Origin of the sequence: Wolbachia endosymbiont of Tetranychus urticae (genome assembly GCF_046529255.1) — a bacterium.
Taxonomy (GTDB): Bacteria; Pseudomonadota; Alphaproteobacteria; order Rickettsiales; family Anaplasmataceae; genus Wolbachia.
Map to the genome: position 1 here is coordinate 807402 of NZ_CP114181.1, position 57671 is coordinate 865072.

At 34.1% G+C, this 57671-nt stretch carries 42 protein-coding genes, 1 tRNA gene and 10 pseudogenes (2 of these 53 cut by a window edge); 25 read left to right on the forward strand and 28 right to left on the reverse strand.

Annotated elements, in window-relative coordinates; translation table 11 throughout:
- From O1Q06_RS04330 to O1Q06_RS04355, 6 genes and pseudogenes are all read right to left on the reverse strand, one after another.
- Positions 1–166: the 5' portion of a COX15/CtaA family protein gene (locus O1Q06_RS04330; protein ID WP_410543099.1), read on the reverse strand. 824 nt of this gene lie to the left of the window's left edge; only the first 166 of its 990 coding nucleotides appear in the window; the start codon lies at positions 164–166; the stop codon falls past the left edge of the window.
- Positions 148–1738, reverse strand: a pseudogene (locus O1Q06_RS04335) (glycosyltransferase family 2 protein). The gene O1Q06_RS04330 and the pseudogene O1Q06_RS04335 overlap by 19 nt, the downstream one beginning before the upstream one ends.
- A 5-nt stretch (positions 1739–1743) precedes the next feature.
- Positions 1744–2220, reverse strand: a complete 477-nt coding sequence (locus tag O1Q06_RS04340) for a F0F1-type ATP synthase subunit b (RefSeq protein ID WP_010402542.1) — start codon at positions 2218–2220, stop codon at positions 1744–1746.
- 7 nt (positions 2221–2227) lie between these two features.
- On the reverse strand, positions 2228–2707 hold the full coding sequence (locus tag O1Q06_RS04345; RefSeq protein ID WP_410543100.1) for a hypothetical protein: 480 nt from the start codon (positions 2705–2707) through the stop codon (positions 2228–2230).
- A 3-nt stretch (positions 2708–2710) separates the two neighbouring features.
- Positions 2711–2938 (reverse strand): F0F1 ATP synthase subunit C, encoded by a 228-nt coding sequence (locus O1Q06_RS04350; RefSeq protein ID WP_410543101.1) that lies wholly within the window; start codon positions 2936–2938, stop codon positions 2711–2713.
- A gap of 59 nt (positions 2939–2997) precedes the next feature.
- Positions 2998–3723: a F0F1 ATP synthase subunit A gene (locus O1Q06_RS04355; RefSeq protein ID WP_410543102.1), complete on the reverse strand. Its 726-nt coding sequence runs from the start codon at positions 3721–3723 to the stop codon at positions 2998–3000.
- Positions 3724–3939: 216 nt separating this feature from the next.
- Here O1Q06_RS04355 and O1Q06_RS04360 point away from each other — a divergent pair, with 216 nt between their 5' ends.
- Together O1Q06_RS04360 and pheT are read left to right on the forward strand one after the other, a co-directional pair.
- Positions 3940–4209, forward strand: a complete 270-nt coding sequence (locus O1Q06_RS04360; RefSeq protein ID WP_410543103.1) for a hypothetical protein — start codon at positions 3940–3942, stop codon at positions 4207–4209.
- Between the two features lie 110 nt (positions 4210–4319).
- Positions 4320–6659: a phenylalanine--tRNA ligase subunit beta gene (pheT, locus tag O1Q06_RS04365; RefSeq protein ID WP_410543104.1), complete on the forward strand. Its 2340-nt coding sequence runs from the start codon at positions 4320–4322 to the stop codon at positions 6657–6659.
- On the opposite strand, the gene O1Q06_RS04370 is transcribed toward pheT, so the two are convergent.
- Positions 6656–9418, reverse strand: a complete 2763-nt coding sequence (locus O1Q06_RS04370; RefSeq protein WP_410543105.1) for a hypothetical protein — start codon at positions 9416–9418, stop codon at positions 6656–6658. The genes pheT and O1Q06_RS04370 overlap by 4 nt on opposite strands.
- A 41-nt stretch (positions 9419–9459) precedes the next feature.
- Positions 9460–12633 carry an isoleucine--tRNA ligase gene (gene ileS, locus O1Q06_RS04375; protein WP_410543106.1) on the reverse strand — a complete coding sequence of 1058 codons (3174 nt, stop codon included), beginning with the start codon at positions 12631–12633 and terminating at the stop codon, positions 9460–9462.
- Between the two features lie 138 nt (positions 12634–12771).
- Between ileS and O1Q06_RS04380 the strand changes: the two genes are divergently transcribed.
- A complete protein-coding gene (locus O1Q06_RS04380) occupies positions 12772–12960 on the forward strand; it encodes a hypothetical protein (RefSeq protein WP_410543107.1) in 189 nt (62 codons plus the stop codon).
- Between the two features lie 43 nt (positions 12961–13003).
- Here O1Q06_RS04380 and O1Q06_RS04385 read toward each other — a convergent pair.
- Positions 13004–13872: pseudogene (locus O1Q06_RS04385) on the reverse strand (IS982 family transposase).
- Positions 13873–14043: 171 nt separating this feature from the next.
- Positions 14044–15366: a tRNA (N6-isopentenyl adenosine(37)-C2)-methylthiotransferase MiaB gene (miaB, locus tag O1Q06_RS04390; protein ID WP_410543108.1), complete on the reverse strand. Its 1323-nt coding sequence runs from the start codon at positions 15364–15366 to the stop codon at positions 14044–14046.
- 658 nt (positions 15367–16024) lie between these two features.
- Between miaB and recJ the strand changes: the two genes are divergently transcribed.
- A complete protein-coding gene (gene recJ, locus O1Q06_RS04395; protein WP_410543109.1) occupies positions 16025–17764 on the forward strand; it encodes a single-stranded-DNA-specific exonuclease RecJ in 1740 nt (579 codons plus the stop codon).
- An 18-nt stretch (positions 17765–17782) separates the two neighbouring features.
- Here the strand turns inward: recJ and O1Q06_RS04400 are convergent, their stop codons facing one another.
- Positions 17783–18955: an NADH-quinone oxidoreductase subunit D gene (locus tag O1Q06_RS04400; RefSeq protein ID WP_410543110.1), complete on the reverse strand. Its 1173-nt coding sequence runs from the start codon at positions 18953–18955 to the stop codon at positions 17783–17785.
- A gap of 264 nt (positions 18956–19219) precedes the next feature.
- Between O1Q06_RS04400 and O1Q06_RS04405 the strand changes: the two genes are divergently transcribed.
- From O1Q06_RS04405 to O1Q06_RS04420, 4 genes are all read left to right on the forward strand, one after another.
- Positions 19220–19741, forward strand: coding sequence for a cytochrome b (locus O1Q06_RS04405; RefSeq protein ID WP_410543111.1), 522 nt, complete (start codon positions 19220–19222; stop codon positions 19739–19741).
- 5 nt (positions 19742–19746) lie between these two features.
- Positions 19747–20742, forward strand: a complete 996-nt coding sequence (locus O1Q06_RS04410) for an NAD(P)H-dependent flavin oxidoreductase (RefSeq protein ID WP_410543112.1) — start codon at positions 19747–19749, stop codon at positions 20740–20742.
- 159 nt (positions 20743–20901) lie between these two features.
- Entirely contained in the window at positions 20902–21069 is a 168-nt protein-coding gene (locus O1Q06_RS04415) for a hypothetical protein (protein ID WP_410542201.1), read from the forward strand.
- A gap of 49 nt (positions 21070–21118) precedes the next feature.
- Positions 21119–21298, forward strand: coding sequence for a hypothetical protein (locus O1Q06_RS04420; protein WP_410542202.1), 180 nt, complete (start codon positions 21119–21121; stop codon positions 21296–21298).
- Here O1Q06_RS04420 and O1Q06_RS04425 read toward each other — a convergent pair.
- Positions 21295–22296: pseudogene (locus O1Q06_RS04425) on the reverse strand (IS630-like element ISWpi10 family transposase). The gene O1Q06_RS04420 and the pseudogene O1Q06_RS04425 overlap by 4 nt on opposite strands.
- Positions 22297–22342: 46 nt before the next feature.
- Here O1Q06_RS04425 and O1Q06_RS04430 point away from each other — a divergent pair.
- Complete coding sequence (locus O1Q06_RS04430; protein WP_410542203.1) at positions 22343–22981, forward strand: hypothetical protein; 639 nt, start codon at positions 22343–22345, stop codon at positions 22979–22981.
- 120 nt (positions 22982–23101) lie between these two features.
- Here O1Q06_RS04430 and O1Q06_RS04435 read toward each other — a convergent pair whose 3' ends face one another.
- Entirely contained in the window at positions 23102–23269 is a 168-nt protein-coding gene (locus O1Q06_RS04435) for a hypothetical protein (RefSeq protein ID WP_410542204.1), read from the reverse strand.
- 147 nt (positions 23270–23416) lie between these two features.
- Here O1Q06_RS04435 and O1Q06_RS04440 point away from each other — a divergent pair, with 147 nt between their 5' ends.
- The 3 genes from O1Q06_RS04440 to O1Q06_RS04450 are packed head-to-tail and all read left to right on the forward strand — an operon-like array spanning position 23417 to position 29036.
- Positions 23417–23782: a hypothetical protein gene (locus O1Q06_RS04440; protein ID WP_410542205.1), complete on the forward strand. Its 366-nt coding sequence runs from the start codon at positions 23417–23419 to the stop codon at positions 23780–23782.
- A gap of 54 nt (positions 23783–23836) precedes the next feature.
- Complete coding sequence (locus tag O1Q06_RS04445) at positions 23837–26191, forward strand: type VI secretion protein (protein WP_410542206.1); 2355 nt, start codon at positions 23837–23839, stop codon at positions 26189–26191.
- Positions 26172–29036, forward strand: coding sequence for a hypothetical protein (locus tag O1Q06_RS04450; protein ID WP_410542207.1), 2865 nt, complete (start codon positions 26172–26174; stop codon positions 29034–29036). Before O1Q06_RS04445 ends, O1Q06_RS04450 begins: the two co-directional genes overlap by 20 nt.
- 255 nt (positions 29037–29291) lie before the next feature.
- Here the strand turns inward: O1Q06_RS04450 and O1Q06_RS04455 are convergent.
- Positions 29292–29447: pseudogene (locus O1Q06_RS04455) on the reverse strand (transposase); the annotation flags it as partial.
- 103 nt (positions 29448–29550) lie between these two features.
- Here O1Q06_RS04455 and O1Q06_RS04460 point away from each other — a divergent pair.
- Together O1Q06_RS04460 and O1Q06_RS04465 are read left to right on the forward strand one after the other, a co-directional pair.
- Positions 29551–29854: pseudogene (locus tag O1Q06_RS04460) on the forward strand (IS982 family transposase); the annotation flags it as partial.
- 72 nt (positions 29855–29926) lie between these two features.
- Positions 29927–30929, forward strand: a protein-coding gene (locus tag O1Q06_RS04465) for an IS630-like element ISWpi10 family transposase (RefSeq protein WP_410542208.1) whose coding sequence is annotated in 2 segments (ribosomal slippage) — positions 29927–30436 and positions 30438–30929 — 1002 coding nt in all. Because the reading frame shifts where the segments join, the coding sequence is not laid out codon by codon here.
- Positions 30930–30989: 60 nt separating this feature from the next.
- Here O1Q06_RS04465 and O1Q06_RS04470 read toward each other — a convergent pair.
- The 11 genes and pseudogenes from O1Q06_RS04470 to O1Q06_RS04520 all read right to left on the reverse strand — a co-directional run bounded on the left by O1Q06_RS04470 (position 30990) and on the right by O1Q06_RS04520 (position 40717).
- Positions 30990–31858: pseudogene (locus tag O1Q06_RS04470) on the reverse strand (IS982 family transposase).
- 57 nt (positions 31859–31915) lie between these two features.
- Positions 31916–32293 (reverse strand): ankyrin repeat domain-containing protein, encoded by a 378-nt coding sequence (locus tag O1Q06_RS04475; RefSeq protein WP_410542209.1) that lies wholly within the window; start codon positions 32291–32293, stop codon positions 31916–31918.
- Positions 32284–32841, reverse strand: coding sequence for an ankyrin repeat domain-containing protein (locus tag O1Q06_RS04480; RefSeq protein WP_410542210.1), 558 nt, complete (start codon positions 32839–32841; stop codon positions 32284–32286). Before O1Q06_RS04480 ends, O1Q06_RS04475 begins: the two co-directional genes overlap by 10 nt.
- Positions 32842–32931: 90 nt before the next feature.
- On the reverse strand, positions 32932–33711 hold the full coding sequence (locus O1Q06_RS04485; protein ID WP_007302062.1) for an SDR family oxidoreductase: 780 nt from the start codon (positions 33709–33711) through the stop codon (positions 32932–32934).
- 5 nt (positions 33712–33716) lie between these two features.
- Positions 33717–34361, reverse strand: coding sequence for an alpha/beta hydrolase (locus O1Q06_RS04490; RefSeq protein WP_410542211.1), 645 nt, complete (start codon positions 34359–34361; stop codon positions 33717–33719).
- 97 nt (positions 34362–34458) lie between these two features.
- Positions 34459–34824: a hypothetical protein gene (locus O1Q06_RS04495; RefSeq protein WP_410542212.1), complete on the reverse strand. Its 366-nt coding sequence runs from the start codon at positions 34822–34824 to the stop codon at positions 34459–34461.
- A gap of 94 nt (positions 34825–34918) precedes the next feature.
- Positions 34919–36715 (reverse strand): M24 family metallopeptidase, encoded by a 1797-nt coding sequence (locus O1Q06_RS04500; RefSeq protein ID WP_410542213.1) that lies wholly within the window; start codon positions 36713–36715, stop codon positions 34919–34921.
- An 8-nt stretch (positions 36716–36723) separates the two neighbouring features.
- A complete protein-coding gene (mnmG, locus tag O1Q06_RS04505; protein ID WP_410542214.1) occupies positions 36724–38772 on the reverse strand; it encodes a tRNA uridine-5-carboxymethylaminomethyl(34) synthesis enzyme MnmG in 2049 nt (682 codons plus the stop codon).
- Between the two features lie 102 nt (positions 38773–38874).
- Positions 38875–39880, reverse strand: a protein-coding gene (locus tag O1Q06_RS04510; protein ID WP_410542215.1) for an IS630 family transposase whose coding sequence is annotated in 2 segments (ribosomal slippage) — positions 38875–39417 and positions 39419–39880 — 1005 coding nt in all. Because the reading frame shifts where the segments join, the coding sequence is not laid out codon by codon here.
- 86 nt (positions 39881–39966) lie between these two features.
- A complete protein-coding gene (locus O1Q06_RS04515; protein WP_410542216.1) occupies positions 39967–40494 on the reverse strand; it encodes a hypothetical protein in 528 nt (175 codons plus the stop codon).
- Between the two features lie 147 nt (positions 40495–40641).
- A tRNA-His gene (locus O1Q06_RS04520) sits at positions 40642–40717 on the reverse strand.
- A gap of 131 nt (positions 40718–40848) precedes the next feature.
- On the opposite strand from O1Q06_RS04520, the gene murJ reads away from it, so the two are divergent.
- From murJ to O1Q06_RS04545, 5 genes and pseudogenes are all read left to right on the forward strand, one after another.
- Positions 40849–42345, forward strand: coding sequence for a murein biosynthesis integral membrane protein MurJ (murJ, locus tag O1Q06_RS04525; protein WP_410542217.1), 1497 nt, complete (start codon positions 40849–40851; stop codon positions 42343–42345).
- 396 nt (positions 42346–42741) lie between these two features.
- A complete protein-coding gene (locus O1Q06_RS04530) occupies positions 42742–45240 on the forward strand; it encodes an AsmA-like C-terminal region-containing protein (protein WP_410542218.1) in 2499 nt (832 codons plus the stop codon).
- Between the two features lie 340 nt (positions 45241–45580).
- Positions 45581–45895: pseudogene (locus O1Q06_RS04535) on the forward strand (IS630 family transposase); the annotation flags it as partial.
- 87 nt (positions 45896–45982) lie between these two features.
- Positions 45983–46851: pseudogene (locus O1Q06_RS04540) on the forward strand (IS982 family transposase).
- Between the two features lie 15 nt (positions 46852–46866).
- Positions 46867–47559: pseudogene (locus O1Q06_RS04545) on the forward strand (IS630 family transposase); the annotation flags it as partial.
- Here O1Q06_RS04545 and O1Q06_RS04550 read toward each other — a convergent pair.
- Positions 47522–47902 carry an ankyrin repeat domain-containing protein gene (locus O1Q06_RS04550; RefSeq protein ID WP_410542219.1) on the reverse strand — a complete coding sequence of 127 codons (381 nt, stop codon included), beginning with the start codon at positions 47900–47902 and terminating at the stop codon, positions 47522–47524. The pseudogene O1Q06_RS04545 and the gene O1Q06_RS04550 sit on opposite strands and share 38 nt — an antisense overlap.
- 127 nt (positions 47903–48029) lie before the next feature.
- Positions 48030–48521 (reverse strand): PRANC domain-containing protein, encoded by a 492-nt coding sequence (locus O1Q06_RS04555; protein WP_410542220.1) that lies wholly within the window; start codon positions 48519–48521, stop codon positions 48030–48032.
- Between the two features lie 217 nt (positions 48522–48738).
- Here O1Q06_RS04555 and O1Q06_RS04560 point away from each other — a divergent pair, with 217 nt between their 5' ends.
- Positions 48739–49395 carry a transposase DNA-binding-containing protein gene (locus tag O1Q06_RS04560; RefSeq protein ID WP_410542221.1) on the forward strand — a complete coding sequence of 219 codons (657 nt, stop codon included), beginning with the start codon at positions 48739–48741 and terminating at the stop codon, positions 49393–49395.
- On the opposite strand, the pseudogene O1Q06_RS04565 reads toward O1Q06_RS04560, so the two are convergent.
- A pseudogene (locus tag O1Q06_RS04565) lies at positions 49358–50363 on the reverse strand (IS630 family transposase). The gene O1Q06_RS04560 and the pseudogene O1Q06_RS04565 sit on opposite strands and share 38 nt — an antisense overlap.
- Here O1Q06_RS04565 and O1Q06_RS04570 point away from each other — a divergent pair.
- The 5 genes from O1Q06_RS04570 to O1Q06_RS04590 form a co-directional block, all read left to right on the forward strand.
- Complete coding sequence (locus O1Q06_RS04570; RefSeq protein WP_410542222.1) at positions 50357–51298, forward strand: IS4 family transposase; 942 nt, start codon at positions 50357–50359, stop codon at positions 51296–51298. The pseudogene O1Q06_RS04565 and the gene O1Q06_RS04570 overlap by 7 nt on opposite strands.
- A gap of 334 nt (positions 51299–51632) precedes the next feature.
- Positions 51633–54485: an ankyrin repeat domain-containing protein gene (locus O1Q06_RS04575; RefSeq protein ID WP_410542223.1), complete on the forward strand. Its 2853-nt coding sequence runs from the start codon at positions 51633–51635 to the stop codon at positions 54483–54485.
- 198 nt (positions 54486–54683) lie between these two features.
- Positions 54684–55499, forward strand: a complete 816-nt coding sequence (locus tag O1Q06_RS04580) for a hypothetical protein (protein WP_410542224.1) — start codon at positions 54684–54686, stop codon at positions 55497–55499.
- Positions 55496–55948, forward strand: a complete 453-nt coding sequence (locus O1Q06_RS04585) for a hypothetical protein (RefSeq protein ID WP_410542225.1) — start codon at positions 55496–55498, stop codon at positions 55946–55948. The genes O1Q06_RS04580 and O1Q06_RS04585 overlap by 4 nt, the downstream gene beginning before the upstream one ends.
- 76 nt (positions 55949–56024) lie before the next feature.
- A protein-coding gene (locus O1Q06_RS04590; RefSeq protein ID WP_410542226.1) for a tetratricopeptide repeat protein crosses the window boundary here: on the forward strand, positions 56025–57671 show its beginning. The gene runs 6099 nt beyond the window's last position; only the first 1647 of its 7746 coding nucleotides appear in the window; its start codon is at positions 56025–56027; its stop codon lies beyond the right edge, outside the window.

A 57671-nucleotide genomic window follows, 5' to 3' on the forward strand; every position in this document is an offset into this window, starting at 1 on the left:
TTAGCCAGTCTTGTTCACTCAGCGGTGGCAATGTTCCGGTAATTGGTTTCCATTCCGTGATTGACAATCCTGCTTTTGAAAGTCTGGTAAATCCACCAATTCCCACCATGCAAATCACCATGAGAGAGCAGAGAAAAAGCCAAATAGCTACAGGTTTTGCTTCCATAATCCATGCTGAGTTTTATTCCATTGCTGAGGGTGAATAACAAATTCCCACAAAGCGAGAAAAGCTGCAACGCTATGTAGTAGACTATAGACGGGAAAAAATATTGATACTATATAAAAATAAAAAGGCATTTTTTGTTGTCTGATAGCTATTATCAAAAAAATCAAGTTAATACCGTATACTATTATAAAATAATATAAGAATAATTCATTCAAAATTTGAGTCAGCACCAATGAAAGTAACAAAAAAGGAGTCGTGAAAAATATAAAAGCTGAGGAACCAACAAAAAGGTTTAATAGCAAAACTCCCTTAAGCCCAGTGTGCTTAAAAAGTAATTTTATATTTTTTAAATGAACGATATAAGTTTGCATATAACCTTTAATCCAGCGTGCTCTTTGTTTGATCCAAGCAAACACAGTAGTTGGTGATTCTTCCAATGTTTCTGAATCAATAATCCTGGTTTTATATCCCATTTGCGCAAGTCTCAAACCAAGGTCAGCGTCTTCAGTGACATTGTAAGCATCCCAAAAAAGCACTTTCTTTAAAATTTCCACTGAAAAATGGTTACTGCTACCGCCCAAAGGTATTGGCATGTTCATTTTTTGAAATCCAGGCAAAAAATATTGAAACCAGTTCATATACTCGAGAGAAAAGAATTTTGTAAGAAAATTGCAACCAAAGTTATAGTAATTTAATTTCGCCCGTATACAAGCCAACTTTTCGTCGCCCTTATTAAATTCAATTAGTGCTTTTTTTTAACTGCAACGGATCTGGCTTGTCATCTGCATCATATATTACCACATACTTTCCTCTAGCAAAGCTCATAGCATAATTGCATGACTTAACTTTTGTTCTAGGCAGAGAATGAGGCACTTTTATTACTTCAAAATACTGTGGTAAAGTGCATTTTTCTATAGCTGCCAACATTTCTTGATCATCGCTCTCTATCACAAGCTTTACATCTAATTTTGATTTTGGATAATCCAAACTTTCAATGCTCTTAATCAATTGCTTTATAACCGCATTCTCTTTAAAAGCAGGCAATAAAATAGTATATATAGGTTCATTCATCTTATCATAATCTGCTTTTTGGTTAGAAATTTTACGCAAGCCAAAAATTTTAGTTACAAATTTGAATAAAGAACTAGAACATCCGATTATAAATATCAACACCAAAGCAAAATATGCATATTTTTTTGTCAGTGTTAAAGTCGAAATCATAACAAAGAAAGAGGAAAAAAAGATTGAACTGAGCCTAATGCTTTTAGCTGAAAAATTAGGATTCTTATAATATAAGTAGTTACTTGCGAATTCTGAAATACCAAAGTGTGAGTTAAGAAGATTTAAAATCTGTTTGCTATCTACTTTTATCAATACATATTCAATACCGTAATGAGATTCGACCCAAAGGTTGATATCTTGGCTTATGTCTTCAACCACAAAAAAAGTAGTATCATTTAATTTTTGCCAAGGAATTATATTAAACCTATAGTAGAAAAGTTTCTCTTGTTCTTTGCATAAACTAGAATCAAATTTAATTTTTTCTACATTATCAGTTTGAAGTACAGGCATTAAACTTAATGCAACTTTTTGCTCAAGTCACGTGAAAACGAAGATATAACCTCACTACTACGCTTATCATCTTTACGTTCATGCATTATTTTTTTTACAGCATCAGCAGCTATACTCGCTGTATTAGCTTGTAAATCCCCAAGAGCTTTTTCAACTTGGTCAGTAACTTTCTTCAAATTAGAATGGGAATTTTCATCTAACGTTTGATCGAGTTGCTGTCTATTATGCTTAATAATACTATTAGCCTTATCAAGTGCTTCATTCATCATTTTGTTAACTTCTGCATCTAATTTTTTGTATTTTTCAGAAGATTTTTTGTAATACTCCAACATATCTTTTCTGAATTTTTCAGTTTCTTCACTTGAAAACTTGCTTTTGTTACGTTTATTGTTAAGCGCGTTTTTTATTACCTTCCTTAGCAATTTATATGAGAGGATAAAACCTACTAAAAAAGCAAGGCTTATAACTAGTAATGTAGACATAAAAACCCTAAAATTCTTTGGATACCAAATCAGCAACAAATTCCTCTTCAATCTCAGAATTAGTTAACTTAGTATAGTAAATCAAAGCAATACTAGTAGCCATTTGTTTTAATTCACTAATATACTTAGATTTAAATTGTATTACCTTTTCTTCAACAAGTTTAATCATCTTCTTGTCTTCCTCTTCCAATATATCCTTAACATTCGCTCTCATTTCTTCTACTTGAGCAAATGCATCATCTATGATTTTTTTTGCCCGTACTCTAGCTTGATTTAAAGCTGCATTATACTTGGCAATTTGCTCTTCTGTAAGTCTTAAAAGGCGAATAGAACTATTAAATGAATCTAACACTTCTTTACTTCTAGTGCTTATTATTTCATCTAACTTCGGTAAAAACAAACAACTCACTACAAAAAAAAGTGAAGAGAAAAAAATTAAAAACCAAAAAATTTGAGAAGAGAAAGTTGAAATATCAAGCTGTGGCATCTGTTAAGCAGCAAATATCAATAACACTGCAAGTAAGAACGCAAGTAACCCCATGATTTCAACCATGGCAGCACCAATATAAACGTAAGTTTTCATTTTACTTTCTGATTCAGGATTTCTTGCAATCCCATTTAACATAGCAGAAAAGATATTAGCTATACCTAAAGCAGCACCGAGCATTCCAAACACAGCGAAACCAATTGCTATAAATTTTAAAGCCACTAAGTCCATATATTACCTTTAACTATTTCTTTATAATATAATTGTAAAATATTCTGCAAGGAAGTCAATTACTTTACTGCATCTGACAAATATACACATGTTAATATAGTAAATATATAAGCTTGTAAAACTGCAACAAATACTTCAAATCCTATTAGTGCAATTATAAACAAAAAAGGTGCAGGAGTAAGAAATATGTTCATATTCATGATGAATCCTGCTATTACTTTGATGATCGTATGACCCGCAATCATATTTGCTGCAAGCCTTATTGATAAACTAATCGGTCTTACTAAATAAGCAAATAATTTAATAATGATGATTATAGGTGCAAGCCACGAAGGAGTTCCTTTTGGTAGCAATATGCGTAAAAATTCTACTCCTCTTTCTTTAAACCCAACAATCGTTATATAAGTAAAAACCACCATTGATAAAGCGAAGGTAACTATCACATGACTTGTAACTGTGAAACTATAAGGAAGAACGCCAACTAAATTACACGATAAAATGAAAATAAATACTGTAAATATCAAAGAAATGTGCTCCAAACCTTTGCTTCCAGTGTTACTTTCTATTATTGAAACAACAAAATCATATACATATTCAACTGCAGCTTGCAAATATCCTGGTATTACTGCACCTTTTCTTATTCCAAGGAGCAAAAACAGTACCATCAATATCACCGAGATCATCATAAAAAGAGATGAGTTGGTAAAGTTTATGTCATACCAAAATAATTTTGGTAGTTCTATTATTGTATATACTTTAAATTGTTCTAGCGGATTTAACGCCATTTTGACCCTGTATACTTAAACTGCAGCAGTAAATAAAGTATAAATTTTATAGAATAAAGTCAAGAATTAATATAGGGAGCTCTGTATTATTATAGCATTAACATATTAACAAAATATACAATTAAAATGCAAATTATAGTCAGCTACCAAGCTTATTCTAAATTCTTGACTTAACATCTTATTTTAACTATAATTTAATTTTAATATGAGGCAATTATGAACGAAATAGATTTTACTAATCCACCTTTAAATCTAGAACAGGAATGTGGTAACGGGTACATCAAGTTTACAGATTATTCTTCTAACTCAGACACTGGTCTTTTCCACATGGCAGGTGAAATGCTAAATGAAAGCCATGATGTTATAGGAAATTTCACTGGTGATACTTACATTTATAATTTCCATATAGATGATCACAATATGAACATTCAACTCTGCATGGAAATGGACTGCAAAGGTGATATAAAGAAAATTCTTTCTTTGTAGAAAGAGTAGGCTTTTCTGTTGTTTCTTGCAATATAGAAGCCACTTATTACAACAAACTTTAAAAACATCACACTTTACATTACAATGAATTTTTGTTTCTTGTTAGATAGATGAAATTCACATTATCTTGGTTATTAGAGTACTTAGAAACCAATTCTAGTTTAGAGGAAATTACTGATAAATTAACTCACATAGGGTTGGAAGTAGAGAATGTGATCGACAATTCCAGATTGGCCGGGTTTGTTGTTGCAGAAGTATTAGAAGTCGCACCTCATCCAAATGCTGATAAATTAAAATTATGTAAAGTAAATGATGGAAGTAAAGTTCTGCAGATAGTCTGCGGAGCAAAAAATGTTAAAGAAGGCATGAAGACTGTACTTGCATCTCTTGGTAGCACATTGCCAGAAAGCAACTTTACAATTAAGCCTACAAAAATAAGAGGAGTGCTAAGTGAAGGGATGCTCTGCTCTGCCTCTGAGCTTTCGCTGACTCAAGATGAAAGTGAAGGAATAATCGAGCTTTCTGATGATTATAAAACAGGAGATAAATTTTTCAATTGCGATCCTGTAATTGACATAAACATCACTCCAAACCGTGGAGATTGCTTAGGCGTATATGGAATAGCTCGAGATTTAGCAGCAACTGGAATTGGAACGCTAAAGGCTTCAAACATTCCACAACTTGCCTGCTCTATAAATTCACCAGTAAACGTCAAAGTTACTGACGGGGAGAGCTTTATTAGTGGAATATACATCACCAATGTAAAAAATAAAGAAAGCCCAAAATGGTTAAAAGATAAATTGGAATCGATAGGAATGCGCTCCATTTCTGCAATAGTTGATATTACTAATTACATCATGATATCTTTTGGCCGCCCAATGCACGCATATGATGCAAAGAAAATAGAAGGTGAGCTCATAGTATGCAAAGCAAATGATGGAGAAAAATTTATTGGTTTAAATGGTAAAGAATATTCATTAAATAAAGAAATAAGAGTTATTTCTGATGATAAAAATGTTCATGGAATTGCTGGAATTATGGGCAGCAAGTATAGCGAATGTACACTTAAAACTACTGATATCTTTTTAGAGTCTGCTTGGTTTGACCCCATCTCCATCACTAAATCTTCAAGGCAGCTAGGCATCTCCACAGACTCAAGTTACAGATTTGCACGTTCAATTGACCCTGAATTTACCCTTGATGGACTCAATCTTGCAGCCAAAATGATTTTGGATTTATGTGGCGGAGAAGTGTCAAGCATAGTGTCTGCTGGCAATTTGAATAAGGCTGATACCAAGATAAATTTTGATTATCAAGATGCAAACAAACTTGGAAGTGTATCTGCATCACCTAATGAGCTGTTCGATATTTTAACAAAGCTAGGGTTTAGTATCGATAAAAAAACCGAAGGTAATTGGAATATACAAGTACCAAGCTGGAGACCAGACATAAAAATACCTACTGACCTAGTTGAAGAGGCAGTAAGAATATACGGCTATGATAAAATAAAGGAAGAGCAACTAGCAGAAGACGTTACAGTAGAAGAAGAGACACAAGATGATTTGCGCATTTTAATGACAAGCAGAGGATTTCATGAAGTGATAACTTGGTCTTTTATGAGTGAATCAATAGCTGAAAAGTTTGGTTACTTGAATAAGTTATTCATTATCGATAATCCATTTAATAATAACTTCAATATAATGAGGCCAAGTGTCATACCAAATTTGTTGCAAGTCACTGCAGATAATATTGCTCATGGGATATCTGATCTCGCAATTTTTGAAATTGGACCAATTTATAATGGTGAGGCTCAGTCTAAGTACGTTTTAAGTGGAATTAGATCAGGAAATAATTCGCCGAAAAACCACTATAACACTGATAGAAAAATAGATATTTTTGACGCAAAGGCTGACCTCATAACAGCTTTGGAACTTTTTAATGTCAATTGTGATAATTTAGCAATAGAGAGAGCAGAAAAAGAATATTATCACCCAGGAAAATCAGGCTCCTTATCTTTTAGAAGTAAAATAGTTGGTTATTTTGGAGAATTGCATCCGAGTATATTGGATTTTTTTAACATCAAACAAAAAATTGTAGGCTTTGAGTTGATATTAGAAAATATCGAAAATTTACCTATAAGTAGAAAAAAATTTATCGATTATAAATATCAAAGTGTAAAACGCGACTTTGCATTTATTGTAAATAAAGATGTAGCAGCAGGCAGTATAATCAATATGGTGAAAAAAAGCTCAGAGCTCATCACAGAAGTTTTGATATTTGATGTATATCATGGAAACAATATAGAATCGAATAAGATGTCTATAGCATTTTCAGTTACTTTCTGCTCTCCAACTCACACTTTAACTGAAGAGGAAATCCAAAAAGAATCAAATATGATAGTCAACTTAGTGTGTGAAAATACTGAAGGAACCTTGAGAGCTCATCATTAAGACGTAATCGCCGTTTCCTGATTTTGCTGTGTCACGGTTACTTCATCCAATTTATTCCCTATCTTGAATTCAATATCCTTGAAAAACCTATCCCACATTCCATGCAAATGCTCTTCTACTTTAGGCCATACATCATTTTTAAATGTTTCTCCATCATCAGAAAATAAATTGCCCAACAAAGCTCCAAATTCTTCATAACTTGACTTGAGACATTGAAGAAATGTCTCTACTTCCTTATGAGTATCATGTGCCACACTCAATGCTTTCCCTTCTGTGCTATTATCTTTGTTTACAGTAGCTGACCATCCAATCACATTATAATTAAAACCAACTTTGAGAGAGTTCCAAATCCTCCACAAACCACTCTCATTATCTTTTGGTACATTATTTATTATAAGATTTGCTAATCTCTCTACTAGAGAAGACAATAAATCTTGACAAAAGTGTTTGATATTATTTTTTATTTTAATAATAGGAGTTTTTATGCACTTTTCTGCCAAGTAGTACTCAAGTTCCGCTTCCTCTAATAACTTCTTAATTTCTTCTTCATCAAAAGTTTCATGCTTGAATGCTTTCAATAAATCATCTTCTATTATTGCAAATTTTATTTTTTCACGAGATTCTAGTTCTTCTCTATAATCATTTTTTGTTTTTTTATTTATCAACAATCCTTCTTTTTCTAATTCTAACTGTTTTAATGCTTTTAGAATTTCTTGGTTATTTTGCAAGTGCTTCTCTATTAATTTTGTACTTGGATGCTCTTCTCCTTTTCTCTTTCGCTCATCTTCTAAGTACTTATTTAAATCCTCACTTTCTTCTATTACTTCTCTTAACGATATAGGTTGATCTAAGCATTCTGCAATTTTCACTCGATGCACATTAATCCTCTGTACTAAATCCGGCTCCTTTTCCTCTAACAGCTTACATGAATTCTCTATACCCTTTGCTTGACTTTTAAACAAATCTTGCGTTTTACGTTTCGTTATTTCTAAATACATCTTTGCTATAAAATCATTCACTTCATCTAAAGCTTCTTTTAAACTTTTCTTGCTAGAATGATGTTTTATCTTCTTTTCTAAACTTTGAAACTGATCTATTAAGCTGAGCATGACTAATCGATCTAACTCACCCTTTGCTTTTTTCATTACTGATTTTATTAGCCTTCGCTCAACTTTTTGATCACCATACTCGAACTTAAAAAGACCTTCTAATTTCCTTTTTAAATCATCGTCTGTCAAGTTATTTTTTCCTTCATCATATATTGCTTTCAATTTTTTATGGATCCTAATATATCTTTCCTGTCCTTCTTTTTTTAAACACTCAATCTCTCTTTTAGTGTTATCTAGAGCTTTCTTCGTTTCTTGAGGATATATATCCTCATAAACATCAATAATTGCCCTCTCAGCTATTTTCCCTTCTTCTTTAAGTCGTTCCCATTCTGCTTTAAATACAGGAAGCTCACTATCGTCCAATATACCAGGTACTCTTGCTCCTACTTCTTTCAGATCTCTTATTATCACTTCTTTCTCATCTGATAATTCCTTACCTTGACTCTCTAATTCCTGCCTCACTAAAGTATTTTTTAGCTCATCCTCCAGTGAAAAATCTTCTCCCCGTCTATTTTGCTGAAACTTAATTGCTTGTATAAAGGCAACTTGATAAGCATTTTCTATTAAGTGAGTTGTCAGCTTAAAATCTATACTACTCACCACTTTCAACCTGAACTCGCTTAACAATTCCTTCAGCTTATCATATGTAATCTCTTTCTTTTCTAGCTTCACCAGCTCTTCCATAGTTCTTGCGCATCCTTGAATGGAAGTTGCAAGTATATCCTTGATTTCATTACGCAATGGCTTAAGACCATTTTTTAAATTGATGTTAGTTGACAATTTCAGTACAATGTTATGCTTCGAATCCCTCGTTACACTAAACCACTGATTATTTTCATTCTCACATAAGTCTCTAAGTAATCGTTTAAATTGTGGTGGAAATTTTATTTCCATATCCCACGCAATATTTGGTCCAGGATTTCCCTTCTCATGAAAAGATACCTCAATATTTTGATGCTTATTAGAATACCGTCCCATACTTATTTTAAGAGCAGTAACTAAAGAGTGAGATAAATCTCTATCTAAAAGATAAAAAGTAGCCAAAGCAACTGTTGCAGGAACAATCAAAGCTAAAAGCACAGTCACATTAACAAAAATTGCCATTGCAGCAAGAGCGCCATATGCCAATCTTTTTGGCACACTTGTTTCACCCTTTTTTGTCTTATCTTCACCTACATCAGCTTGTGTCTTGCTGTCTGCTTTAAATCTACTATATATGACTAACCCCATTGCAGTAAAAACAATATAAGGAAGTACTAAAACTGATAGAGCTAAATTTAACACTTTCTTTTCTGGGCAAGCTCTATTTATTTCCCTAAATATTTCGCTTGATATATTATACCAGGAAGTAAAAAAGTCAGAGTTGTAATCTTTATAATGAAATATACTGAGTGGAATATCAAAAGCAGCAGCCTTGCTATCAAAGAATTCTTCCACTTCCTCTAAATCAGAAATAAATTCTCTCTCTTCTGAAGTAACAACACCTAAATCATTCCCTTCTTCTACATTAGAAACATCTTCCATAGCATCAAAAAACTCTTCTTCCTCTTCCAAAGCAACATTGGAAATAGATTGTATTTTATCTAAATCATCATTATTGTTATTTAAATCAACAATTTCTTTACAATCATCTTCAACAATCTGATTCATACTACAAACCTACCTAAAGCAGTCTCAGTATATCATAAACATTAGTAACTTTGCAATTTTATTAACTTAATACCAACTATCAAACCTTGATATTCTTTAGAATAGAAATCGGCTTCGATCTCTGTATTAATGTCCAAAGATAAGGCAAGAGTTTGTTCTTTTATATATTCAATCCATGTATTTATTGCTTTCTTAAATTTCTCATCTTCTGTTTTTATTATTACTATAATTCTATCTGATATATGGAAATCAGCTTGTTTTCTAGTTTCTTGAATAAGCCTCACAACATCTCTCGCGAGTCCTTCTAGAATTAGTTCGTCGTTGAGCTCAGTACTCAGTATAACAATCCCTTTATTATTATCAAATACAGAAGAATATTCACTATTTGCTTTTAACAATAGTTCATACTCACCTTTTTCTATAGTATAGTTCTCTGTTTCATCCCCCAAAAATATTTGCTCGTTCTCAATTTGCCTCCACTTTTCTTCTTTGACATATTGAACTAGTTTCTTGATTTTATCTGCAATCTTCTTACCAAGTAGCGGAAAATTTAGCTTTAGCTCTAGTGACGCAACTTCTTTCAACTTACTCACTATTGCTAGTTCTTTTACATTCACTTCATCTCTTATCATTTCCTGATATTTATCCTCAAGAAAATCGCAGGAAGACTTATGATAAATGATAATACTACTGAGTGGCTGTCTGATACGTATATTAAACGTATTTCTGATAGAGAGCGCAGCATTACATATTTCTCTTACTAAATCCATCTTGACAATGAGCTGACTACCAAACTTCTCTAATTGTGGAAAATCAGCCAAATGAACAGACGTTTCTTTATACTTCAGCCCTTGCCATATAGTCTCTGTTATCAGTGGCAACAAAGGAGCTGCAGCCCGTAGTATGTAATAAAAAACCGTGTATAGAACATTATAAGCATCAGTTTTGTCTTGATCTAAATCATTTTTCCAAAAACGCTCACGACTACGACGAATATACCAATTATTTAACACTTCAAAGAAATTCATCAGGGTTTTACAAGCCTCTTGGGAATTATAGTTGTTCATAGAAGTTTGTATACTTTCCACAGCTTCAAAACATTTGGAAATCATGTAGCGATCAATGGTACTCTGATAATCTTTACAAACCTCAGCTCTAATTCCATCTGCATTTGCATACATGGTAAAAAAGTGATAACTATTCCAAATAGGTTTTATTACGTCCTTCAGAATATCTCGTATCGAATTTCCTTCTTTGTCGAGTAGCAAATTACCACCGCAGACAATAGACCCAGACAGCATAAGAAAACGTAGCGCATCAGAACCGTATTTATCAAAAACCTCCATTGGATCTGCATAATTATTTAAACGCTTGGATAATTTTTGCCCTTTTACATCGAGAACTACGCCGTGACATATGCAATTCTTAAATGGCTCACTGTCAAATAAAGCAGTAGAAAGCACAAAAAGAGTATAAAACCATCCTCTTGTTTGTGCTATATACTCGGTGATAAAATCTGCAGGAAAATTATTTTCAAACCACTCTTTGTTTTTAAACGGATAGTGAACTTGTGCAAATGGCATTGAGCCAGACTCAAACCAACAGTCAAACACATCAGGTACACGACGCATCACTGATTTTCCTATTGGATCATCAGGATTTGGTCTTGTTAAAGCATCGATAAACGGTCTGTGCAAATCATCTATTTTAACATTAAAATCTCGCTCTAGTTCTGCTATCGAACCATACACATCTATTCTTGGATATCTTGCATCATCTGATTTCCATACAGGAATCGGCGTACCCCAGAATCGATTGCGTGAAATAGACCAATCATGTGCTCCTTCAAGCCATTTTCCAAATTGACCATCTCTAATATGATTCGGCATCCAATTAACTCTCTTATTCAGCTCTGTCATTCTCTCCTTAAACTTTGTCACAGCAACATACCAAGAAGGCATAGTGCGGTAGATTAAAGGAGTATCAGTTCTCCAGCAATGTGGATAATTGTGAATATATTGCTCAGTTTTAAACCAACTTCCATGCTCTTTTAATTTCTTTATTACTGTATCATTGGCATCAAAAACATGAACTCCGGCTAAATCAGAAACTTCAGCAGTAAATCTTCCACCGGTATCAATTGGACAAACAGCTCTAATATCATGGCTTTGGCAAAGGTAAAAATCTTCCTCACCAAATCCAGGAGCAGTGTGCACAACACCGGTACCATCTTCTGCTGTAACATAATCGGCAATGAAAACACGGAACGCATTTTTTGTACCTTTAAAGTAATCAAACAGTGGTTTATAGGAAAGACCTGCAAGATCACTCGCTTTAAGTTTTGTATTACAGCTTTCATATTGAATATTGCTCTTTGTACAATGATCAATAAATTTTTCTAGATAATTTTCAGCAAAGATGTAAATTTCACCACTTACTAACATTGCACAATACTCAATATCTTTCCCTATTGCCAGTGCGAGGTTACTCGGCAATGTCCAAGGGGTTGTAGTCCAAGCAAGTAATTTACATTTTTGTTTAAATTGTTTTGGATTTTCTAAAAGTTCAAACGCAACAGTTACAGCTTTACTAGTCTTTTCTCTATATGCGTTATCAAGCCTCGTTTCAAAATTGGAGAGTGGAGTTTCGCACGCCCAACTATATGGAACAACGCGCACTGATTCATACACCAAACCTTTATTATAAAGCTGCTTAAATGCCCACATGACCGACTCCATGAATGACTTATCCATAGTCTTATAGTCATTGTGAAAATCTACCCATCTTGCTTGTCTATTTACATACTTCTCCCATTCTGATGAAAATTTCATCATAGAAGTACGGCAATGATTATTGAATTTTTCAATGCCAAACTTCTCTATCTCAGTTCTACCAGATATTCCAAGTTCCTTTTCTGCACCCATCTCAGCTGGTAAGCCATGGCAATCCCAACCAAATCTACGTTCAACCCTTTTTTGCAGCATAGTTTGATATCTTGCAAATGCATCTTTTATAAAACCAGTAAGCAAGTGTCCGTAATGCGGAAGTCCATTTGCAAACGGAGGCCCATCATAAAATACAAAACAATGACCCTTGGAACGTTTCTCGACTGACTGCTCAAAAATTTTATTTTCCTGCCAAAATTCTATGATTTGCTTTTCTAGCAATGAAAAATCAGGACTGCTGCTTGTATCAGGATAATACTTCATATTCATTTTAACTGGATAAAATCAAAGAATATAGAGCTTTCTGGAAAATTACAAATTCAAAAACTCTGTTTCTATAAACATAGATAGGTATTGACATCATTATACAACATATTAATTCATTAGACTTATTTATTGAGGTTGAAGATGGATAAAGACAATAGAAGTTGGCCTTATCAGAAATTTCATGATGCTAACAAAAATAATAGTAAAAGCAGCTTTGTTTGGGAATCAGTTTCCTATGAATATAATAATTCTGGAAAGATTAAAAAGGTACACTATCAGTGGGAAAAGAAAAAAAAATCCCGCAAATCTATTATATCAAGTCTCATATGATTATGTAACAGAGAGCTGTAGTCCTTTAAACGCTAATTCTGGATTAAGGAAGGAAGAAAGTATAGGAAATGGAAGGCTTTTTGGATTTCAAGGAATAGGAAATGAGAGTAGAAAAGATGTGAACCAAGAAATTAACGGGAGATCTATGGCGAGTATGTTCAATTTCAAGTCTATTTTTGAGGTAGCCAAAAATCGTCTCAATGATCGACCTTTTTCTCAGCAAAATCTTTTCATGTAGTGAAATTAATGCGTTTTTCATCCCCTTTTTCACCTTGGTAACAAGTTTCAAACCGCGGTTAAACAACTCTTGGAAAAGCTCTTTTTTAATATAGCCTTTATCACCAAACAAAAGACCGGTTAATTTCTTAGTTAGGTTTGCTACAGGCTCTCTATCGTCAACATTACCTCTTGTAAGCGTAAAAGCTTGAATTTCACCTTTCTCGTTAATTATCAAATGTAGTTTAAAGCCGAAAAACCAGCCATATGTACTCTTGCTTAATTTTGCAATTCCAGCAAAAACCTTATTTCTTGATATTCTTTTTGCATGGCAAACTGCAATAGGAGTTGTATCTATGTATGAGATTCCAGTAAGTTCTGACCATCCGCAAAGGCACTGTAATAGCATGGCTAAATGCCACAAAACCCTGGGCTTTAGAGCAACAAACCTAGTGTATGAAGGCAACTTCGAAAACTCTGATTTGTAGAGCAATGTTAGGTAATGCAGGTAGAAAGCCTTAAAATTTTCACAGGGAGATTGCTGATACAGGAGGATTATTGTGATAATTTCCGAATGTGTAATTTCTGGCACTCTTGTGGGTTTTTACCGTTTGGCAGTAGTTTATCTGCAAAATTTTTCTCTATATCTCTGCAAAAATCATCGACCAGACAAAACAGTTTTGTTATATCTTCCATGGGTAACCTCATCTATTTTTTTCTATTTGTTGAGTTTACCCTACTCTCCTGACTTTTCTATTCTCTTTTTAATCCAGAATTAGCGTTTTAAGGATTAAATCTAGATAGCTTATAAACTTATAAAACACACAAAGTGCTTCTACATGAGACCATGGGAACACTTTTCTCTAATTAGGCAGCGCATCCCAACAAACTATTTTGCCTAGCTTCCAATATCCTTACATTTACTATTTTATCTTTGTATTTGTCGTCAGGATCATCAACGCATACTGATTGCATGTATGGGCTTTTACCAATAATTTGATTTTGGTGTTTACCTTTTTTATCACTGAATAGAACAGGAATAGTTTTTCCTATCATACTCTGATTAAATTCAAGTTGTTGCTTGCTAATTAATTCCTGTAAACGAAGAAGACGCTCTGTTTTAACCTCTTCTGGTACTTGATCTTTTCTTTCCGCCCCTGGCGTTCCTGGCCTTGGGCTATATTTAAAACTATAAGCCTGAGCGTACTTTACTTTTTCTACTAACTTCACAGTTTCTTCAAAATCTTTTTCAGTTTCTCCAGGAAACCCAACAATAAAATCAGAAGAAAATTCGATTTCAGGTTTCAATTTGCGCAATCTGTCTATTATTTCCAAATACTCCTCTGCAGTGTGTTTCCTGTTCATTGCATGCAATATTTTATTCGAACCTGACTGCACAGGTAGGTGAACAAACGGCATGAGTTTTGATTCCTCCGCATGTACCAAGTAGAGAGATTCGTGCATATCTCTTGGATGAGAAGTTGTGTAGCGGATTCTTTCTAGCTTTTCAATTTTAGCAATGTGACTAATTAATTTTCCTAAATCCCACACCTCTCCTTCGCACTCTCCATGATAAGCATTAACATTTTGACCGAGCAAATTGATTTCCCTTGCCCCATTTGCAACTAACTTCAATGTTTCACGGAATATTTCATTTACTGGTCGTGAATACTCAGCCCCGCGAGTGTAAGGCACCACACAAAACGTACAAAATTTATCACAACCTTCTTGTATGGCAAGAAACGCAGAAGACCCCTGGCTATTGCCATAGCATTCATCTGGCAATTTATCAAACTTCGCAACTTCTGGAAAATCAGTATTTATTACATGACCTTTACTTCTGCTTGCTTTGACTATCAGCTCCGGTAAAACAGCGATACTCTGTGGACCAACAACAATATCAACAAAAGGAGCCCTTCTGAACACTTCTTCTCCCTCTGCTTGCGCTACACATCCAGCCACCACTATGGTCATTTCCTTATTTTTTTGTGATGAATGGATTCTTCCAAGCTCTGAGTAAAGCTTTTCTGCTGCCTTTTCTCTAATATGACAAGTATTTAATATCACCAAATCAGCTTGTTCTGCATCACTAACAACGTTGAACCCTAAAGGCTTAACTATATTCTCTATTAAAATGGAGTCATAAACGTTCATCTGACAGCCGTAAGTTTTAATATATAGGCCTTTCATATTTAAAATTCTTCACACAAATTCTAGCAAATTATACGAAAAACTGAATTCTAGTACAACAGCCAATAAAGATTGCTTGACAAACCTTCTCGCTTTCCTTACTCTGACAGTAAGGGTATTTTAAGAGCTCAAAAATCTATCTCAGTCTGCAGACTTTTCAGTCAATTTCTCAATAAAAAGTGTAGCGTATCCTCTTCGGTGTATACTGTAGTATGTGCGCTACATTTTCTTTCTAATCTTTCAGGAGGGTTTTATGTCCATAATTCCAGATACTTAACCTTTATTCTTAAGCTAAAAAGCGATTGGTACCTATGGTTTTTATAAAGAAAGTGCAAAAAATACTTTAAAGAATATGAAATAAAGGTAGAAAAGGCTTAAGTAACCAAAAACTGTTTCCAGGCATAAATTTGTCATATATACCAAAAAGTAATTACACTAATATAATGTTCACACTTACATAGTAATATAGGCATAATGCTAATTAAAGAGCATGTTATGCAAGAAGAAGTATCAGATTTTACAGATGCTCTTTGTCAAAATAAATGTGATTCCTTTCGAGTGACACTCTCCTATATCTTTCTTTAGGTTATACAGAAGTCTAACACAATTATAGAACAAACGTAAAAGTTCTGGTAAAGTAGTTTTATTTACAAAAAATATGCTACTTGATATTGAAAAACGCAGCATAACAAATGCACTGTGGAAGTTACAAGAAGCAGATCAAAGGGAGATTTTTACTCTTATACAGAGATTTGAGTTGCCAGAAATATTAGCAAGAATATTAGTTGCTCGTGGTGTTAACATAGAAAATGCACATGATTTCTTACACCCACTAATCAGATCGCTATTACCAGATCCCTTTCACCTCCTTGATATGGATAAAGCTGTTTCTCACATAATAAAAGCAATAAACAATAATGAGAATATTGCAATATTTGGTGATTACGATGTTGATGGTGCAACGTCATCAGCATTGATTAATAGGTACCTAAGAGTGATTGGGACACACTCTATAATCTATATTCCAGATCGTGTTGATGAGGGCTATGGATTGAACACAGATGCTTTATTACAACTTAAAAAGAATGGTATTGATTTATGTATTTCTGTTGATTGCGGTACGCTTGCATATCAACCAATAGAAGAGGCAAGGGTTTTTGGACTTGATATTATAGTTGTCGATCATCATCTTGGTACAGAAAAATTACCAAGTGCTGTAGCAGTTGTTAATCCCAACCGCCTTGATGAGAGCTCTCCTTATAATAACTTAGCAGCAGTTGGAGTGTCATTTCTGCTAATTGTTGCTCTTAACAGAAGCCTACGTGAGCAAGGATTTTTTACCAACAAAAAAGAACCAGATTTATTTAATCTACTGGATTTGGTTGCTCTTGGAACTGTTTGCGATGTTATGCAGATTACAGGCCTAAATAGGGCTTTTGTTTTACAAGGATTAAAAGTTATGTCAGCAAGAAAAAATGTTGGCTTACGTGTTTTGTTTGACGCTTTGGGAATCCTTGAAAAACCAAGTGTTTCACGATTAGGGTTTAGTATTGGGCCATGTATAAATGCCGGAGGAAGAATTGGAGAAGCATCGCTCGGTGCAAGGTTGCTTTCCACCGATGATGATGATGATGCACATTCAATCGCGCTAAAACTAATAGATTTGAATAATGCAAGAAAAATGCTAGAAAATGAGGCTATTTTGGAAGCTACAACACAAGCGGAAAATTTTGCCCACTTAGGTGTAAATTTTATAATGGTAAGTGGTAATTGGCACCAGGGAATAATTGGTATCATTGCATCAAGACTAAAAGAGCAGTTTCACTTACCAACGATAGTGATATCTTTAAACAATGGAATAGGAAAAGCAAGCTGCAGGTCAATTTCTGGGATAGATATTGGCGCTGCGGTTCTTTCTGCAAAATTTACCAACCTAATCATTGAAGGTGGTGGTCACAGTATGGCAGCAGGATTTTCGATTGAGGAAGGTAAAATAAGTGATCTATATGATTTTTTTACTGAAAGATTTGCAAACTCTACAAATGACAAAATCATAAAAGCCGATGGCATAGTAACAGCTAAAGCAATAAACTTATCCTTGTGGAATCAATTGCAACGCTTAGAGCCATTTGGTGTTGGCAATCCTGAACCGAGATTCATCATTCAAGGGGCAAAGATAAGAAAGCCGGAAGTTATAGGAGTTGACCATATAAAATGTTTTATTGCTGACGATAATGTTATGGTCAAAGCTATTGCGTTTCGCTGTGCAAATACTGAGCTTGGCTCTGCTATTATGCGGGGTAATGTTAAAGCCATTTTGGGTAAAATCTCTATGAATTACTGGAATGGCAATGAATTTATACAATTTATGATAGAAGATGTCTTAACCATTAGTTAAGTTACTATTTTAAAATAATTACCTATCAATCTCACCAAAGACTATGTCGAGTGAACCGATAATTGCTGCAATGTCAGCAAGCATGTGTCCTTTTGCCATGAAATCTAAGGCCTGTAAATGCGCAAAGCCAGGTGCTCTTATTCGACATCTATAAGGTCTATTCGTACCATCTGAAACTATATATACTCCAAACTCACCTTTTGGCGCTTCAACAGCCACATATGCCTCACCTTCTGGCACATGATATCCTTCTGAATAAAGCTTAAAATGATGAATCATAGCCTCCATAGATTCTTTCATTTCTGCTCTTGGCGGTGGAGAGATCTTTCTATCTTCAGTTTTTATTGGCCCTTCAGGCATTTTCTCTATGCATTGTTTCACCAAGCTAACAGACTGCCTAATCTCTGCCATTCTTACTAAATAACGATCATAACAGTCACCATTTTGGCCGATAGGTATATCAAAATCTAACTGATCATATATCTCATATGGCTGGCTTTTTCGCAAGTCCCAAGCAAGTCCAGCAGCACGGAGCATTGGTCCACTAAAGCCCCAATCAAGCGCCTGTTTTATTGATATTTCACTAATTCCTACAGTGCGTTGCTTCCATATCCCATTTTCCGTTAAAAGTTCATCAACATCATCTATATGCTTTGGAAATTGCGCTATAAATTTTGCAATATCCTCAATCAAACCTTCTGGGATATCTGCTGCAAGTCCACCTGGCCTTATATAAGCTGCGTGAAATCTTGCACCTGAGGCCCTTTCATAGAACTCGAGTATTTTTTCTCTCTCTTCAAAGAGCCATAAAAGAGGAGTCATCGCCCCAACATCAAGCGCTTGGGAAGAGATATTTAGTAAATGATTTAGTATTCTTGTCAGCTCACAAAATAGAACACGCAAATATTTTGCCCTAATCGGAACTTCGCACTGCAATAATTTCTCTACACATAACGAATATGCATGCTCTTGTGACATTGGCGACACATAATCAAGGCGGTCAAAATAAGGCAGAGCTTGAAGATACGTTTTATGTTCTATTAACTTCTCAGTGCCGCGATGCAAAAGTCCAATGTGGGGATCTGCCCTCTCGATCACTTCACCATCCATCTCTAAAACAAGACGTAACACCCCGTGTGCAGCTGGGTGCTGAGGGCCAAAGTTTAGCATCATTGTCTTTAGATCAGGCATGCTTGGTAGCTTAAGGTATTGGAATTGTATAGGGTAAAATATGCTTAAAGTCAATAGGCTTCTTGTACAAGCTATAACTCATCGTTACAATAGAAAAACTCTCAAAAACTTCACCACTTCTTCATGATCTGATAGACAATGTTTATGTGTCACATACAATTATTGCACTTATGTTGATCAAGGCAGCGAAATTATGTATAGATAATTTTGATTGAGAAATAGTTTTTCTACCATATAAATTCTACTTTAGAGTAATCAAAATTAATGAAAGACAATAAATATAGTTTAGGTTTAAGGATCATTCATTGGTTAATGTCTGCTCTTATTATTGGTATGCTTTGTTCTGGGCTGTACATGAAAAGTTTGCCGATTAGCAGTGAAATTAAATTCAGCATATACGCTATTCATAAGGCTTGTGGTATCACCGTTCTTGGATTAATTATAGTACGTATATTTTTTCGCGTCTTTACTTATGTTCCGCCATTACCAGCCAATTTTTCTCGATTCGTAATCAATGCGAGCAAAACGATACACTTTGGTTTGTATTTTTTGATGGTGCTAATGCCATTATCTGGTTATGTCATGTCTTCTGCTTCTAGCAAAGAGATCAAATATTTTTTTCACATCCCTTTATTAATTAACCATAATGAAGATCTAGCTAGTGCAGCTAATCAGTTACACTCGATACTTGCATATTTTATGATACTCTTTATAGCCTTGCATATAATTGGTGCTTTAAAACACACATTTATAGATAAACAAAACATTTTTAAACGTATGATATAGGTTGTATGTTAAATAGCCTCTGGAAAAAAGGAACGAATTTTCTTGGTAGTGAATTTGCCATAATGGGTGGTGCTATGAGCTGGGTTTCAGAGAGAAATTTAGTTTCAGCAATCTCAAATGCCGGTGGTTTTGGTGTAATTGCATGTGGTGCAATGTTTCCAGACTTACTGAAAAAAGAAATCATAGAGACACAGAAATTAACTAACAAACCATTTGGTGTAAATCTAATTACTATGCACCCAAAGTTGAGTGGGTTGATAGATGTGTGCATTGAAACGAAAGTAAGCCATATAGTGCTTGCCGGTGGACTACCAACGAAGCCTAATATAGAAAAAATCAAGAGTGCGGGCATTGAAGTTATGTGTTTTGCACCAGCATTAAGCCTCGCGAAAAGGTTAGTAAACATGGGGGTAGATGCGTTAATAATAGAAGGTATGGAAGCAGGAGGACATATCGGTCCTGTTAGCACTTCTGTTCTCGCACAAGAGATATTACCTCATTTTAAAAATGAGAAAACACCGGTGTTTGTTGCAGGTGGAATAGGAAGAGGCGAAATGATAGTGAGCTACCTAGAAATGGGAGCAAGTGGCTGTCAAATAGGTACATTATTTGTCTGCACGAATGAGTCAATCGCTCACAAAAATTTTAAAGAAGTATTCATCAAATCAGCTGCGCGTAATGCTGTATCTTCTGTGCAGATTAGTGCTGATTTCCCTGTAATTCCAGTAAGGGCTATAGTTAACAAAGCAAGTGACGATTTTATGGAGCATCAAAGAGACATTATTGATAAATATCAAAATGGAGAAATCTCAAAAGAAAATGGGCAGCTTGAAATAGAAAAGTTCTGGGCTGGAGCCTTAAGAAGGGCAGTAATTGATGGAGATGTTGAAACAGGATCTTTAATGGCCGGTCAAAGTGTTGGCATGGTTGATAGAGAAAAGCCTGTAAAAGAAGTGATAGATATGTTAGTTCAACAGGCAAGCAATTATGTTGAAATGTAAAATCAGTAATCAGCAAAGAAAATAGTTAGCAAATTGCTATAATTATACGTAATAAGGCATAACTGCCCAGTTTTAATGTAAAATTAACGCTAAAGAGGTATTCATACATTTTATTTGTATGAGAGGAATGTTATGCTTGATTAATCATATGAGGAAAGAGTGCTATTTGATAGCGCAGTAGGAAACAATACTTGCTCATCTAATAGCGATCCTATCAGAAGTTCACAAATCTCAGATAAGAGAAAGGAGAAAACAGAGAATTATTCAGCATCAAAAACGAAAGAGTTGTACGAAATTATACACAAAAAGGTCACAAAAAAAATATAATCATGAAAATCTAAAAAAGGGAGATGGAACTATCACAAAATGCATAGGGTTGTTCAACAAAGGAGCTGATCCTAACGTATTAATTCAATTAGAAAAATTACTGAGAGAGCAAGAAAAATATCAAAAATACTATAATTATTACACCGAGAAATTTCTTCCAGCATTGGAAAAAGAAGTAATGGGATCAGAGGTCGGACTTCCAGTATTTAATACCAAATTCCATTACTAATCGAACAAATAAGAAACATTACAAACTCGTTTAATAGTAGCACTGGAAATACTGACAATAAAACTACACAGAACATCTTCAAGTAAGCCTATGGTATCGTAGACTCTGTTGCGTAAAGTATTGTGTTTGATATATTGCCACAACCTCTCAACAGGATTCAGTTCTGGTGAATAAGGAGGCAAGTATATAATGGTAATGTTTTTCTGAATTTTCAAACTTTTTGATCTATGCCAGCCTGCACAATCCATTACAAGAAAGGCTTTTTTCGTGCCTAAATCTTTCGACATCTGCTCCAGAAATATATTCATACAATCAGTGTTTACATATGGAGCAAGTAGGCTAATTTTCTTACCACTTCTTGGATTTACCGCACTGTAGATATAGAAATTTTGTCTACCAATTTTCATTTAACCTGCGTTCTGACCCCTTTTTTAAACCATCCGTGTCCGATTTTTGAATGAGTTCCAAATCGTGATTCATCAAAAAAATACCTCCTTTTCAGGGTGGGAATTGACTATTTTATTGAAGTATTTTTTAAACTCTTCTTGCTTGTTTTTATCTTGTTTATGGTGAATTGGCCTCGGTGTTATATAAGAAAACTTCATCCTTTGTATCTCACGATGCACTGTTGATTTGCTAATGTTTAGGCCAAATTCCTCTGAGATTTTTATTTGCACTTCCTTAATAGTAATATTTGGATTTCTTTCTACCCATATTTCAATTTGCTCACGTTGATTTTTGTTTAATTTGCTTTTTCTTCGCCGCTGAGAAGGGGAAAATAATTTTTCTACTCTACCAAATTTTAGATGCTTTATCCATTCAGTCAAAGCAGTCCTTGAAATTTTACATATTCTTGCCACAGCGCTTATACTACTTTCTTTTCCTGCTATCACCGCTTGTAACTTTTTTGAAACATATGCGTTATTTCTGACCTTTTTTAACATTTCTTTCGCCAAATTTACAACTTTTTCGTCTAACAGTTTTGACCTTAATGCCATTATACCTCTCTATTTTATCTACTCTAGTATCACTTCTTTCCCATTATTGTCTATCTGTTCTTTACATAGTGGGAATTGGTATAAGAATGAAATAGAACAATCACAAGGATCACCAACAAGAAGAGGAAAAATATTAGGAATAATTTCAAGGATTATTAATAAAAGTAGTGACAAAAATCATTCTAGTAGCGTTATTCAAAATCAAAAAGATAGACAAGGTAATGCTATGGAACTATTTAACAAACAAAGTCTTTCTGGTGAAGTTGAAATTCCCAAAAATTCAGGTATTAATCTTCTGGAAAAGGATTCTGTAGGCAAGGGTGTCGGTGGAACAGGAATCTCTGGAACATATAATACCTTGAGAAGTTCAGGTTATTATGGTGATTTAACAACTCCTACATCAGAACAATCGCAATTGAATGGTTTATCTAGTCAATCTGACCTTTCGATTGATTGTAAAGATTTAAAGAATGACTTAGATAGTGGAATAAATTCATCTAGCTTGGCATCAAGTAGCAGAAGGAACAGCTTAACTTCAGTAACAAGCATTTCATCTGAGGAAAGTGTACACTTAAAATTAAACCCTGCTGAGAAAGATAATAGTTTGCAACTAGAAGATGAAGGAAAAACAAAATTAGCATATCCGAACAAAACAAGGCCCAAGCGGAAGAAGATCCCCTTCTAAACATTATAAGAAGACTGAAGAAGGGCCTCATTGTGTGATCTCAGTGACAGGCAGTAAGGTAAAAGATACAATGCAATCCAATAATTATTAAAATAATAGTAAAATCAAAAACAAAAATCTTCACGTCGCACTTGTAACAAGTTCTGCTCTCTTAGCAAGAGGGTGCATTGTTGCAGGAGCAATGACATCAGGATTAGTAGGAGCAGGACTGTTTGTGGTGTCTGCAGTGTTTGCTACAGCTGCTGCTGAATTGTGTTCAAATATTCTGTCAAGTAAATTGATATCCATTAGTGTGAGTCCTCTTGTTGATAATAAAGGGCTAACACAGTGATAAAAGTTAAATATGAGTTACTTATGGTGAGCAAGTGAATTCGGTTCTTGCCTATTGATGTAAAAATTGTTACAGTTAAGGAGTATCTTAAAGGTATTTAGCTGATGCGTATTCAATTGGGTAGAGTTTTTGCTATTGTAGCCCTGTTAAGTTTTATCTTCATGTCATGTTCTAGCAAAGCAAGTGATGAATTGAAAAATATACCAGGAACGTTGAAAGAACTTATTTCTTCATTTTCAGTTAAAGATACTATGGAAAATATGAATCCTTCGACAATTATAGGGTTATGTATAGCTACAGTGATACTTGCAGTAGTGTTCAGAGGTCTAATTTTCTTCATGATACTGCTTGGTGTACTGATCATGATGTTTGGAAGTACAGAAAAAGTAACAGATTACTTGAAAGAAAAATTCAATTTTGCAAAAGATATAAAATTACAGCCCAACAGCGAAAAAAAAGATAAAAATTAAGATAGTATTTTTATGTTTTTTAATTATCTTTTTATTGAATACACATAATGTTGTATGCAACCAAAAGTACCGGCCACTAGCTCTAATTCTGCAAAAAAGAACAATTTAGCGTTACTAGAAAGTATTAATTTAGATTTTATCCCTTATGCTTGCCACTACGATGAAGAAACTATACTAACAAAACAGGGGGAATTGTTAAAAATAATCAAGTTAGAAGACTATTCTTCAGTTGATAACTATGGTGATCTTAGAACTGAAATTAGAAAAAGTATATCAAAAAATATCCAGAGTTTATATTTTACAGTTTGGATTCACACTGTCCGTAAGCGCAATAAACTGAGCTTACAGTGGAATAAAACTGCAGACTTTTCCGATCAGCTACACTCAACGTGGTTTAATAAACTAGTTGATAGTAAACTACAGTATATAAATGAGTTATACATTGTGGTGTTACTTAGTGATTTTGGCAAACATATTAATAATGCATTTTTTTTTGGCAGGATAAAGAATAGGCACAAGTTATTTTTACAAAAAAATCATCAAGAATTACAAAAAATAACTGACCTGATTCAAAAAGATTTAGAACCTTTTGGAGCTAAAAAACTGGGCCTTAGGTCTAGTGAAGGCAAAATATATTCTCAAATGATGGAATTTCTCCATTACATTATTACATTAACACACAAAGATTATCCAATATGTGAAAGGGATCTATCGCAGCATGTTAAAAATTTAAAAGTAGCTTTTGGTTTCAATAAATTTCAAACATCGTTTGAAGGTCAACAGAAGTTTGGTTCTATTTTTTGCATAAAGGAATATCGAGAAATCCCCTTAGAAAATATAGATAGGTGTTTGCAACTTGATTCTGAACTTATCATCACAGAAATAATAATATTTACTAGTAATAATAAAGCAGTAAAAGAATTCAAAAAACAAATTAATATACTGCAAATCAGTGAGGACAATACCTTACTTCAAAACTCAGGAATAAATGAAATAATAGAGCTTGAAAAAATTTCTGCTATGGATTTTTGTCAACAGAAAATTATTGTTACAATCTTTGCAGATGATAAGAATAGGTTAGCTAAAAATATCAGCGATTTATCCTCTGTAATGTCGTTAATCGGGTTGATGATGTTTAGAACTGATCTGCACATGGAAAATCATTTTTGGGCACAGCTTCCTGGAAACTTTGCTTTTGTTACACAACCAAAAAATATATTAGAAAAATATGCTTGCAGCTTTGCTATGTTGCATGATTTTACATCAGGTACGTTAAAAGGAGGAAGATGGAAAGAAGCAGTAACAGTTTTTTTTTCAAAAAAAGGCAGTCCTTACTTTTTTAACTTTCATGGAAAGAAAAATAATGGTCATACCACAATACTTGGAGCTCCAAATTCAGGTAGAACCTCACTGATCAATTTCTTACTTTCGGAATCAAGAAAATTTAACCCTAGGATTGTTATATTGGATAATACTGGAAAATCAATAATATTTACTAAAGCAGTAAGCGGCCAATATTACATAATTGATCCAAAATATAAAGATAAAAGTCTAAAATTTAACCCACTGAACATTGAAGATAGTGCTTCTAATCGTAATATGCTTGTTGAATTGATCAAAAGGATGGTTGCAGATGCAAGTTTGGTAGACGTAGAAGAAAAGACAAAAAAAATTGTAGATTCTATATTTGCTATACCAAAAGAATCGCGATCTATTTCTCAAATTTCTGAAGTGCTTTTACTTCTTGGAGGCAAAATAAGTAAATGGTGTGGTGAAGGTGAATTTGCTTACTTATTCCAAGATGGTGATGAGTCAGATATTGACTGGGGAACAAAAACTATATCCCTCAATACTGCAAATCTCACTAAGCAAAAAGAATGTATGTCCGTGATACTTTACTATTTCTTATACTCTTTCGAAGCAAAATGTGATGGCTCACCTGCAATACTTGTTTTGGATGAAGCATGGGAGATAAGTAATATTTTTCCTATAGAGGGAAAGTTTGACGACTGGATGCAAAGAATGACAAAGTTAAATGTTGTAGTAATTCTAAGTACTGAAAACCTAAACCTAGCATTTGCTAGCAAGTTTACTCAATATTTAGATAAGCATGTCGATACGAGAATCCTGATGCCGAACATAAATGCAAACAGGTTATACATGAAAGCATTTTCTCTGTCGAAAGAGGAACTGAATGTCATTTTGCAAACACCAACACAGGAAGGTTTATTTTTGATAAAGCAATACAAAGGTTTAGTAACTTTAAATCTAGATTTGAAGAATATGAAAGAAATACATGTACTTTCAGCTAATAAAGAGACTATAAAGTATATGTATGAAGCAATAAAGGAAAAAGGCGAAAAAGTGAGTAAGTGGTTACCGGCGTTCTATGAAAAATGTAAAGCTTAATTTTTTATTGATATTCTCCTTGATATTTTGTCCTTCTTATCAAGGATATGCTGATTGTTCAACATTTGTAAAAAGTAATACTGAAATTGAAGCTACAGGAAGTAAAGCAGGAAAAGGTATTGCGAATTTTTTTAAAGGCAAGTGGAGCGATTTAGATTTTGACGAAAAATTATTGCAATTTATTAAAGTTACAGCAGTAAATAATCAGGGACCAGAAGGTTACTTCGATCCAAAGATTAAGGTCTGCGATTACGAAGGGAACGACAACTGTTATATATTATCCAGTGGAACATTCTGCCGCCAGATATATGGAACGCAGAGTACAGGAGCTGGAGTTTCTGCAGCAGCTTTTATAGATTGGGAAGGAGATAAAACAAAAGCTGGAGGAGAAATTGCCCAAGGTCTTGGATGGGAATGGGCAGATGGTGTTACTGATGAAGAAAAAGTAAAATTTGCTAATGCCCCTAAAATATGCGCTTGTAGTCAAAAGGGGGCTTGTATGTCAGGAATTTCTTCATGGGGCTCTAGAGTATTTTCTGGGGAAAATATTTTTCGTCCTGGAGAGATGGAAAAAGCTTGTGATACATGCTATCAAACAAAAGTAAAGTGTGCCCCTGTGCAACTTGCACCTGGCCCACCTGCATTTTGTGAACAACTTGCGATGTCACCACCACAAGTTAGAATTGTCCCTATAACAAATGAAGAAAATGATTATTTCCATCCAAGAGTTGGAGTCATTATTGGTGAGCTGAAAGAAAGAAGAGAGCTACCTTTTCCACGCGTTATTTCAAGTAATAAAAACATTCAAAGTGCTACATACTCTATTCCAGATAAAGATACCCACCATCACTTTAAAACTTATAGAAAAAAAGGTCAGCTCTGCACTGAATATTATGGCACTGAGAGAGAAGAGTCCAAAAGAAAATTACAACTTCCTGCTCGCTGCTTCCCAGCGCCACCTGCTCCAAAGATTGAAGAAGTGAGCATACCAAAGCCTAATGAGGGTAAAGGCGAAAATACGCTAAAAGTAAAAATGAAGATGAGTGAGAACGTTTGTACTTATGACGCACGTGGAACTCACAGTAATGGCATCTGTACTTTTTATGTTAATAAAAATTCTCCTACATATGTTGGCCATCTACCTTTAAAAGTAGTAAAGCCAGCAATAGTGGCAAAAACAACTGATAGCAGTAACAGTAAAAGCGACATCGATAGCGTAATAGAAGGTATATTAAAAAATAATTCGCAATTTGAAGTTCTAGAAAAATATGGATATGTTCCCGATATTGAAACAGAATGTAAAGAGCTTCAGAATGGTAAGTGCAAACTAGATGGCTCAGGATATCCAAAAGTAGAAATAAAATATAAAGAAAATTCTAAAAGTAAAATGCTCTGCCTTTCTGGGTGGCAACCAGAACCAGAGGAGTTTGTTCTTAAAAAAGAAAGTAAGCTAATATCGCTAAAATCAATGGGGGCAAGATACAATAAATACAATACTGTTTATTCAAAGGAGTCTGATCAGCTTTATTATTTTCCCTGTAACGAAACAATTGAGGTTTTAGCAAAGCCACAAGATGCACTGAATGAAATAATATTTAATAAAAAAGGATATATTTCCATTCCTGCTGAAAATAAGTCTAGAGATAACTGCATGGCAAAAGAGGATAAAGAGGTAGATACAAAACAAAATTGTGACAAATGCAAAATAGTATATGAGTTAACAGATGGAAAGTATGAAGAAAAAAACTGTAATCACGGTGATGATGGTTGCCTCTGCTTTGATGGAGTATGTAGTCGCTCAACACAGTATGTAGATAAGAATGATAAACTATTTTACTTAAGATATGAAGAAGTGGATTGCAAGGATAAGGATGGTAAAACAGTAAAAAACGAGAAAGGTGAAATACAAAAGTGCACACAATTAAAAAATCAACCAATTAAAGCAAACAAAGCAGAAGTTTTTTATGCTGATAAATTGTGTAGGTTCGATTTAGAGGGTTTAAAAAAGAGATTGCGTGAAATAATAATAGCACAATTGAAACATAAGAAGCAGATGATTGAAAACAGGGATCAAAAACTTTATGAGCTTGGAGATGGCTATACAGATGATCTGTCAATGTATGATTACGTTGAAATAGAAGCATGGGGAGGTGGTGAAGCTGGTCATATAGCCGATAAAGCTCAGTCTACTGTAAGTAGACTAGGAATGCCAGGTGATTACATTAAAGCTAAACTGAGAGTCAATCCTAGTTATCCATATATTAAAGTAAAAGTAACAGAAGGAGGTGGTGGACAAGAAAATGATAAATCTAACAAGGATGGGGGACCTACTTTAATAAAAATGTGCAGAGACCTTTCAGAAACAATTTGTAAAGATTTAATTACTGTTGCAGGTGGAGGTACATACAGAACCTATGGGGGAAAGAATTACAAAGATACAATAATTCATGAGAAAAATTTAAAGCTAGAAGAAGAAGTTGTAAAAGGAGATAAGTTAGACTCTAGAGAGGATAATGAAATAGCATACATAAGGAATGGTAAGATTGAGTATGAAAATGTACCAGAATGTAGTAAAAGCTACACTAATATAATATATGGTGCTGGCGGCTGCATCAACGAAAGCAGCAAAAATTATAGCAAGGGCGCTCCTGGTTATGTGAAAATTAAACCTATATTTGAGGAAATTAATGAAAAAAGAGTAAAAAAAATAGATGATGCTATTGAAAAAATGATACAAAATCCAGATGACATCACAGGTATTGATGATTCCTTAATAAATAAACTTGATAAAAAGATTGTTGAGACAATTAAGAAAGAAATCGAAAACGAATTGTTAGGATCATAGTAAAAGGACCCTTGAGGGTTACAAATGGAGTAACAGTGAATTTACATCACTGAGAGTATCTATTCAGATTGCATGTGAAACAAGTGTTTCTTTTCTTGTATCTCAGTTCCCATAATGTCACCCCAGTGCTTGACACCCATTTCTTTCTAGTGCTTCCTTCCTTCTCATCACAGCTTCCATAATGTCATTCCAGTGCGTGACACTGGAATCCATGTAAATTTAACTGGACGCCAATGTCACAAACTATAGCATTTCTCATAATAGTCCGAACAGGTCATAGGAAGGCAGAATCAACAGCACGACGAAAGGATTCGAATAGAGGAATGTTTTCCTGGCTCTGTTTTTTATAGCAAACCAATAATGCTCAATTTTGTTGAAATCTGGAGAATATGGAGGCAGATACAAAATTTCTGCACCAACTCCTTTAAACGCTAATTCTGGATTAAAAAGAGAATAGAAAAGTCAGGAGAGTAGGGTAAACTCAACAAATAGAAAAAAATAGATGAGGTTACCCATGGAAGATATAACAAAACTGTTTTGTCTGGTCGATGATTTTTGCAGAGATATAGAGAAAAATTTTGCAGATAAACTACTGCCAAACGGTAAAAACCCACAAGAGTGCCAGAAATTACACATTCGGAAATTATCACAATAATCCTCCTGTATCAGCAATCTCCCTGTGAAAATTTTAAGGCTTTCTACCTGCATTACCTAACATTGCTCTACAAACAGAGTTTTCGAAGTTGCCTTCATACACTAGGTTTGTTGCTCTAAAGCCCAGGGTTTTGTGGCATTTAGCCATGCTATTATACCAATTCCCACTATGTAAAGAACAGATAGACAATAATGGGAAAGAAGTGATACTAGAGTAGATAAAATAGAGAGGTATAATGGCATTAAGGTCAAAACTGTTAGACGAAAAAGTTGTAAATTTGGCGAAAGAAATGTTAAAAAAGGTCAGAAATAACGCATATGTTTCAAAAAAGTTACAAGCGGTGATAGCAGGAAAAGAAAGTAGTATAAGCGCTGTGGCAAGAATATGTAAAATTTCAAGGACTGCTTTGACTGAATGGATAAAGCATCTAAAATTTGGTAGAGTAGAAAAATTATTTTCCCCTTCTCAGCGGCGAAGAAAAAGCAAATTAAACAAAAATCAACGTGAGCAAATTGAAATATGGGTAGAAAGAAATCCAAATATTACTATTAAGGAAGTGCAAATAAAAATCTCAGAGGAATTTGGCCTAAACATTAGCAAATCAACAGTGCATCGTGAGATACAAAGGATGAAGTTTTCTTATATAACACCGAGGCCAATTCACCATAAACAAGATAAAAACAAGCAAGAAGAGTTTAAAAAATACTTCAATAAAATAGTCAATTCCCACCCTGAAAAGGAGGTATTTTTTTGATGAATCACGATTTGGAACTCATTCAAAAATCGGACACGGATGGTTTAAAAAAGGGGTCAGAACGCAGGTTAAAATGAAAATTGGTAGACAAAATTTCTATATCTACAGTGCGGTAAATCCAAGAAGTGGTAAGAAAATTAGCCTACTTGCTCCATATGTAAACACTGATTGTATGAATATATTTCTGGAGCAGATGTCGAAAGATTTAGGCACGAAAAAAGCCTTTCTTGTAATGGATTGTGCAGGCTGGCATAGATCAAAAAGTTTGAAAATTCAGAAAAACATTACCATTATATACTTGCCTCCTTATTCACCAGAACTGAATCCTGTTGAGAGGTTGTGGCAATATATCAAACACAATACTTTACGCAACAGAGTCTACGATACCATAGGCTTACTTGAAGATGTTCTGTGTAGTTTTATTGTCAGTATTTCCAGTGCTACTATTAAACGAGTTTGTAATGTTTCTTATTTGTTCGATTAGTAATGGAATTTGGTATAACACGAAGAATCCTCCTTGTACATTTGGAACGCTAATTCTGGATTAAGGAAGGAAGAAAGTATAGGAAATGGAAGGCTTTTTGGATTTCAAGGAATAGGAAATGAGAGTAGAAAAGATGTGAACCAAGAAATTAACGGGAGATCTATGGCGAGTATGTTCAATTTCAAGTCTATTTTTGAGGTAGCCAAAAATCGTCTCAATGATCGACCTTTTTCTCAGCAAAATCTTTTCATGTAGTGAAATTAATGCGTTTTTCATCCCCTTTTTCACCTTGGTAACAAGTTTCAAACCGCGGTTAAACAACTCTTGGAAAAGCTCTTTTTTAATATAGCCTTTATCACCAAACAAAAGACCGGTTAATTTCTTAGTTAGGTTTGCTACAGGCTCTCTATCGTCAACATTACCTCTTGTAAGCGTAAAAGCTTGAATTTCACCTTTCTCGTTAATTATCAAATGTAGTTTAAAGCCGAAAAACCAGCCATATGTACTCTTGCTTAATTTTGCAATTCCAGCAAAAACCTTATTTCTTGATATTCTTTTTGCATGGCAAACTGCAATAGGAGTTGTATCTATGTATGAGATTCCAGTAAGTTCTGACCATCCGCAAAGGCACTGTAATAGCATGGCTAAATGCCACAAAACCCTGGGCTTTAGAGCAACAAACCTAGTGTATGAAGGCAACTTCGAAAACTCTGATTTGTAGAGCGATGTTAGGTAATGCAGGTAGAAAGCCTTAAAATTTTCACAGGGAGATTGCTGATACAGGAGGATTATTGTGATAATTTCCGAATGTGTAATTTCTGGCACTCTTGTGGGTTTTTACCGTTTGGCAGTAGTTTATCTGCAAAATTTTTCTCTATATCTCTGCAAAAATCATCGACCAGACAAAACAGTTTTGTTATATCTTCCATGGGTAACCTCATCTATTTTTTTCTATTTGTTGAGTTTACCCTACTCTCCTGACTTTTCTATTCTCTTTTTAATCCAGAATTAGCGTTTGGAGGATTATCATGCCAGCTAATTTTTCTTACGTATTCAGCAGCTTGTAAGGAAGTATCTCCTGAAAGGTTTTTAATATTAGGATCAGCACCTTTTTCTAGCAGTAATCTTGCCATTTTTTCATTACCTTTCATAGCTGCTATATGTAGAGGTGTATTGCCAAGCTGATTGCCAATATTGACATCCACCCCTTCTACACTAAGTAATAATTGAGCTACCTCGTCATGGCCATTATCAATAGCTACACACAAAGGATTCATACTGGTATCACAGCCATTGACTTTAGCACCATTATCAAGAAGCAACTTAACTACTGCTGCATGCCCATTCTGAGCAGCTAGATACAAGGGTGTGACATTATTTTTTTATCTACTATGTTAACATCAGCATTTTTTATGCTAATTAATAGTTCAACTATTTCAGTATGTCCGTTCTGAGAGGCTAAGTACAGAGCTGTTATACCAAATTCATTGTCTTTAGCATCAATCTCAATTTCTTGAGTATTAAGTAACACCTTTACAACTTCTACAAGTCCATTTTGAGCAGCAATATGTAAAGGTGTCTTACCATCAGTACAGTCTTTTATATTGGGATCAGCTCCCGCTTTAATTAACTCCTCTACTACAGCTTTGCTTTTAGCTACAACAGCAAAGTGTAAAACTGTACTGCCTTTAGTAGTTCTTGCATGAATATTAGCTTCTTTACTGATTAGTAACTTTACTACGTCTAAATGTCCTGAATAAACAGCAAAATGCAAGGCTGTAAATCCTTTTTTATCCTTGATATTGATATCAGTTTTTACATTAAGTAATAACCTAACTTCATTTATGTTACCATTATAAGCGGCTTGATGTAATAGAATATTTTCAACCGGGAGCGATTGAGTGCTGAACATATTTACCTCTATATAATAGTATGCCTAGTGGTATTACATCGAAACAAGGAACATTCAAGAAAAATTTTTGCATCTGGCAATCTATTTTCTCTATTCTAATATATACAAACTCTTTAAACCCACCTTGTAATCAGGATAAACTAGAGAGACACCAAGATCTTTTTTAATTTTAGTATTGCTTACTTTTTTTGACCCTAAATAAAAACCCCGTGCGTAATTTGGTACGGAAGAAATCTCAACTGGCTCTGGAGGGCTAATATTGAGAAGCTCGGCTGCATACGTGACCACTTCAGATTGCGTAGCAGGTAAATCATCTGCACAATTGTATATCTCATAAGGCTTTATATTTTGCATGGAAGAAAATAAAATATTCGATATATCTTCAACATGAACACGAGAAAAAATTTTTTTCACATTTCTTGCTTTGCCAAGCTGCAGGTCAATTAGCGCATTTCTACCAGGACCATATATCCCAGCCAAACGAAAAATATGTACAGGCAATTTGCTACTTAGCCACTTCTTTTCAGACTCAAGGCGCTTTTCTCCTCTAATTTCTATAGGCTTTGTTTCAGATTCCTCATTCACCCAATTACCACAGTGGTCACCATAAACATTAGTTGCAGACAGATAACCAAGCCATTTAATATTCTCCAGACAATGACCGTATCTCTCCATAACATCATCGCCGTCTGGAGGAATAGAAACTAAAACATGCGTTACGCTTTTAAGCAGATCTTGATCAACCTTTTCATAATCAAAAAGTTGTATATCTTTATTTCTTGATGTACCGTTAACTTTCCAGCCTAAATTTAGCAATTTTTTCGATAGAAATTTAGCTACATATCCGTAACCAAAGCAAAACAAGTGCATGGAAATTAATTTCCAAAATTCTTCTTGATAAACTCAACCCCTAACCTTATTCCTTCTTCATTAATAATATGGCCTAATCCATGAATTGGGTATCCTTGAGCGTTTACTCCATTTTCTTTCAGAGCTTTAACCGCTAAATCAAGGGAAGAAAAAGGTACCACATCATCAGCGTCACCATGAATAACACATATGCTGGGTTTTGATTTGATCTCCGGTGCAATTTTTGAAGGTGAAAGAAACCTACCAGAATATGCAACAACCGATGCACAAGACTGAAGCCGGGTAAGAGCTACATGCATTGCAAGCATTGCCCCTTGAGAAAATCCAACTAAAGAAAGCTGAGTATCTTTTAAATTAAGCTCCTTTAATTTTGTACCAATAAAATGATTTACAATTGATTCAGCATTTTTCACCCCATTATATAGTGCTTCCTCACTACGATCCTCTAAACTAAACCACTGATAACCATCACCTATTTCTCTTTCAAATGGAGCATTGGGAACTACTAAATATGAATCAGGCAAAAACTTGCTCATAACTTTAGCAAGATGCACGAAATTATCGCCACTTGAGCCCCAACCATGAAAAAAAATAATCAAATTTTTCTTATTTCCATTTGGGCAAATTTCTTGGCTTTGTAGTTCAATCATCTCTTCATCCCTTTATGTTTATATTTAACTCTATGGTAATACTAAATTTGAGGAACAAGACCTCACTACTGCTATAGGTCTTTGATATGAATAAATACTACTTAGCTTCAACTTTCTCTATCAATTTCTTGACCAAGCCCCTCAATCTCTTACTAGCTTCATCAAGCTCTTGAATTTGTGAAGCATCTTTTTTCATGAGTTCTTTGTGATTACTCTTTATGTAATCATACATTTCCTTCATCTGAGCAATCATCTTGTTGATATCCATACCACCCATATCAGGTATCATGCTAGTCATATTTCCTTCTAGCATACCGCCAGCCATAAGTTGCTGAGACATTTGCATGAATGGCTTTAAGGTCTGTTGAAGCAAATTAGGGTCGCTTGCCAATTTTTCTATTTGCTCTTTGCAAGTATCCATGTACTGCTTCATAAATTCATCATCTTGCACTTTATCTGTCATAATTACACCTATTTGAAACTAATATTATATATTGTTTTTAATTAAAAACAATACAAGAACAACTATATTAATACTTGATTAAATGACAAATTAACTATTTTAAAGGTTCACATACTCTCTTTAACCATTCCTTATCTTTTATGCCATTTTCTATATTTTTATAAACAAATTGGTGATAGCTATTTATCCATTTAACTTCATCTTCAGTAAGCATTTGTATATCTATTAGCTTTTTATCATAAGGAACAGAGGTCAATTGTTTAAAGCTTAAAAAGACGTTTTCTCGCCTTTCAATATACATCAGATTCTCAATTCTTATTCCATACTTTCCTGGAATATAATAACCAGGCTCGTTAGAAAGTATCATGCCTGGAATGAGTTCCACTTTATTTCCTCTTGATATTGCTTGCGGTCCTTCGTGTACCGAAAGGTAACTTCCTACTCCATGTCCTGTACCGTGCATGTAATCCATTCCAAATTTCCATAAATGTATACGCGCTAATATGTCCAATTCCCCACCAGTGGTGACAGGGAGAAAGACTGCACTTGCTATCGAAATGTGAGCTTTTAGTACTATTGTGTAATGAGCCCTTTGCTCATTAGTTGGATTGCCAACTGCTATAGTTCTTGTAACATCGGTTGTGCCATCAAGGTACTGACCACCAGAGTCAATTAAATACAGCCCATCTTCTTGAATGACTTTATTTGTCTTATTGCTTGCACGGTAATGAATGATTGCTCCATTCTCGTTGAATGCTGAAATTGTTGGAAAACTCGGTTGCTTAAACAAATTCTGCTCTTTTCTGTATTCTAAAACTTTTTCTTCAGCTTCAAGCTCAGTAATTTCACTGTCAATATTGTTTTCAAGCCAATATAGAAAATTTATAACTGCTACTCCATCTTTGATGTGCGCACTTATAGCTCCAGTTATTTCAGTTTGATTTTTTACTGCTTTGTGAATCAAACAAGGATCCTCCTTCTCAATTATCTGCTTATTTTCTATTAGACCTCTTTCATTACTTATTGTCATCCCAGTGCTTGACACTGGGATCCATGCTTTTTTATTTCTGGTCAAGCACTGGAATGACACCGAAGCTGATTTTTCATTTAAATAATGGTTATACAAGGGATCTATTGCATTCATAATGCTCATTGGAGTCGTGCTTGGATCTATCACCACCAAATTTAACTTATGTAGTGAATTTTCTAGCTCACTAATATCAAAAACATTTATATGGTTATCAAAATTTGCTTCTATAGTTGAATGTTCTTTATCTTGAATAAATAAATCAACATTGGCATTTTTATACAATATAGCACGACCCAATATACAAGGAGTATATTCAGCACTTTCATTTCTTAAATTTAATAACCACGAAATTGAATTTGGATCAGTCAGAAGCACTGCTTCAGCCTCTATGTTTTTAGCTACTCTTTCACATTTATCCTTACTACTCTCACCAGATACATGTGAGACTATTGTTTGTGCTTTATGACTACTATCTTTTTTAATTAAGTATGGTACTAGTTTACAAATGCCTTCATATTTTCTTATGTCCTTCATAGTAAAATATTGCGGATAGTAACCCAGTGAGGTAGTCAATGTTAAGTTTGCTTTTACCCATTTGTGTGGATCCTCTTCTTGTATATTATATACTCGAAAACTGCCCTGATCGAGCTGACTGCGAGCTTGTGTGATATAGCGTCCATCTGTAAAAAATGGGCACTTATTACTCTTTGTAACGATAAGTAGCCCATTTGTTCCCGTGAAGCCACATAACTCTGCTAACTCTTTTGAATATTCATTTAAATACTCGTCTTTAGTATGCAACATAAATGCATCAACATTTATTTCGTGCATAAAAGAGCGAAATTCTTCGATTTTTGACATGGAATACCTTACGCAGAATTAGCAGCTATTTTCGTTTTCTTATTCCTAAGGTACACTAATATGCTAACTATTGCTGCTGGAGTGATGCCCTGTATTTGCTTTGCAATGCCAATTGTTGCTGGTTTTATTGATTGCAACTTCTCTATCACTTCAGTTGACAAGCCTTTAATCTGTGAGTAGTTGAAATTAGTTGGAATTTGAGTATTAACTTCCTCTTGTAGAAACTTCATATCTGCTTCTTGTCTTACTAAATAAGGCTTGTATTTTGCTTCAATTGCAACTGCTTCATATATTTCATTCTTGGCTATGCTATCAGTTATAGTGTTATTCCAGCACATGACGCTGGAATCTACATTTTTTTCAGTGTCAACTGCATCCATTCCATCATCATTCAAGTACTGGATCCCAGTGTCAGCTACTTGGATGACAGGAAGAGGTGCTTTGGCGTTATGCAAGTAGCTGACACTGGAACCCATGTTTAACTCTGGCCATATTTCTCGTAATTTATTCCAGTCAATATTTGGATAACCGAGCAAATCTAATGCTGTTTTTCTTATTCCATCATAAGATATTTTAATGCCATAGGACCTGAGCTGCTCAGGAGTAATTGTTAGGCTCTCTAATTTCTCCTCAAGTTGCTTAATGGATTTAAGTTTACCCTGCAAAACAGAGTATCTCTCATGCGACACAAGAGAGATGTCATAACCTTTTTGTGTCAATCTTCTATCTGCATTATCTGACCTGATTGCCAGTCTATATTCTGCACGCGAGGTAAATAATCTGTAAGGCTCGGCAATTCCCTTAGTGACCAAGTCGTCTATCATTACACCGATATATGAGTCTGTACGATGAAGAACAAAACTTTTTTGAGATAAAGAGAGTGCTGCATTGATTCCGGCAATAATTCCCTGCCCAGCTGCTTCTTCATATCCAGTGGTACCATTAATTTGACCAGCAAAATATAGTCCTTTAACTTTCTTAGTTTCAAGAGTATGAAATAGCTCTCGTGGATCGATATAATCGTATTCAACTGCATATCCAGGTCTTAATATTTCTGCATTTTCAAGCCCTTTTATACTCTTTGTCATTTCATACTGCACTTCGATGGGCAATGAATTTGAAATTCCATTTGGATATACAGTGTTATCATCAATCCCTTCTGGTTCTAGAAATATTTGGTGATTATTTTTTTCTGCAAATTTTTTAACTTTAGTTTCAATTGATGGGCAGTATCTTGGTGCAATAACGTTATCTAAATATGAAGAAGCTGATCTGTGAAGATTCTCTCGAATTACTCTGTGTGTATGTTCATTAGTATGAGTAATAAAACATGAAACCTGAGGCTGGTTAATTTTCTCTGTAAGATAAGAAAATGGTGTAGGTGGATTGTCACCCACTTGTTCTTGTAATACCGACCAGTTTATAGTGCCACGATCAAGCCTCGGTGGAGTTCCGGTACGTAACCTGCCCAGTTTAAAATCATACTTCTTTAGCGTGTTTGCAAGCTCTATTGCAGATTTATCTCCTATTCTTCCAGAAGGAGTTGTTTGCTCTCCTATATGAATCACACCACGTAAAAAAGTCCCTGTAGTCAAAACAACTCTGCTTGTCAGTATACGTTCACCTGAGTCTGTTATTACAGCTTTTATATAAGATTCTCCATTGCTATCACTTTCGATAAGAAAATCGTCAACTGACTCTTCTTTTACTGTCAAGTTGTTATAATTTAGAATAATTTCCTGTATTGCTTTTTTGTATAATTTTCGGTCTGCTTGTGCACGTGGGCCCCATACTGCTGCGCCTCTGCTGCCATTTAAAACGACCGAGTGTATGCTTGCTCGGTCGATAGCTCTCCCCATTATTCCATCAAGAGCGTCTACTTCTCTAACTACAACACCCTTTGCAACTCCTCCAATTGCTGGATTACAAGACATCTCTCCTATAGTTGAAATTTTGTGAGTTATAAGTAGCGTGCTTGCACCAAGACGTGCTGCAGCTGTAGCTGCTTCACACCCGGCATGACCGCCACCTACTACCACTACGTCGTACTTATTCATCTTCTTGAGTAATTCCTACTCTATAATATTCCAACTATCAGTGATTGATGTCAAATTTTACAGATTCCAGTGTTACAAACTAACTTATACCAATTCTCATTATTAATGAACCAAATAAGAAGCATAGCAGAGTTGTTTAACCGTGGAAGGGGAAAGAGAGGTAATAAATTTACACAAAGCGCATTCAAGCAGAACGATTGTATCGTAGATTTTATTGCGTAAAATGTTCTGTTTTATATATAACCAAAACCTCTCAACAGGATTGAGTTCAGGTGAGTATGGTGGTAGGTATATAATTTCGATATTTTTAGGTGCCTTTAAATTTTTTGACTTATGCCAACTAGCGCAATCCATCAAGAGAAAAGCCTTTCGTATTCCTAAATATTGCGACATCTGTTCAAGGAATATATTTATACAATCAGTGTTGACGTTTGGTGCAAATAAGCTAAAATTCTCTCCATTTCTGGGATTAACTGTACTATAGAGATAAAAATTTTCCCTACCTAATTTTACCTTAACCTGTGTCCTACTGCCTTTTTTAAACCACCCATGTCCAACTTTTGAATGTGTACCAAACCGTGATTCATCGAAGAAAAATAGCTCTTTTTCAGAATGCATGACAATAGTTTCATTGAGGTTTTTTTTTAAACTCCTCTTGCTTGTTTTTATCTTGTCCACTATGAACTGGTCTTGGTGTGATATATGAGAATTTCATTCTTTGCATATTACGATGTATTGCGGATTTGCTGATATTCAAACCAAATCTTTCTTGGATTCTTATTCTCATTTCTCTAATAGTAATATTGGGGTTTTCCTCTATCCACAACTCAATTCGTTCAAGTTGACTTTGGTTCAATATAGTTTTTCTACGGCGTTGAGGTGGAGCAAATAATTTTTCTTCTCTTCCAAATTTTATGTGCTTTATCCATGTAGTAATTGCCTTTCTCGAAATGCAACATATTTTTGCTACAGCTGTTATACTGTGCTTTTTTGCTGCAATTACAGCATTTAGTTTTTTTGCAACATACGCATTATTTCTTACTCTCTTCAGCATCTCTTTTGCTGATTTCACCACTTTTTCATCCAATAATTTTGATCTTAATGCCATCTAAACCTCGCTATTTTACTTACTTCAGTATGGCTTTTTTCCATTATTTTCTATTCGTTGCTTGTATAGCGGGAATTGGTATTAGCTCAAATTATCGTCTCTTTTACAGAAGAAACTTTTTCAACTGTAGGAGAGGTAATACGCTCATCCACTTCTTCCTGAGATATTCTAACAAATGTAGAATCTGTAATCGAAGTTGCACTTGCTGCAAATGTAATTGCTGCTTCATCTGCACAATGCACTAAAGATATGGCTACATAAACCCCCATAATTGTTGCTATTAGCCCTGTTATTGCACTTACTAAGATAATCACTGTTACTACTGGGTTAGGAAGAACAGCAATCACACTTGCATTAAGCACTGCCCCAATCATAGTACTTATAGGTATAGCCATACCCAAAAAAATTGCTATTTTTCCATGATCTTCCTCAATAGGATCTCTTTTGCAAAACTTATATAGCAAACATCCTACGTGCAAAACCGCAATCAATGCTAGAGCTATAGAACCAGCAATTGCACCTATGGCTAAAGGTGATGAAGTGTCAAAACTCAACCACCAAGCTAATATTCCTAGTGCTGACACTATACTATAAGCTAACAAACAAATATACATACAATCCCTCTCACTAATTAATAGGCATCATTTTTACTCTAAATTGCAAACTTCCCCTCCACCATCTAAATACTAGAGCAACAAGGAATGCTAACGGCCGTGCAAAAATATCTAATGTTTATATTTATGTAAAGTGAAAATTTTTAGTGGGGCGAGCGACCAGGATTGAACTGGCGACATTCAGTACCACAAACTGACGCTCTACCAACTGAGCTACGCCCGCCAAGATATAAAATTTTTAACATACGAGCACAAATAGTCAATTAATTATTTAAGCTACCTCCTTTTGCAGAGGGTTTTAAATATTTTCATTCATGCTTTTATCATTATACTCAATCGTATTGACACCATGATATGTTTAAAAGTATTTTCACATTTAGTTTTTTTACAGCTATTTCAAGAATCTCAGGGCTAATAAGAGATGTATTGATTGCTACGGTTATTGGTGCAACCTCTCTTGCAGATATATTCTTTTCCTCGTTTCGCTTTGCTAATTTATTTCGGTCGTTTTTTGCAGAGGGGGCATTTACTACCTCATTCATACCATTATACTCTGCAGAGTCATATGATAATAAAAAGGCATTTAATTTCGCAAGTAGTGTAATATCCATTACGTTTATTATTCTAGTAATTTTTTGCCTTATCACACAAACCTTCTTCCCTTACATGATCAAAATCTTCACTCCTGGATTTGACCAAAATAAATTTACCTTTACTGTAACTTTGTCGAAAATTATGATGCCCTACATAATCTTCGTGTCAATCGTATCACTTGTTGGTGGAATGTTGCAAGTAAAACAGCATTTTGCTTCAACAGCTATTTCACCAATCATTTTGAACCTCTGTTTAATCATCAGTTTGTTTTTACCTTACATTAAAACACCGGCTCATAACCTTTCTATAGCCGTCCTGATTGGAGGGATTTTGCAGCTACTTTTAATAATATTTAGTGCATACAAATTAAAGGCTTTCTTTTCTTTTAGTTTAGAATTAAGTAACGAAGTGAAGTTGTTTTTCAAGCGTGTAATACCTGCAATTATCAACAATTGTGTGATACAAATAAGTGTATGGATTGACACAATCATGGCGAGTTTTATACCAAATGCAGTTTCTTATATATATTATGCCGATAGACTAAATCAACTACCGCAAGGAGTAATTGGCACTGCAATTGGTACAGTACTTCTTCCTATGATTTCAAAACGAATAAATGATACTGAGAATATAGTCAAAATACAGAACAAGGCCCTTAATATAGGGTTAATATTAATTATGCCAATAACTGCTGCTTTTATCATTATTCCTGACATGATTTTACTTACGCTTTTTTCTTACGGCCGATTTGATTATTATGCAGTGCAGCAAACTGTTCCTACATTAGTAGCATTTTCTCTTTCTTTACCCGCATTTATTATAAATAAAGTATTGCTACCCACATTCTTTGCTAGGGGAAAGCTAAAAATACCAACTATGTTCTCATTAACGTGCCTTGGAATTAACGTAATACTAAATCTCCTATTAATGAACAAATACCAACATATAGGAATTGCTATTGCTACTTCCATTTCCACTTGGATAAATTCTATTTTATTGATTAATTATTTAACAATAAATAAGATGTACAAGCTTAGCCAAGCATTATTACTAAATATTGTAAAAATTCTCACTGCAACATTGGTTATGTCAATAGTTCTTTATCTCTCTAATTACTTATCAGCAGGGTTGTTTTTCGATAGAGGGCTAGCTCGTATTGTTTATTTAGTAACTTTAATAGCTTTGAGTGTTATTATTTATTCTAGCACTCTTTACCTAATTTTTAGAGGAAATTTGAATAATTTGAAATATGTGTAAATTACACCCTTTGTATTGCTATATGTCATTTCAGCTACTATTCCAATATCCACTCCTTTCATCCCATAACCTATTCCTTTCATCCCAGCACCTATTCCTGTCATCCCAGTGCTTGACACTGGGATCCAGAAATTTTGTTGATTATATAATCTGGAAAACCTTATTTAAGTCACACTGGATTACAGTGTCACACACACAACTGTATAAGTGTTGTGGTTTGAGAGCAATTTCTACTGGGAACCCAGTGCTCATCAGACCAGCTTCTCATGTAAAAATGCTGTGCTTTAACATAAGAATAGCTACTTTTTTGCTAATTAACTTAATGTCTAATCAAATTTCCTGGATCCCAGACTGGGATGACAAGAAGAGAAGGGATGCTGGAATGAGAGGTCTATTATGAAACTTTCTTTATACGCCATATTATCAATCTCGTTGCTATTAATTCTCATGCACGTTGCTGCAACTTTTAAGGATTGGAGTGGCTACAGAGAATATATCGTAAAAGAGTTAGAGAAGACGTATGATGCTAAAGTACATGTTGGAGGAAAAATTGAAGTTTCGCTCATTACTCCAAAACTTACTATTTACAATGTATATGTACAATATAACAAAAATAAGGAACAAAAATTATCAGATTTAATTAGTGCAAAAAAAATTGAAATAAGGCCATCGCTATTATCGTTGTTTTCATTTTCATTGCAACCAGAGTCAATCTCATTTTTGGGCATGAAAAGCAACAAAGAAAATTTACTTAATATTATAAATACGAAAGCCAATGATAATACAGTTGACATATTAATAAAGGACAGCCAAATAAGTTTTAATGCCGATACTATTAATATCAAGGAAGTTGCTATAAAAAAAAATAAGCAGTTTTTTGGTGAAGTACAGATTGGTGACAACAATTACGATTTTTCTGGAAAGGTTAATGTCACAAAAAATAATGTACACATTAGTGTTGATTCAAATTTTGCAAATTTGCTATTTAAAGGTAATAGAAATCAAGAAGAGCTCAAGGGCAATTTAGTATTGACGATTAATAATAATTCTGATTCTATGAGCGGCTTGGCAAAAATCATTAATCTTAGCTTCCTTTCTTATGTGATTCCCAGCGAAAATATTGAGATATCATCCAATATCAATCTCAATGAAAGCGAGTTTACGGCAACTAATTTAAAAATTGAGTCCAAAAGCATGCAAGGCACTGGTATAATACAAAATGATAGAAAAAGTGATCATACTAATATCAATATTAGTTTTAGTAAAGTCGACCTAAAAAACGGCTCACACAAAACAACAGATATGAAGGGTCTTTTAGAATCTTTTAGAGAGGTTGTGCCAAAGAACCTGAGCTTGGATTTTAATATGGAAGCTTCAAATATTCAATATCAAAACAGGATATTGGACAAATTTCATGCTACGCTAAAATTTGCTAATGGCGAAATAAACGTTGATACTCTTCTTCAGTTTCTTGGAACCAATAATATATCTCGCTTATCAGGAAAAGTTTCAAACAACGGCAACTTATCTGAATTTAATGGTGATATATTGATAAAGGGTGAGTCGTTCATTTCACATATTTTACCTTCTATCAAGATGCAAGAAAGAGAGAAAAGTCAATTTACAGCAAGTTCTAAACTATATTTAGCACCTAGAATATTATCTCTTTCAGATATCAGATTGCTAAATAACAAAGAATCTTGGCAAGGATCAATTAAGGTAAATCACACAAAAAAACACAATATGATCTATAGTAAATTTAGCATAGATAACATCAATATAGATAAATATGATTATTCATTATTCAGCAAAGTGCAATGGCTGAAAAATATTAAATATGATGTAAATATAAGAACTAGTGTTAAAGATTCTATATTCAATGGTACAAAAATTGAAGATTTGGATTTTTCATTAAAAATACAAGAGAACAAGCTAGTTGCAGATAAAATAAAGTTATTCGGAGAAAATTTCGACATTACCGGTAGTGTAAAAATATTAGTGGATCAAAAATACACTAAGCCTTTATTAGACGTAAACCTTACAGGTAATAAATTTAATGGAAATATCTTTAAATTACCAAAACTATTAGAGGTAAAAAGAAACTCAAGAAATGAAATAAATCAAATTCAATGGTCAACAAAGCAGCTTAATTTTTTAGATGAGAAAGGAGATTTTGATGCAAACGTGCAAATCAAAACTACAGAATTTAAAATTGGGCAAAACGTCTTAAAAGATTTTAACTTGGATACAGTGATAAGAAACAGCACTATCACTATCAAAAAGATAAGTTACATACTAGAACATGGACAAATGTTTTTTCAGGGTTATCTAAAAGCAGGCTCAATTCACATAAAATTTTCTATTGCAAATTTGGACACCAAGGAAGTTATAGGAGTTAATAACATAAATGGCAAGATAAGCTTAAGTGGTGAAATCAAAACTCAAGGGACAAGCTTTGATGATTGGGCTAGTAACTTATCAGGAAATGTAAACTTTCAAGCACAGAAAATAGAGTTTACAAATGTGGATTTTAATTCATTCATCACTAAGTTGTTAAGCAGTAAGAATAAACCTGAAATTTCCAAGCTTGCTTACGTTGATATATATAATGGCAGTACGCTTTTTGAAAATATTAATGGAAAAGTAAGTATTAACAGTGGTGTATGTTCAACTAGTTCACAGTTTAGTATCGATCAAGCATCAGGTTCTATCTCTTCTAATTTAATCTTATCTAAGTTCTCCTTAACTTCTATATTCAGACTCTTTTTCATACTACCAAATCATAATAGTCCTCTTTATATCGAGGCACACTTAGATGGCCCTATTTGGTGCCCTAAGATGAGTTTTGATGTAGACCAAATTTACAACACCTTAGTTAGCAAGAAAAATAGTTAACTCATTTAGCTACATGATTTAGGGTATCCGTTCAGCAGGGTGGCAAAATAAGATAGACAAAAACGTAGCAACAAATGGTCAGTGCCTGACACTGGCTTTTTCACAAAAAACGTTGTAGAGCGCTTTCGTCAAACTGGATCCCAGTGTCAGCTACTTTCATGACAAGAAAAAAAGGACTGATTTCACATGAATCTAAACAGATACGATTTAGGAGATAGTAAACTTCATCTACCCTCTAATAATAAGACTTACTAGTTATACCAATTCCCGCTATACAAGCAACGAATAGAAAATAATGGAAAAAAAGCCATACTAAAGTAAGTAAAATAGCGAGGTTTAGATGGCATTAAGATCAAAATTATTGGATGAAAAAGTGGTGAAATCAGCAAAAGAGATGCTGAAGAGAGTAAGAAATAATGCGTATGTTGCAAAAAAACTAAATGCTGTAATTGCAGCAAAAAAGCACAGTATAACAGCTGTAGCAAAAATATGTTGCATTTCGAGAAAGGCAATTACTACATGGATAAAGCACATAAAATTTGGAAGAGAAGAAAAATTATTTGCTCCACCTCAACGCCGTAGAAAAACTATATTGAACCAAAGTCAACTTGAACGAATTGAGTTGTGGATAGAGGAAAACCCCAATATTACTATTAACGCTAATTCTGGATTAAAAAGAGAATAGAAAAGTCAGGAGAGTAGGGTAAACTCAACAAATAGAAAAAAATAGATGAGGTTACCCATGGAAGATATAACAAAACTGTTTTGTCTGGTCGATGATTTTTGCAGAGATATAGAGAAAAATTTTGCAGATAAACTACTGCCAAACGGTAAAAACCCACAAGAGTGCCAGAAATTACACATTCGGAAATTATCACAATAATCCTCCTGTATCAGCAATCTCCCTGTGAAAATTTTAAGGCTTTCTACCTGCATTACCTAACATTGCTCTACAAATCAGAGTTTTCGAAGTTGCCTTCATACACTAGGTTTGTTGCTCTAAAGTCCAGGGTTTTGTGGCATTTAGCCATGCTATTACAGTGCCTTTGCGGATGGTCAGAACTTACTGGAATCTCATACATAGATACAACTCCTATTGCAGTTTGCCATGCAAAAAGAATATCAAGAAATAAGGTTTTTGCTGGAATTGCAAAATTAAGCAAGAGTACATATGGCTGGTTTTTCGGCTTTAAACTACATTTGATAATTAACGAGAAAGGTGAAATTCAAGCTTTTACGCTTACAAGAGGTAATGTTGACGATAGAGAGCCTGTAGCAAACCTAACTAAGAAATTAACCGGTCTTTTGTTTGGTGATAAAGGCTATATTAAAAAAGAGCTTTTCCAAGAGTTGTTTAACCGCGGTTTGAAACTTGTTACCAAGGTGAAAAAGGGGATGAAAAACGCATTAATTTCACTACATGAAAAGATTTTGCTGAGAAAAAGGTCGATCATTGAGACGATTTTTGGCTACCTCAAAAATAGACTTGAAATTGAACATACTCGCCATAGATCTCCCGTTAATTTCTTGGTTCACATCTTTTCTACTCTCATTTCCTATTCCTTGAAATCCAAAAAGCCTTCCATTTCCTATACTTTCTTCCTTCCTTAATCCAGAATTAGCGTTATTAGAGAAATGAGAATAAGAATCCAAGAAAGATTTGGTTTGAATATCAGCAAATCCGCAATACATCGTAATATGCAAAGAATGAAATTCTCATATATCACACCAAGACCAGTTCATAGTGGACAAGATAAAAACAAGCAAGAGGAGTTTTAAAAAAACCTCAATGAAACTATTGTCATGCATTCTGAAAAAGAGCTATTTTTCTTCGATGAATCACGGTTTGGTACACATTCGAAAGTTGGACATGGGTGGTTTAAAAAAGGCAGTAGGACAAAGGTTAAGGTAAAATTAGGTAGGGAAAATTTTTATCTCTATAGTGCAGTTAATCCCAGAAATGGAGAGAATTTTAGCTTATTTGCACCAAACGTCAACACTGATTGTATAAATATATTCCTTGAACAGATGTCGTAATATTTAGGAATACGAAAGGCTTTTCTCTTGATGGATTGCGCTAGTTGGCATAAGTCAAAAAATTTAAAGGCACCTAAAAATATCGAAATTATATACCTACCACCATACTCACCTGAACTCAATCCTGTTGAGAGGTTTTGGTTATATATAAAACAGAACATTTTACGCAATAAAATCTACGATACAATTGTTCTGCTTGAATGCGCTTTGTGTAAATTTATTACCTCTCTTTCCCCTTCCACGGTTAAACAACTCTGCTATGCTTCTTATTTGGTTCATTAATAATGAGAATTGGTATTACTTGTAACTCTTCAATGCTTATATCGATGCAGCTTGTACTTGGAGTCTCCATATCTCCAAGCAATAACTTTGTTATCTCTGTGTGGCCTTTGAGAACAGATAAATGTAAAACAGTCTTGCTAGAATTATCTGCTATATTAATATTTGCTCCGTTTTTAAGCAATAATTTCACTTGCTCTAAGCGATTTCCGCAAGCAGCATAATGTAAAGGGACAAGACCTTCATTATCTGTTGGATTAGTATCTTGTTTGGCTCTCAACGATAATTCCATATGAGGAAGAGTCAATCGAGAATTACTTACTGAATTTTCTTGTTCTTGATACATAAAATAGCTCTAATTTCTTACAGCTTAGTATAAATATCTATACTATATAAACATCAATTCAACTTATCACCAGGGTAATGGTAAAACTTTCTCCTTTTATAATGAGCATGGGCCTGTGTACATTACTCTAATTATGAGCTTGAGCAGCTGCTTGAAGTTGTTCAGCACTTGGATTATCCAAATTCTGATTTGGAATACTAAAAGGTGCTCTAATAACATTTCTTAACTCTTCATTTGTTAAGTAATTAGTGATTTTACTTTTCATTTCTTGTGGAAAATCTTTCAAATCAACAGAATGATTCATAACTATGTCACTTCTATATAATAAATCTTTTCTTTTCATTGCCTTATGAAGTTGGCCTGTTATAATATTAGCACATATAGGAAGATCCTTTTCATATTGCTTTTCTTCTAAATATCTTTTTAAATCATAGTTTTGGTCAAATAAGTACCCTGCTAATTTATTCTTATCAGTCTCCCGCAAAAACTGATATAAAGATATAGTGCTGTTACTAAGTCTGACGTTCATCATCTCATTCTGATAATCATCCCAAAATTTGGACAATTCAATATTTTTGACAATACACTCTGGTTTCGTCGTGATACCACTATGTAACACAGCATATGCAATTATATAGTATTTTCTAAAATGAATGATAAATTACCATTATGGTATTACCAACCAAAAGTTGTAAGTCTGTACATTTATACATTAGAGGTCTGAGGCGGCTTTTGATGGTATGCCAACAGTGTTCTATGGGATTCAAATCTCACTTTTACCCACAAGTATAAAAAGCAAGTAAGATAGAGAAAAATATACTTAAGATGAGGTAAAAATGTGTGAAGTAAATAGAAATGTACAATGTGCTGATGGCTTAGGAGATAAATGGCTAGAAAAAGAGTTGAGACATGTTAATCTGGGAGATGTAAGGCTTAATACAAGACTTATTAAAACAAGCTATTTAATAGAGAATAAGGCGTCTGGGTCAATTAGTCAAAGCTGTGTAGGATGGAAAGAAGCTAAAGGTGCATACAGATTATTTAGCAATGAGAAGCTTGAAGCTAAGGAAATTTATTCTTCCCATTATAAAGAAACTATGGAAAGGATAAAAGGAAATGAGCTGGTATTTTCAGTTCAAGATACAAGTTATTTGGATTTTGACTCTCATATAAAGACTAAGGGTCTAGGTAGTATTTCTAAAGCCTATACAAAATATAAAAAGGGTTTGTTATTGCACAGTAACTTAATGGTTAACAAAGACGGATTACCTTTAGGGCTATCTTCTCAACAGTGTTGGGCACGTTCTATCAGGGAAGAAACAGCCCAAGAAAAAGCAAACAGGAAATACCGTACTGCTATAAAGGAGAAAGAAAGCTATAAGTGGATAGCGGCACTAAAAGAAACCCTAAATAACCTCGCAGAAGGTGTACAGCTTGTTATACCAATTCTCATTATTAATGAACCAAATAAGAAGCATAGCAGAGTTGTTTAACCGTGGAAGGGGAAAGAGAGGTAATAAATTTACACAAAGCGCATTCAAGCAGAACAATTGTATTGTAGATTTTATTGCGTAAAATGTTCTGTTTTATATATAACCAAAACCTCTCAACAGGATTGAGTTCAGGTGAGTATGGTGGTAGGTATATAATTTCGATATTTTTAGGTGCCTTTAAATTTTTTGACTTATGCCAACTAGCGCAATCCATCAAGAGAAAAGCCTTTCGTATTCCTAAATATTACGACATCTGTTCAAGGAATATATTTATACAATCAGTGTTGACGTTTGGTGCAAATAAGCTAAAATTCTCTCCATTTCTAGGATTAACTGTACTATAGAGATAAAAATTTTCCCTACCTAATTTTACCTTAACCTGTGTCCTACTGCCTTTTTTAAACCACCCATGTCCAACTTTTGAATGTGTACCAAACCGTAATTCATCGAAGAAAAATAGCTCTTTTTCAGAATGCATGACAATAGTTTCATTGAGGTTTTTTTTTAAACTCCTCTTGCTTGTTTTTATCTTGTCCACTATGAACTGGTCTTGGTGTGATATATGAGAATTTCATTCTTTGCATATTACGATGTATTGCGGATTTGCTGATATTCAAACCAAATCTTTCTTGGATTCTTATTCTCATTTCTCTAATAGTAATATTGGGGTTTTCCTCTATCCACAACTCAATTCGTTCAAGTTGACTTTGGTTCAATATAGTTTTTCTACGGCGTTGAGGTGGAGCAAATAATTTTTCTTCTCTTCCAAATTTTATGTGCTTTATCCATGTAGTAATTGCCTTTCTCGAAATGCAACATATTTTTGCTACAGCTGTTATACTGTGCTTTTTTGCTGCAATTACAGCATTTAGTTTTTTTGCAACATACGCATTATTTCTTACTCTCTTCAGCATCTCTTTTGCTGATTTCACCACTTTTTCATCCAATAATTTTGATCTTAATGCCATCTAAACCTCGCTATTTTACTTACTTCAGTATGGCTTTTTTCCATTATTTTCTATTCGTTGCTTGTATAGCGGGAATTGGTATTACTATTGGTGATAGGGAAGCAGATATTTTTAAGTTTTTATGGACTGTTGAATCATTGGACAGTTTTTATGTAATCCGCAACCGAACTAATAGGAAATTCATCTGTATTGAAGGGGGAAAAACGGATTTGCAAACACGTATAACTCAACTGCCTGTAAAAAAGGAAATTGTCTTGAATGTTGCTGAAAATAAATACCAGATCTCAAGAAAAGCTAACATTGAAGTCAGGTATATGAAAGGCTATATACCTATCAGATCTCCTTACATTTATGGATCGAAAGATACAGAGCATAAAATAAGTGATAAAATCGCTATATATGTAGTAAGTGCCAAAGAAACAAATCCTCCTGAAAGAGTAGAAGCTATTGATTGGACTTTGCTGACTAATGTACCAGTTAATAGCACTTTAGATGCTATAGAAAGGATAAATTGGTATAAGCTAAGATGGAAAATCGAGGAGTATTTTAGGATTTTAAAATCAGGATGTAAGGTAGAAAGCTCTCGTTTAGCTACAAAAGAAAGATTAGAGAAATTAATCGCTATAAAGAGCATTATTGCATTTAATATTTTATATTTAACAAAAATCGCTTTATCGAATCCTATGGAGGTTTGTACTAAGGTTTTAAGTAATGAAGAGTGGAAAACCCTTTACATACGTGAGCATAAAGTAGCCAAATTGCCAGAAGAACCTCCAAACATAAAACAAGCTATTATTTGGTTAGGAAAATTAGGTGGATTTATGAATAGAAAAAGTGATAATTTACCAGGAACTATGACTCTATGGCGTGGTTATGAAAACCTCAGGGAAAGCATGGTTATGCTTCGCATAATGACCTCTCAAAGTTGTGGGTAAAAGTGAGATTTGAATCCCATAGAACACTGTTGGCATACCATCAAAAGCCGCCTCAGACCTCTAATGTATAAATGTACAGACTTACAACTTTTGGTTGGTAATACCATAATGGAAATTTATCATTCATTTTAGAAAATACTATAGTTAGATTATTTAGGTTGTTAGCGATGTAAGTTACTAAGTTAGCTATAATGCAATCTATACTAAATTCCTACCATTGCCGTACATAAAAATCTTAGCTTTTAATATATTTTTCATAGTCTGTAACCTACAATGGGTAAATAAAAAATAGGTTTATGCAACTTGTCAAGTATGTTAATAGAAAGGCACAAAAATGAATAACAACTTAACTGCAAATAAAAACACTAATGTGAATAGAGTAATAAAACTTATTGAGTATGGTACAAGTATAGTCTCAAAAGATCATAATGATCATACACAACTCTATGATGCAATTTGGGAAGGCAATATAGAAATGGTAAAACACCTTGTAGATAATAAAGTAAATTTAAATGCTACAGATGATCATGGTAACACTCCATTGCACTGTGCTGCTAAAAAGAATGACTTGGAAATACTGAAAGTTCTAATAAAAGGAGGTGCAGATGTTAATATTAAAAATGTACAAGGTGATACACCACTGTTTGAAACGTGTTCCCGTCAGGGAGATATTACGGCAGCTAAATACTTAATTAATGTAGGAGCAGATTTAAATGTCACAAACACTCATGGTCATACAGCCTTGCATTTTGCTGCTATAAATGATTATTCGGAAATGATCAAACTTTTAATAGAGGAGGGAGCAGATGTTAATATTCCGGATCTAGGAGGCCTTACGCCTTTATCATTCGCAATGTCAAATGGAAATATTACATCAATGAAATACTTGATTGATGGAGGCACGGATATTAATGTATCTCCACAAAACCTAACACAAGCTATCAGACTTGGGTACTTGGAGATAGCAAAGGATCTGATAGACAATAGTGCTAATGATCTCACCAAGAGCAAGGTACTTTTAGCTGTTACTGATAATATAGATTTTACAAGATATCTAGTAGAGAGAGGTGCAGATGTAAACTTCAAGGATAACATTGGAGATACACCATTACATCATGCTGTTTCTTGTAGTAATGTGGAAACAGTACAATATTTGCTGAAACAAGGAGCCGTACTTAACTGTAAAAACATTGCGGGTCGTACTCCATTAATAAATGCAGTTTCAATAGGAGATATAGATATAATCAAATACTTAATAGAAGAAGGTGCAGATATAAATATTCAGATGAGAGACGGGCATTCACCTTTACACAAAGCTGTTATTAATGGTAACTTAGATATCATAAAGCTCTTAATAAGTAAGGGTGCTAAACTAGAAGTTTATAATAATTGTGGTCATACTCCTCTTTATACTGCTAAATATGAAGGAAAAACAGAAATAATAGATTATATTGATAACATAGCTTCAAATCTTTCATGTAGCAAAGATATATCTTTTAACAAAAGTAATATAAAAATTAAGTATGACCTGGCTGGTGATCAGCTGAATATAATAGAAAAAAGTGTTAAAGATGCTGTAGGTAACTTTAAAGATGCTTTTAATAGCTCTGAGCGGGATATAAAAATTAACGTATATGTATTCAATAATCATAATGATTTCAAGGAGTACTCTAAAAAAAATGGTAGGGATGTTCGTGACGGTGTACTCGGTTACGCAAAGAAGATTGATATGAAGGTAAATGCTGCTGAAGTTCATGTTTATCTGGATAGTCAGGGAAATGTAGATCAAGATACGCTAAAGCATGAGATAGGTCATGCAATGAACCTTGCAAATCTTAGTCTAATGGAGGGATTACCACAAGCAATGCACGAAGCTATTGCTAACTATGTTGCTGGTTTAGAAAATGGTAAACATATCAATGATTACAGAGATAAAGAAGCTTTGATTACAATAAAAAACAAAGATCTTAAGCCAAATGAGATACTAAATAATAATTATCCAGGAAATCACTACTATTCAGAAGCAGAGCAGGTGGTGAAGTTTCTTGAGAATAAATATCCGGGACTAATTGATGATCTACTAAAGAGCCTTTCTACCCATCCTGTTTATTATGGTAAAGATATAGATTATGCAACTTTGCGAGCTAAAAATTTAGTTGAAGATTTTTTAACTAAATTAAAAGGATATGACCAGGAATTTAAAGAATGGGTCAAGAGTGAGCTGAACATTATACAACATAAGTACGTAGAAACTAACCAATCAAGTGAGACTCAAGATCAGGCAGTAAGTCAGGAAAAACCCGTTCAAGTTATAGATAAACAAGAACAAGCTATACTATCAAACAAAGATCAGCCAGATGAACCTATAGTAGCAGAGATAGTTGAACATAATCATGAAATCGCACAGAGTTTTTTAAGTTCTATTTTTAAGGGAATACAAAACTTATTTGGGTCTATTTTTTCTACAGTATCAGGTTGGTTTTCTACTTCTGAAGAAATGAATTCTATACCTAATGTTACAGAAGAAAAAAATATTAACATAGATGAAAGTAAAAATTTATATCTTCTACAACAAGATAATATACGTTCGAATGAATATATAAAATTGGCAGATACTATTTTTAAAGTCGTTAATGATGAAGAATATAATCATGAAGGAAAACAAAAGGCAAATATAATGATAGATCATTATGATCTTAAATCACTTCACAAACGTGCGGAAGGAGAAGAAAAACGTGATATCGAATCTCTAGAGACTAAACTACATAAACAAAAACATGTTCTATGTTCTTTACCGCAGGAAAAATATTACCTTTTAAAAGATAAGTTTTGTATTAGCGATAACGAACATGGCAAGTGTGTTCCAATATCAAAGGATATAGTAGATATCAAAATAATGAGATCAGAAAATAGTTATAAGTTGGTTATTTTAGATAAAACAAACAATACCATTTTAAAAGCAGAAAGTATAGACAACGAGTTATTTTCAAATCCAATCAATCTAATTGAGACAATAAATAAAGTTAATCCATATAATCAGAATGAATACTTAATAGGTGAGATGAATGATCAAAAAGCTCAAACTAATAAGATATCATTGAATCAAGACCTAGACCAACAATCTATTACGTATCCACCCATTGCGGATACAAACTTAAATATTCTACAAAATGATGAGCTCATTTGATAGTTCTATTATATCGGTTTAATGTAATAGAGACGAATTAAGGAAAAAGATAAGTAAAAGTAAGATTCAGCGATAATATTGAACCTAAAGCCGTATTTTCTGAAATTGAGTTCAAAAACACAAAATACTAAAAAAAGTTTGCACCGTCATTATATCTTAGTTATAATAAAGTTCCTAGTCTTTTGTGATGTGGAAATTATGATGTCATATAGGGATATCCCAAAGGTTCTTTTCTCCCATGTACAACAAGATGATCCTTTTAGAGCCTCAAAGCTTTTTCAAATCGAGCGTTGGTCCTATGCAAACTGGAGTTTACTTGAAGTAGGTGGTAAACAAGGACATGATTTTCTCGCTAGAGTATTGTCCAGAGAAGATTGTTGGAATAGAGTCAGTAATATACACGGAGTAAAACTCAACAGGCAAACCGTAGGTAAAGAGTTAATTGCATCAGGAAGTCCATTTGATGATATGAGCTACAAAATAGCCTGTCGATATTGCTTGGAAGAAGACATAGTGTCTTTATTTGAGGATAGAAAGAGAAGGTTGTCAACTTATGATGATAGTAGTTTATTAGAATATGATCACTTAGTTGCTTGTGTAGGTTCTGATATGTTAACAACCTTTTGGTCGCATTTTATCAGCGGATATATTCACAAGCTAGAACATAAGATAAAAGGAAGACACCCATATGAATATGCTCTTGACTGCGCAGTAAGTTTAAAGCAAGCACAGGCTGTAGAGTTCTTCTGGAATAAAATAAGATCATTGTCAGAAGAAGAGTTAAGCAATGAAAGAAAGGATTCAATTTTTATGAATACTACAATTCGTACGGCAGGTAGTAATTATAATTATAGCTGTCCTGAAATATTTGAGTTCTGTTTTAGTCAGGTAAGTCCTAGTAGATATAAAGAGCTTCTTAGAAGAGATTTAGCTGAAAATAGTTACTATGGTAGCTTAAGTGCATTGCTAGAAGCCCGTTGTTTTGATCAATATGCAAGTTATTTGATTGTATGAGCCCAGGTGATATATCGGAAGACAAATATCGCACCTGGTTGCTCTGTATAGAGGTAGATAAATACTCAGGAAACTATGCAAAACAAGGTATTGATCTTTTTATGTATATGTGGAAAAGGGAAGGGTTTGATGGCCATCGTGCTTTTGTAATCAGGAAAGATATGAGTGATTTCGGCATCCAGGGAACATTGTTGATGCCTTTTGTGAACAAGGGCTATATGAAGGTAGTATGGGCAATATTTGACAAAGCTGATCCCAAACAAGTTAAAGAATTTATGTCCTCTGAGAAGGCAAGGGAAATATGTTCTATATTGGGAAAAAGAAATGACGATTCATTAAACAAGTTCTTATCGTATAGTAGTTCTATTGATGAAGAATTATCTAGTAGTCTTAATAATGTTAAGTTAGCTAAAGTACAGAGAAAATCAGGATTAGGAGGAGATTACTAAAAAATAGTTTACTCTCTCTTAGAGAGTAATATTAAATCAGGCTATCGTGGGTTTATGTTAAATTTTTGGAGGGAGTATGCAAAAAAATCAGCCACAGGAGAGGCAAAATCTTAATGATGATCAAAAAAATATAAGATGGGTTGACGTACCAGGTGATGGTAGTTGTCTGTTTTGGTCTACCGCTTTGGCCTACTTGATCCCTGTTAAAGATAATGACAACTTGTTTGCAGAAAGATATCAGAAGCTGTTTGGGGCTGAGTCACTACAGCATCTAGACCATGTTAGAAGTCTGATACGTAATAACGATCTAGGCGACAATGTCCTCTCAGGGCTGATAAGAGATCACTTTCGTAACAGAGTGGTTAATCACATTGAGAACAATAGAACATTATTCCAAGATTTCATTGGCAATAATGAACAATTTACAAGTTATTTAAATAGCATGAGAAATCCTGAAACTTGGGGAGGTGAACATGAAATAAGAGCAATGAGTGAAATGCTGGGAGCTCTTATTACTGTCCATAGTCGTGTAGTTGTGAGATATGGTGATGGTAATGTTCAGATTGATTTGTGTCATACCGGCCCTCAAGATCAAAGGAATCATTATAATTTCGGTTTAGAGATAGGTTTAATCGATGAGAATGCAGTACGGAGTTTAGAGGGAAGTTTGAAGAAATATCGTCGTAATATCTTGTTACATGTTTCTCTTTCTGAAGTTAATAAAGAAATAGAACGATTACTCCTAAGTGAAGAGGCAGAAGTTAATATTGAAAACAATGATGGTAAGACTTCACTTGATACTGCTGAGCAACCAAGTGAAGGGGCAGAAGTTAATATTGAAAATAATGATGGTAAGACTTCACTTGACATCACTAAGAAGCAAAATAAGGAAAAGATTACTAAGACTTCAGAAGAACATTTAACAAAATCTTCTCATCAAGTAGAAAGACCTTCTGTACAGGAGGAGGTGCATAAAAAGCTCAGAAAGTTTGTTGAAGATTTTGTATTTATTTATGAATGCTCTTTATCAGGATATTATAAAAGACTAGAAAATAAAGAAGGGAAGTCAGGTAAATCGGTGAATTTTGCTAGTAAAGTAATGGATATAGAAAGAAATGGAATAGGAGAATTAAGAGTGTTATTAGGAGCAAAGGCACCTTTTCTTGCTTTGATTAATGCTCTTCAAGGAGGAATGTCTAGCATTGGTAGTTATCATAATAGATTAGAGCTAAAAAAGCTGATAGATCAATTGTATATCTTTAAAAAGGATCCGGTCAAAGTTCGAGAAGAGTTAGTAAAATCTGGTATTGAAATTTTTCGCAGTTTTGAGAGCCAATTTATGCAAGTAACAGCAGGCGGGAGTTGGCAGAGGGCAATGACAAAATTAGCAGAAGATGCTGTGAGTAGAGTGATTGATTACTATAGAAAAAATACCGAAAAAGAGTTTTCTGCTCAATCAATCACTGAGGGTGTTGTCTTTGGAAAGTCAAAAAAATATAAACACATCTCCACTGGTATTCCTCATACTGAATCAGGGCATACTTTAGAAAGTAAAAATTCATGGAATACTGCAGAATTATTTGATAGAGCAGGATTAGTAACGATAAAGAGCGATGGTAGTGCTGATAAATACTATAAGAGAAAGGATGGAAAGAGTGATACTGGCAAATATGGTTATCGTCTTCTTTTTCAATGGGAAAAAGAACAGAAGATTAAAATGTTC

Excerpts from the sequence above, each read along its gene's own strand:
- O1Q06_RS04515 (WP_410542216.1), bottom strand. The coding sequence starts at position 40,494 with ATGTATATTTGTTTGTTAGCTTATAGTATAGTGTCAGCACTAGGAATA.
- recJ (WP_410543109.1), top strand. The coding sequence starts at position 16,025 with ATGCTACTTGATATTGAAAAACGCAGCATAACAAATGCACTGTGGAAG.
- O1Q06_RS04490 (WP_410542211.1), bottom strand. The coding sequence starts at position 34,361 with ATGATTGAACTACAAAGCCAAGAAATTTGCCCAAATGGAAATAAGAAA.
- pheT (WP_410543104.1), top strand. The coding sequence starts at position 4,320 with ATGAAATTCACATTATCTTGGTTATTAGAGTACTTAGAAACCAATTCT.
- O1Q06_RS04355 (WP_410543102.1), bottom strand. The coding sequence starts at position 3,723 with ATGGCGTTAAATCCGCTAGAACAATTTAAAGTATATACAATAATAGAA.
- O1Q06_RS04380 (WP_410543107.1), top strand. The coding sequence starts at position 12,772 with ATGGATAAAGACAATAGAAGTTGGCCTTATCAGAAATTTCATGATGCT.
- O1Q06_RS04405 (WP_410543111.1), top strand. The coding sequence starts at position 19,220 with ATGAAAGACAATAAATATAGTTTAGGTTTAAGGATCATTCATTGGTTA.
- O1Q06_RS04480 (WP_410542210.1), bottom strand. The coding sequence starts at position 32,841 with ATGTTCAGCACTCAATCGCTCCCGGTTGAAAATATTCTATTACATCAA.
- O1Q06_RS04570 (WP_410542222.1), top strand. The coding sequence starts at position 50,357 with ATGCCATCTAAACCTCGCTATTTTACTTACTTCAGTATGGCTTTTTTC.
- O1Q06_RS04585 (WP_410542225.1), top strand. The coding sequence starts at position 55,496 with ATGAGCCCAGGTGATATATCGGAAGACAAATATCGCACCTGGTTGCTC.
- O1Q06_RS04530 (WP_410542218.1), top strand. The coding sequence starts at position 42,742 with ATGAAACTTTCTTTATACGCCATATTATCAATCTCGTTGCTATTAATT.
- O1Q06_RS04350 (WP_410543101.1), bottom strand. The coding sequence starts at position 2,938 with ATGGACTTAGTGGCTTTAAAATTTATAGCAATTGGTTTCGCTGTGTTT.
- O1Q06_RS04400 (WP_410543110.1), bottom strand. The coding sequence starts at position 18,955 with ATGCCTGATCTAAAGACAATGATGCTAAACTTTGGCCCTCAGCACCCA.
- O1Q06_RS04500 (WP_410542213.1), bottom strand. The coding sequence starts at position 36,715 with ATGTCAAAAATCGAAGAATTTCGCTCTTTTATGCACGAAATAAATGTT.
- O1Q06_RS04440 (WP_410542205.1), top strand. The coding sequence starts at position 23,417 with ATGCGTATTCAATTGGGTAGAGTTTTTGCTATTGTAGCCCTGTTAAGT.
- O1Q06_RS04345 (WP_410543100.1), bottom strand. The coding sequence starts at position 2,707 with ATGCCACAGCTTGATATTTCAACTTTCTCTTCTCAAATTTTTTGGTTT.
- O1Q06_RS04560 (WP_410542221.1), top strand. The coding sequence starts at position 48,739 with ATGTGTGAAGTAAATAGAAATGTACAATGTGCTGATGGCTTAGGAGAT.
- murJ (WP_410542217.1), top strand. The coding sequence starts at position 40,849 with ATGTTTAAAAGTATTTTCACATTTAGTTTTTTTACAGCTATTTCAAGA.
- O1Q06_RS04450 (WP_410542207.1), top strand. The coding sequence starts at position 26,172 with ATGAAAAATGTAAAGCTTAATTTTTTATTGATATTCTCCTTGATATTT.
- O1Q06_RS04435 (WP_410542204.1), bottom strand. The coding sequence starts at position 23,269 with ATGGATATCAATTTACTTGACAGAATATTTGAACACAATTCAGCAGCA.
- O1Q06_RS04410 (WP_410543112.1), top strand. The coding sequence starts at position 19,747 with ATGTTAAATAGCCTCTGGAAAAAAGGAACGAATTTTCTTGGTAGTGAA.
- O1Q06_RS04360 (WP_410543103.1), top strand. The coding sequence starts at position 3,940 with ATGAACGAAATAGATTTTACTAATCCACCTTTAAATCTAGAACAGGAA.
- O1Q06_RS04370 (WP_410543105.1), bottom strand. The coding sequence starts at position 9,418 with ATGAATCAGATTGTTGAAGATGATTGTAAAGAAATTGTTGATTTAAAT.
- O1Q06_RS04495 (WP_410542212.1), bottom strand. The coding sequence starts at position 34,824 with ATGACAGATAAAGTGCAAGATGATGAATTTATGAAGCAGTACATGGAT.
- O1Q06_RS04550 (WP_410542219.1), bottom strand. The coding sequence starts at position 47,902 with ATGTATCAAGAACAAGAAAATTCAGTAAGTAATTCTCGATTGACTCTT.
- O1Q06_RS04340 (WP_010402542.1), bottom strand. The coding sequence starts at position 2,220 with ATGTCTACATTACTAGTTATAAGCCTTGCTTTTTTAGTAGGTTTTATC.
- mnmG (WP_410542214.1), bottom strand. The coding sequence starts at position 38,772 with ATGAATAAGTACGACGTAGTGGTAGTAGGTGGCGGTCATGCCGGGTGT.
- ileS (WP_410543106.1), bottom strand. The coding sequence starts at position 12,633 with ATGAATATGAAGTATTATCCTGATACAAGCAGCAGTCCTGATTTTTCA.
- miaB (WP_410543108.1), bottom strand. The coding sequence starts at position 15,366 with ATGAAAGGCCTATATATTAAAACTTACGGCTGTCAGATGAACGTTTAT.
- O1Q06_RS04445 (WP_410542206.1), top strand. The coding sequence starts at position 23,837 with ATGCAACCAAAAGTACCGGCCACTAGCTCTAATTCTGCAAAAAAGAAC.
- O1Q06_RS04580 (WP_410542224.1), top strand. The coding sequence starts at position 54,684 with ATGATGTCATATAGGGATATCCCAAAGGTTCTTTTCTCCCATGTACAA.
- O1Q06_RS04485 (WP_007302062.1), bottom strand. The coding sequence starts at position 33,711 with ATGCACTTGTTTTGCTTTGGTTACGGATATGTAGCTAAATTTCTATCG.
- O1Q06_RS04575 (WP_410542223.1), top strand. The coding sequence starts at position 51,633 with ATGAATAACAACTTAACTGCAAATAAAAACACTAATGTGAATAGAGTA.